The organism is Parendozoicomonas sp. 2304DJ65-17 (assembly GCF_058148445.1).
On record NZ_JBYVJV010000004.1, the window covers coordinates 230,686 to 288,356 of the forward strand.

The following is a 57,671-nucleotide window of genomic DNA, read 5'->3' on the forward strand; positions in this document are numbered from 1 at the left end:
CCTCTCCGTTTGCTGTAAGTATTACTACCTGCATTGCACATTTTTCATTCAGGGTCAGGTTATAATGTGCGTTTACCCATCTATTCGGTCATTTCACACAATGAAAGTCTGTAGTGTTGATATTCAGGGCAGCGAAGCTCTGTTCTGCATTTTGTCCCTCGATGAAGGCCTGATGAGCACCCACGACTGTCGCCAGACTCGTATTCCCCTGAAAAAAGCTGACGAACAAATCAGCGATACCGAGCAGGTGCGTCGCTTCCAGAAGATCTTTGCCAAGCTCTGTGAAGATTACAAAATTGAAAATGTGGTGATCCGTGAACGCCCAAAGAAAGGCAAGTTTGCCGGTGGCGCTGAGGGTTTCAAAATTGAAACTGCCATTCAGTTGATCTCCGGCGTTCGGGTAGAACTGATGTCTAACCACGCCATTAAGGAACAGCTGAAGCACACTCCCCTTCTGGTCGACAGCCGTGAAGTTGGCCTTAAAAAATTTCAGGAGTCCGCTTTCCAGACAGGTTTTGCCTGGTTGAATAAAGTCCGGGCCTGATTACTTTCGCCTTATGCCTTCTGCTGCATCAAGCGACAGAAGGCATATATTCTTTTTGGTTATATTTAAATAGTTATTTATCATTTCTGGTAGCTACAAAAATCACGTAACTTCGCCTCCAAACTATCGGAATGTCTGTTTGTCAGTTTTACCTGCCTTAACACCCTTCCTCCGATATATCTAATAAGCTGAACTCAATTCAGCAACAACTTTGTATTACAAAAACTGAAGTGAGGCGTAGAGTCCATGTTTCGTCGTTTATCTGCGATGGTGCTGACTGTTGTCATGTCCGTCTTCCTTGTTGCTTGTGGCAATCAGGACAATTCATCAGCAAACAATGAGTCTGCTGAAACTGCAGCTGTCAAAGTTGGTATGTCTGGCAGTTACTACCCGTTCACCTTCGTAGAAGATGGTGAACTGCAGGGTTTTGAAGTTGATGTATGGAATGAGCTGGGTAAGCGCCTGAACCGCCCGGTGGAATTCACAACAGCACCTTTCTCCGGCTTGTTTGGCATGCTGGAAAGCCAACGCATCGATACCATTTCCAACCAGATAACTGTGACCGATGCCCGTCTTGAGAAATACAACTTTGCTGATACCTATGTATACGACGGCGCTCAAATCACCGTGAATGCAGACAATACCGATATCAGCTCTCTGGAAGACCTGAAAGGCAAGAAAGTTGCAGTAAACCTTGGCACCAACTTCGAACAACTACTGAGAGATTTTGACCCTGACGGTAACATCGAAGTACGTACCTACGACACCGGTATAGAGCAGGAAGTCGCCCTTGGTCGTGCAGATGCCTTTATTATGGATCGCCTTTCCGCAGCTGAACTGGTGAAAAAGTCCGGCCTGCCACTGAAACCTGCTGGTAAACCTTTTGAAGTGATCCAGAACTCCATGCCATTCCTGAAGAACGAAAACTCCGAACAGTTGCGCACCCAGGTAAACCGTGCTCTGACTGAGATGCGTGCGGATGGCACCCTGAAAACCATTTCTGAAAAATGGTTTGGCACCGATGTGACCCAGGAAGGCTGATTGAGAGGAACCATGACCGAGTTTGATTTTCCCTATGCTGCCGACCTGCTACCCCAGCTGATCAGCGCATTACCCGCCACTTTAGGCATGACAGTTCTAGGTACCGTGTTGGCACTGGGGCTTGGTCTGGTTATGGCACTGGTTCAGGTTTTTCAGGTCAAAGGCCTGAACCGGTTAACCGATATCTATATTTCTTTTTTCCGTGGCACGCCGTTGCTGGTTCAACTATTCCTGCTTTATTACGGCCTGCCACAGATATTCCCGTCCATGACCTCTGTCACTGCCTTCCAGGCCGTGACATTGGGACTGGGTTTGCACTTTGCTTCTTATATGGCAGAGATCATTCGCGGAGCTATTCTCGGCATCGATAAAAGCCAGATGGAAGCGTCTCTCAGTGTCGGCATGGATCGTTTAACCGCCATGCGTCGTATTGTTTTGCCGCAGGCTTCCCGTATTGCCTTGCCAGGTTTGATGAACAGTTTTATCGACCTGCTCAAAAGCACATCCCTGGCCTTTACCCTGGGTGTAGCAGAAATTATGTCCAGAGCTCAATTGGAAGCGGCTTCAAGCTTTAACTTCCTGGAAAGCTATCTGGTCCTTGCTCTGGTTTACTGGCTGCTTGTAATTGTTATGACCTGGGCGCAGAAACTCACGGAACAACGCCTTGGAGAGGCTTACTGATGGCATTGGCTGAAGTCACCAATTTGCATAAAACCTTTGGCAGCAATGTTGTGCTAAATGGCATTGACCTGCAGATTGAGCAAGGTGAGATCGTAGTTATTCTTGGCCCATCCGGCAGTGGTAAGTCCACCCTGCTCCGTTGCCTGAATTATCTGGAAACTCCGGAGCAAGGCACAGTCACAATTGCTGGCCATTCCGTTGACGCCAAAGCGGCCAGCAAGAAAGATATTATTGCTTTGCGCAGACAGACATCCTTTGTCTTCCAGAATTACGCGCTGTTTAAAAACAAAACCGCTCTGGGAAATATCACCGAAGCCCTGACCACAGTGAAAGGTTTGCCAGCTGCTCAAGCTGAAGCTATCGGCATGGATATTCTCAAAAGTGTAGGTTTGGAAGATCGCCGAGATGCTTGGCCATCAGAATTGTCTGGCGGCCAGCAACAACGTATTGGTATTGGCCGGGCTATGGCGCTTGATGCGGAACTGATGCTGTTCGATGAGCCAACATCTGCTCTTGATCCAGAAAAAGTCCATGAAGTTCTGGACCTGATGAAACAACTGGCGCTGCAGAAGCGAACCATGATTGTCGTTACCCACGAGATTCCTTTTGCCCGGGAAGTGGCCGACCGGATTATTTTTATGGATGGCGGCAAAATTATTGAGCAGGGAACACCAAAACAATTATTGGATACTCCTCAGGATAAACGTACCCAGGTATTTCTCAGGCAGGTTCTCTAAGTCACTTTATCTCTTGCTGTCGAATCTCAGAAGGCAGCAGGGCTGAGAGTTTATCCCAAGGCAGTTTTACGCTGTTGTCTTTTGCTGCGGTCAGGATATCGAGAACAATCTGGGCATTGCTTTTGGAACGATCACCGCCAAAATTTTCCAGCCTATCATCGCTGTAACCCACCAGTTTACCAATCTCCCGCCACTGGTCGGCAGCATGCTTCACTAATGGGATCATCAGTTGCCGGTCATCATTTTCATCATCATCAACAAGTGGTGGCATTGATGCAGTAGCTGGAGGTTGCTGCAGATGTTCGGGCAAATAGCGGAGCATGCCCTGGCAACCAACAAGATGACAGCAGTGCACAAACTCTCCCAATGTTGGCGCATGGTGCTCAGATAATTTTATTAGCAGTCGATGTGCTGCAGTCCCTTGCCGGTCATAGGCTTGGTGCAGATTCTGTAACTGGTGGATATTTCGCCCTAATGCATACCCCAGTAACATCCAATCAGGGTGATTGGGTAATACCTGTAAAATAGCTGTTTTTGTTAGTTTTGAATCGTGGGTAAGAGATACCAGTTTGACTTGATCAGCCTGCCATTCAGGCAGAGGCTGTGGTGGCTGAGATACCAACTCCTGCCCGCCATAGAGTTTTTTCAGGTTCGATATAACTTCATTATTTCCTGTCTGCTCAAACCCGTAGAGCAAAACACTCGGTTTTAAATAACCTAAACGCCCCAGTTGCTCATAAAGCGCCACATGAGGGTTTACCAATTCCAACCTCGTCTGTTCGTCTACCTGCTTTTCTACCCCCATAACTTTACTGAGAGTGTTAACTTCCTGTGGGTTGAGACCTTTGTACAAAGCATAAAAATCCTTTGCGGAAACCTGAGGCTCAGCACGCTCGCCACGAAGGTTACACTCAAGCACTTCCAGCGCTCGGCCCTTACTCCTGACAATATCCGGATGACTGAGAACCTGCCTGAGCTTACCGATTGTTAGCAGATTTTCATCATCAAGCAGGCATTGAATCTGTAACGGGTTATCAGAGCGAAAAAAATCCTCAGCATTCGCAGCAACATAACTTTTTACACCCAGCGCTTTGCCCAACAGAACAACCGGACAATATCCAATCAGAGAGAGTGCAACACCGAGAGGGACTGAATCATCATCTTTCAGCCCGGCCAGCTCTGGATAAATGTTGCTCAGGGTTTCATTGTCATAAGCCCGCCCATGCTGCACCGCAAACTTCTCAGCCTCACCCGGTTGAGAAATTCTGTGCAGAGCCAAAACCACATCCTGAGGTGAGATTTCACGGTCTCTAATAGCTTTGGCCAGAACCTTCATCAACAACGCTTGCCCATGATTCTGGTCACGTAACTCATTAAGTGCTGAAAAAGACAACCCCAACATACCTCCAAGCCTGAGGGTTCTATGGTCACCCAGATAGATTCCGGAGGTTTTTATCCAACCCAAGGCTTGCTTCAAGCTTTCATCTACTCGGGATTTTCTTAACCGGTCCGGTAGTTTTTCCTGCCAGCTTTTGACTCTTGCGCGAATCTTGATAGTTACATTCCAGTGAATAGTTCCTCCAGCTTCCAGACGATCCAGATAATTAAACAGCTTTCGCGGGTCGATATTGGCCAGCGGCGAACTAAAAATATTGGCCAGCTCCTCGTCGATTTTTCGACATAAACCTTGATGACTCGCCAGAGTCTCATCCCCAAGATCTTCAGCCAGCCGGGCATAATCAACTGATAGTCTGGAGTCATGCAGCTCGCAGCTTAATTGCATAATCAGCAGATTGTGATCAAGGGCATCCCGATTCAACCCATGACGATTAACGACATGACGTGGCAGATGACTCAGCTCACCCCTTAACTCTTTTATGGTATGGCTGTCTGTTGAACCTTGGCTATCCATCTGGCGACAAACTGCTTCCAGAGAACGCTGAAATTGCTGAAAAGTCTGGTGATGGCGCAACCTGTTGGGGATTTCCTGAATCGCATCGAGAAATTTGTTCAGATAGTAACGAAAAGAGCCCGCACTCTTCTTTTCACTGCCAGCCGAGGCACAATGGGCTATTGTACGCTGACACAAAGCACGGCCGGCGCGCTTCTTCATCGCTGAAAACAGAGGTTCGCGCAGCCCCTTGGTCAGCTCTGGCTCGATCTGCCGGTACTTTGCCGGTGGCTTTTGGGTAGACTCATAACGCTCAAGGGTTACCGGACTCTGCCCTGGAACCTTTCCAGCCTGATTCATGCCCCATTCCCTTTAAGCTTCACATAGAAATCATCGACCAGAACAGCCAATCTATGATTTCCAGCAGGTATGAATTTAACTCTCTTCTGATACTGAAAGTGGCTTATATCAAGCCCTATCCACCAACGTCTTACAGCCCAAAGCCCAATATCCGAGCCTGACTATATCCCGTATGTTTTCCTGCAATAACCAATACATTTATGGGGCCGGATATGGAACTCTTATCAGCATCACTGACAACATCAAGCACGCTATCGGGCTCTACGTCCAACAGCCTGCCGGCCAGTGGGTGCGCCTTTGGTCGTAAATGCTCTCTGCACAACCTTTTTGAGAGCATTCGCAAAGCCTTGGTTGAGTTCCTCCATAAGGTTCTCCCCACCAGTATTTTTCAGCGTCAGTGCTCCGTTGTTGAAGATCAGGCACAAAAGATCAAAGGACTCGAGCTGGAACTTGCGGAAAAAGACTTCCAGATTAAAGATCTGACCAGCCGGCTTGAGATGGAACAGCAGCTTCATTCCTCCCAAAGAGCAGAAGACAAAGAAACCATCAATGATCAAAGATCACGTCTTGATACGGCCAATAAAGCCATTCAAGAACTGGAAATGAAGCTTTCTTCCAGTATTTCAGAATTGACCATGATGCAGAAACAGCTGGGTGACGAAAATCAAGCTCTCAAAAAGCAAAGAAGCATTGATGCAAAGTCCATCAGTAGCCTGCAAACCAAACTGGAAGAGATTTCCGAAGAGCTGGAACAAGTTCGACAGGATCTGAATACTTCTCAGGACAACTTCGAAAAAGTTGTTGATCATGCAGCAATGATGATTGATGAACTTAACCAGAAACTTGACCAGGCCAATGAAGAACACCTGGCCACCTGGGAAGAATGGAATCGCCTCCGGGAAGATAATGAAAGACTGTTAACTATTCTGGATGATCACCAGTTATACCTAAAGGATCTCAATGTCATCACTCCTCCCTCAAAATGGGGTAAGACCAGCGAAGGCAGCGACGAACTTGCCTGGGACTATTCAGGCATCCTCGAATGCCTGAACCCTACAGCAAAAGAAGCGTCGCCGGATTCAGATACGGGATCCATGGAGTCGATACCTCTGCGCCAAATCACGGATATGGAAAACCATACAGAATAAAAACCGACTTTCAGTTAGAACAATTGATTCTTTTTCTTTGGCTATTATGCCAGCACGCCAATTCGCTCCTGCCAGTATCAGCAGGCCACGAATGTGGTTCTATGGCCGGCAGTTTTTCTAGTCAATGAGGCAACAACTTTATGTGGACTCTGCTGTTAATCGCAGCCCTGATTGGCCTGGCTTATAAACGCGCCAGCCTGACCACGGCAACAATCACCTTTGCCATTTACACCCTGGCCGCCTGGCTATTCAGCGCATCCGGCACTTTAACCGTTCTTGGTATCGTTCTGACCGCTGTTTTCGGTGTGCTCTCTCAGGCAGGGTTCCGTGCTGGCACCATCACCAAGCCCATCTTCAATCTCTATAAAAAACTGTTGCCAGAAATGTCTGACACCGAAAAGACCGCTCTTGAAGCCGGTACTGTATGGTGGGATGGCGAAATGTTCTCTGGTAAACCGAACTGGAACAAGCTGAAGAAACATCCTAATCCAGAAATGAGTCAGGAAGAGCAGGATTTCCTCGCCAACCAGGCAGAAACTCTCGCGTCCATGATCGATGAGTGGAAGATCAACAACGAAGGCGATATGGCCCCTGAAGTATGGGACTACATGAAGAAGGAACGCTTCTTCGCCATGATCATTCCCAAGCAGTATGGCGGCCTTGGTTTCTCCGCCCAGGCACAGTCTGCGGTTCTGCAGAAGCTGTCTGGCCTGTCTGGCGCAGCTTTCTCTACCGTTGGTGTGCCTAACTCTCTTGGCCCCGGTGAACTGCTGCTCAAGTACGGTACCGAAGACCAGAAGAATCATTACCTGCCCCGTCTGGCCGATGGTCGTGAAATCCCATGTTTCGCCCTGACTGGCCCACGTGCCGGTTCCGATGCCACCTCTCTGCCAGATACCGGCACCGTGTGCAAAAGTGAGTACGAAGGTAAAGAAGTTCTGGGTATTCGCATGAACTTCTCCAAGCGCTATATCACCCTGGCCCCAGTAGCCACTGTGGTGGGTATGGCGTTCCGTATGTTTGACCCTGAAGGTCTGCTGGGTGACCAGAGCGATATCGGTATTACCGTAGCGCTTCTGCCTCGTGGCCTGAAAGGTATGGAGATTGGCAACCGTCACAAGCCGCTCGGCTCTCCATTTATGAATGGTCCAATTAAAGGCGAAGACGTCTTTATCCCGCTGGACTTCATTATTGGTGGTCCTGAGATGCGTGGCCAAGGCTGGAAGATGCTGGTTGAGTGTCTGTCTGTAGGTCGCTGCATTACCCTGCCTTCTTCCGGTGCCGGTGGTGGTAAGTATGGTATTGCTGCTGTTGGTGCTTACAGCCGTATCCGTCGTCAGTTTGGTGTACCCATCTCTAAGCTGGAAGGTGTGCAGGATGCGATTGCCCGTATCGCTGGTAACGCTTATACCGCTGCTGCCGGTGCACGTATCACGGCTATCGCTGTAGACCAGGGTGAGAAGCCCTCTGTTCCTTCTGCCATCCTCAAGTACAACCTGACCGAGATGGCCCGCCAGACTGCCTTGGACAGCATGGATATTCACGGTGGTAAAGCAATTATCACTGGCCCCAACAACTATGTAGCCACCGGTTATGCCTCGGTACCGGTTGCTATCACTGTTGAGGGTGCGAATATCCTGACCCGCTCTATGATCACCTTTGGCCAGGGAGCAATCCGCTGCCATCCTTATGTGCTGCCAGAGATGAACGCCGCTAAGGACAACAACCTCAAGGCATTTGATAAAGCACTGTTTGGCCACTTTGGCTTTATCTTCTCCAACGCAGCACGTTCGACTGTGCTTGGTCTGACTAATTCTGCCTTTACTTCCGTGCCATACAGCGGCCCAACCAAGAAGTACTATCAAGAGATCAACCGTTATGCGTCCTCTTTCGCCCTGACTGTTGATATGTGCATGTTCTCACTGGGTGGTGAGCTGAAGTTCCGCGAGCTGATCTCTGCCCGTCTGGCGGATATGGTGTCCAAGATTTACCTGGCTTCCTGCGTACTTAAGCACTGGGAAGACCAGGGCAAGCACAGCGCCGATCTGCCCCTGGTGGAATACGCCTGCCAGAAGCTGTTCTTCGAGTTTGAAGAAGCATTGGATGGTGTATTGAACAACCTGCCCGCCCGTCCGGTAGCCTGGTTGCTCCGTGGTCTTACCCTGCCGATTGGCCGTCGTGCCCAGAAGCCTGGCGACAAACTGATCAACCGTGTAGTTGAGCTGACCTCTTCCAAGAGCGAAACCCGTGAGCGTTTGATCAGCGGCATCTACCGCAGCGATACCCGCACCAACGGTGAACGTAATCCTCTGGCGGTTTACGACTCTCTGTTGGAGCGTGTGGATCGTGCTGACCCAATCTATAAGAAGATTGGTCAGGCTCTGAAAGCCGGTAAGTACAACGAAGCTGAGCTCACCATTGAAGGCCGCATTACTGAAGGTGTTGCCATGGGCGTGCTGACTCAGGAAGAAGGCGACTTTATGTTGGCGTTTGAGAAAGACGTACTGGATATGGTCAATGTTGATGACTTCCCGCTGGAGCACTTTGGTCCGGTAGCGGAAAACCATGACAAGGTCGCCAAAGCGCCAAAAACAAATCGCAGAAAGAAAGCAAAACAACAGGAAAATGAAGCTGCTTAATAGCTGAATCCCTGTAAAAAGCCTCGGAACCCCGGGGCTTTTTTTATTTTCAGCAATAACTTCTCTATTATCTCCCTGAAGTTCTCAGCGGATACATTCAAATGGACAAACCTTTTTCTCAGGCCTGTGAAAACAATAAAGACCCCATTCTGAGTGTTTTAAAACGCCACTTTGAAAACACCAGTTTTGTGCTGGAGATTGGCTCAGGAACTGGCCAGCATGCCATTCATTTTTCCCATAACCTTCCTCATTTGATATGGCAGACTTCTGACCTCTTAGAAAATCACCCGGGCATACACTGCCAACTGGTTGATTGTGAGCAGGGTAACCTGCGCCTTCCCCTTGAATTAAATGTTGGCCACACTCCCTGGCCATTAACAGAGTTCGATGGGGTATTTTCTGCCAATACTGCGCACATTATGTCCTGGCAGAGCGTTGAATCCATGTTTCAGGGAGTTGGCCAACACCTTAAGTCGAGTGGTATTTTTTGCCTTTATGGGCCTTTTAATTATCAGGGTGAATTTACATCAGAAAGCAATGCCCGTTTTAATCACTCATTGCAACAACGTGCCAGGCATATGGGAATCAGGGATTTTGAAGCCATTAATCAACTGGCAAGCCGAAACTCTATGGCGCTGATTGAAGATAATCCCATGCCAGCCAATAATCGTTTATTGGTCTGGGAAAAACAGGGCTCCCGGTAACAATTTCGTTTATGGGATTAAATAGGTAAAACTTTCCCTTTCCCTGATTCGGTCTACCCTGTACTCGCGTTTTATTCGGGGCAGATGACAAATGAAATCAACGAGATCTGTAGTTCTTGTGTTGCTGTGCTTTTTCCTGCTCAGCAACTATTCCTTCGCAAATACACAAAACCAGCTTCAGCTTCCCGAAGGCTTTGAAAAACGTTTGCGTGCCAATAACCAGTCACTCGCTTATTGGCATGCCAAAGGTGAAGCCATAAACCTGTTATCGATGGGTTTAAGTACAGCGATTCTCTACAGGCTCCTCCCCGCCCACATTAAAGATTTTGAAACCTATGCCATCCGCATTGGTGTGCTGACCGATATCGCCACCTCACAGAACTGGAGCGACCTCCCATTTCGCCTTTCAACCCGTCTCGCACTGTATCACTGGCGGGATAAATTTCCTGGGGATATTTTTTCATTTCATTTCATAGCTCTTGAAAACCTTCTTATTGAGGCGCCGAATCTATCTCTGGGAGTCATCGAGTTACTTAAGCAGAGAAAACTGACCTATCAGGATGTTAACTACATCATCCCTGGCTCTGGTTTTGATAAACTACATCTGCGCATGTCTTTCCACCCTGAAGACAATGAAACCCTTCAAATCCACCTCCCTAAAGGGCATGCCGGCATCTGTAGTGAAAACGGTATTCCTTCAGAGTCATTCTCAGAAAATCCATTGGCAAGGCTTATCTGCCAATCCCAAAAACTCAACATAAAACAACTTAATTTCACACCGGTAGAAGGTAAAAAGCCTCACCTGCAAGTTACAGCTATCGATAAGGCAAACGAGTTGCGGTCTGTACTTGTAAGGTTTCCGGAGGTTCATAACTCTGGCTGGATAACAGAGGAATTATCATCCAACGGCAGCTTTAAAGGTTCCAGGCAGAGACTATCGCCCTTCTCACCATGTACTTTAAACACGATTAGTAACGCACTGAGTGATCGCTCTCCTCACTCAGAAGATGAACTCGTTGTAGTTTCCGCCTGTGATGACCTGCAAGTTAATGTTCTGGGTTCAAGAAATCTCATCACAATTCCTCTTAGTCATAACACCGGATATTTCCTTGTTGATCACGGTGTCAGCCAAGGAACAGAAAAACCCAATATCTGGATACACAGTGCGGCAGATAATGAACACCTGACTCCAGATTGGCTGGCTCGTATTGAAAGGCTATTGGTACCAGGACCTGAACTGGGAGCCTGGCGATTACTGTCTTCCGCCCGATCCACTGGATATCGCATGCTGACCAGAGCCTGGATAAACTCTCTGACTGAAAGAAAAGGAAATTCATTTACTCATCGTAAGGGCGGGCCAAAAGTTGCACCTAAGCCTACGCTGCAAAGCATACGAGATTATCAAAACAAGATTGAGCTTAAAAACATGCCCAACTTCGAAGGCAAGCCGAAAGTTCAGTTTGACCTGACACACCATGCACATGCTGGTTCAGAACATGTAACACCCAAACCAGTTGTTCCTAATCCATCTGCACCCAAAACAATCTTAAAGAAAATGAAACTCTTTGACGGTTCGTTAGCCCGCGAACCATTGAGCTCATATAAAAAGGAATAACTGTAAATATTGAGCCGGAGAGTCCAAACCCTCCGGCTCGATATTGTTACTAGCACGTTTTCCAGGTAGTGCCTATAGCATTAACCAGCAACCGACCAGCTGTTATGCAGGTTATGGCATTGGGCTGGTCAAACTCCGGTGCAACTTCTACCAGATCCATACCCACCAGCTTATTTTCACTGGCTACAGCCTGAATAATTCTTGCGGCTTGCTCCTTATAAAGTCCACCGGGCTGAGGAGCCAGAACCCCTGGCATATGGGAAGCATCCAGCCCGTCTGCATCAATGGTCATATACACAAGTTTGTCCTTTGGCAGGCGGGAAAGGGTGTTTTCTACGCCCCGAGTATGAACATCCATAGCGGTAATAATGTCAGAGCCCCATGTGCAGGCATCCTCCATCTCCTGCCTGCGGGCACTGCCAGTTCCCCGCATACCGATCTGGGTCATACCAGAAATCCATGGCATTTCACTGGCTCTGCGAAGAGGGCTGCTGTAACCACCCTTAATACCCTCTTTCTCATCTCGCCAATCGATATGTGCATCGATATGAACAATATGTACGGGTTCATCAAAGACATTGAGGGCTTGAAGCGCAGGAGTAGTTATCCCGTGATCGCCACCCAACAAAAATACCTGGGTGTCTGCCCGCCACAGTTTTTCCAACAGCGCTGTTTGATAAGCAGCAAAAGCCGGATAATCCTTGCCATCATAATTAATATTGCCGCAATCCATGGGCTTCATGGCAGTAAGGGATGACAAGGTAGTTCCGATATCAAAATCCCACTGATCAGGGCCATCACAGAATTGATAAGACTGCAAACGAATTGCATCAGGAGCTGTAGCAGTGGGCAATGGCGCAGGGTCTGCAGGATAACGCTCACTCTGCTGCACACCTAACAGCGCAACATTGCCTTTCCATTCCTGTGGGTCTGTGATCACTGGCCAATCAAGGAACTGTCGAACAGGTGATGATGTCGCTGCAAGATGGTCTTTAGTGGTCATTATCTGCTCCTGATGATTATCGGATGGAGCCATCGTAAGCAGTTGTCTTTATTGAATAAAACTAAAAAAACTATTACATCTTTAGCAACTCTAAAGATCAGGCCAGCAGTAAACCGCCATGATAGATTACAAAGAATTGGAAACCCTGGTAGCTATTGCCGATAATCACAGCTTTGATGCTGCCGCCCGATTCCTTCACATCTCGCCGGGGGCGGTATCCCAAAGAATAAAATCCTTGGAAAACCAATTAGGGCAATCGGTACTGATTCGCAGCAATCCCCCCCATACGACAAAAGCTGGTGAACACATTCTCTCCTATGCCCGCCGCCTTCTGCTTATTCAGGGAGAGATGAATCAAACTCTGTTAAATGAGCAATACACCCAATCTCAGACTGTGGCACTTGCAGTAAACGATGATTCCTTAACATGCTGGTTTATGGATGTGCTGGCCTTGTTTGATAAGCATTCACAGGTCAGCTTTGATATTCGTACATCTGATGCTCTGACCACCCAGAAACTTTTAAAGAATGGCGAAGTTATTGCTGCGATTACGTCCCTTTCCGATCAGGTGCCCGGTTGCAAGACCCGCTATCTGGGAAAGCTGGAATATATGCCAGTTTGCTCCCATGACTTTTTCAAAACGCATTTTTGTTCAGGTTTAACTACCGAAGCCCTTTTGTCAGCCCCGGTTATATCTTTTGATCGCAATGACAGCCTGGCTTCAAAACTTCTATCCGAATACGATATTTCGATCAGCAATGTTGATTCTCATTACATTCCTAACACCCATACATTGATAGACGCGGTACAGCAGAATATGGGCTGGGCCATGCTCCCCAAGACACTGATCAGCAATCTTCTTCCAAGTTCAAGCATCAGCTGCTTGAACCAGAATATTTATCATGTAGAGCTTTACTGGAAAACTTGGGAGCAGGTATCCCAGGTAATCAGCGAAATTGAACGACACGTGATGGCTGTTGCCAAAAAGAGACTGGTTTGAAGAGACGCAACAGGTTACGACATCCTCCTGATGCCATATTTATACCTCTGTTTTATGTAGAACCGCTGCTACCAGCTCTGGAAATCTGCACTGATCTCTGTGTCCGATAAAATGGCCTCTATCCTCGAATTCGTAATACTCAGATTGAAGCTGGCCTTGCACATGCCTCGCTTCACTTATAGGTATCCACGGATCATCAGTCGACGAATACTGAATAATCCATTTCTGATTATTACGAATAGCCTGCCAGTTCCACGGCCTGTCAAACCACCCACCATTACGTTCATTCTCATCGTTTAAATGGGTATGGTATGCACTCACCAGAACGGTACCTGTTACAGCATACTGTTCAGCAAAACGCATAGCGGCAATGGCACCCGATGAATGACCAATCAAGATGGTATTCTGATCCGCATTTAGCTCATCTCTAATAAACGGAATCCAGATATTTTCATGGGCAACCTCATTATCCGGCAGGGTCTGTAATACAGCCTCAAGATCTCGCTCCCGGAAATCCTGTGCGGATGATGGATACCAGTGCATATCGGCTGTACAACCACCGTTGCCATGAAGATACACAATTTTCACGACCCACCCTCCACAGATTTAGCTGATAATTAGCACATTGTAGTTCTATCCAAGGCGTGAGTGGGCCGTGTAAGACATGTACTATGCAGCCTGCTCAAGCCAACGCAAAAATGTTTCAGGCTCGGGTCGCAAACGATAATTATCCGTCTGGTCTGCGGCAATAACCTTACCGTCAGCATCCGCCAGTATCACCGTAGGGTAAACAGTATCAGAATCATAACCCGCAGCCTGTAAACCACTGGGCAGTCCTGCTTTGTGAGCAATTCCCAGAGCGTCGGCAACCTGATTATTCTTATCAACCAGAAATTCCAGAGGCGCATCAAACTTTTCAGCCAGTTTGCGAGTCTGGTTGTGAGATTGAGAAGAGATCATCAGAAGGTTCACACCTCTCTCCTTTAAAACCTGATACCCTTTTGCCACCTCCCGAATCTGAGCCATACATAAGGGGCACCAGTTACCTCGGTAAAACATCATCAGAACGGGTTGACCTCGGTAGTGAGACAAAGGCAGAGGTTGTCCATCCGCTGTTTCAAAAGATACCTCAGGCAATGTTTTGCCCTTTTCCAATACAGCAGAACGTTCTCGCCCCAGGCGAGAATACCAGTACACATAAGCCAGTAATCCTGCTGTAACAATCACGGCAGCAACCTTCACCAGCCAGTCACCGGCCCAGAGTGAAGCGGCTAGACCCAGGAAAGTTGGAATCTGGATATGAACAAGAGAATTACTGGTTCGGGCGGTCGAGGTAAGAAACAGGTGGGCAAAAAAGAACAATCCCGGGACTGTTGCCACCAGCAAAGCGACGTAACCAATATCATTGGTATTCCAGAGCTGGTGACCACTCCAGCCGCAGACAATAACCAGAAGGGTGATGTAAGAACTGACAAACAGGGATTTTATGCGGTTCATAACGACTCTTTATTATTCTATTTGGCAAAACTGTTATGTTTACGCTGCTCTCGTGAAAGTGGATTCACCACTAACGGTTATTCTTTGCAAAAGCCTGCCACACTTTCATGAAAATATTTCAGCCCCTGCTCAAAACGCCCATGGAGAAACTGCTGATTAGCTCCTGAACGTAACCCTTTCTGAACATCTGTTGCCATAGAAAAGTCTTCTTCCAGCGCAGCATACAGAATGTCATTGTTTTTTCGGAAGTACTTAATAGCTTTCTCTGAAGGTGCTTCCGACAGCAAGGTAAAATTGATTAATTTGGTATGTTCAATGCCATCGGGAAAAACAATGGACACATTAATATGATCAGGCTCTATCAAAATTAAGGTGTTCGGGAAAAATGTGTAGAGCATATTACCGTGCTCGCAGAGTTCCCACTCACTTCTTGGTTTATCCCGCAGGGAAACAATACTCTTCTTGGGATATAGGTTTCTCTGCTGGCAACCAAAGCGTTCATAAACCCCTACAGTATCCAGAAACATCACATCAATGGTGTTTCTGTGGGTTTTCCTGACATGGTAATTTTCCAGAAAAGTATCAATTGCTAGCTTCCAGTTGATGGGACGATGGAAATCAACGGGATCAAAAACAATATGAGAACTTGTCCCATAACTGGAAAAGTCGGCATTGAGTTGCGGCCCCAGAAATTCTTTAACTGAGCGGTCGAACTGCTCAGCAGTTTCATAACGGCGATAAGGTGTAAGCCGGACCCAGAGAAATCCAAGGTGATCACTGACAGGTAGCTCAGTCAAGTTGTTACAGCCATCCGGCATACCTCGAAAGCCTTCTTTATGGGGAACACCTCGCAAGCTGCCATCAGTATCATAAGTCCAGGCATGGTAATGACATACCAGAACCCGAAGATCACTGCCCTTCTCATCCCGAACAAGGCGTCCGCCCCGATGCTTGCAAACATTAATAAAAGCTTTCAACTCCCCGGTTTGCCTGCGCAACACCACAACTGGCACACCGCAGATATCGTGGGTAATAAAGTCTCCGGGAGCGGCCAGCTGACTGACATGCCCTACAATCACTGGCAGCTGCCGAAAGAGGTTCTCTTCTTCAGAGCGAAACTGTTTCTCATCCCGGTACAGGGCAACATCAATCGCTGAACATTGCTCAGCCATATCAGTGGTTTTATCGGCTTCCAGCTGCAGAACCCTGTCGATCAGCCGGTGTTGCTCTTCACGCTGCATAGGGCATCCCTGTTATAGATAGACTCACAAGCTATTCAATATAAGCTATGAGCTAGCATCGAGGCAGTGATCGGAAAGTTATTATTTGTAGGCCGTTTTGATAAGAGGCGAGCTGAAGAAGGGGGAAGAAAGATTAAGGGTAGCCTGGTTTCAGGCCACCCTTGGATGCAGCTTAGGATTCAATATTGTTGAGTCCGTTGTACGCACTCAAAACAAAGGCCAGAGAACCAAAAGCCAGCAGAACAGCCATGATCGGGAACAGAACCTCACCATCAACGAGACCCAGATAAGCGGCCATCTGGAAAGCGGAATAACAGAACACAGACATAAAAATACCGAAGGTGATTCCTCTCACCATCTGTCCAACAGCCCCACCCAGCTTACTTGCCACATTCAGCAGAATCACCATCGCTACCGATGAGAAAAGCATCACTGCGATATTTGCAAACTGTTCAACGTCCATAATCTCTCCCTGATTATCAGATATCTAACTTACTTCCAGTAACTTTAAGCTGCAGACTCCAAACCGCAGCAATCAAAAGTCTTATAACAAAGGTAGTGCAGATTTCTGCATGTTTAAAATGGAATGCAATATTCATTATGCATTCAAAGGAACAGCCTGCTGATTCCTTAAACCTGAGCCCGAGAAAAAGGCGTTATCAGGGTTTCCGTCTTCATACTGTATGGTTTTTACCAGAACCGGCTGGCCTTTCTGTTCAATTTCATTGCAGGCTTCAAGCAAACCTCTGTGGATGGCTGCTGCTACCTTTTTTCCATCGAGCGGGTTGCCATCATCACCCGTTCTTGCGTATCCGCCACTACTGAACCGGCACATTCTTAAAACATCCAGTTCTGGCAAATCATCTGCAGCCTGGGCTCTAAGGTTATACTCTTGAGTCAGTAGCAGTGTCTTTTTGGCGGTATCTCTAACTGCAAGAAGAAAGTCTTCATCGGACCCAAATTTAGGGTCATTACCCAGCGGTGGAACGATATAAACCATAGCCCGATTTTCCGTATTACCATGGGGGCAATAAGAATCATCAAACACATGGACAAAGGCACTACCATTAACGCTGCCATCTTCACCTGGCAGGCCGATGGAATACTTCACTCCGGGGATGGCCTGTTTATTGGACAGTTCTGGAACACAAAACCCCTGACCATCTCCCAGCTTAAGAATTTTTCTGTGGTAATCGGCGTAGGCGTTTTTGGTGTAATCATCAGACTTTTCCAGAATCTTGCCAAATGCACCATTAATCGTGCCGCCTCCAAGATATAACCTTTGGTCTCCAGCATTGACCGAAGCAATATTTCCCTGCCCTGAGGGCGTTTTATCGTAAGGAGGCGTATATTTCGATTTCCCCGTCGCCCCTAGCACCTGAAACTCAGGAACCTTTACCCCACCCTGCGGGTTTGCAACCACCGCAGTGGCTTTAGCAGCTTTCAGTGCAGGCACAGTTTTGCCTGGCAATGGCGGGGGTGGTGGCACAAACTGCCCAGGAACCTGTTGGCGTGGAGCAGGAGGGGGCGTGGTACTTTTTTCTTCATCAGAAACAGGCTTTTCCTCAGGTTTTGGCTTAGCTTTAGAGATCGAAGTTAGTTCCTGATTTCCATCTTCGTCTTTAACATTGAATGAGAAATCTCTGCTTGCCAGAGCATTAAATTGCTTCTCCCAATCAGCATCATCACCATGCCCCTGCTCGGCTAAAGCATCCTTGATCTGGGCAAGCTCAACTTTTACGCCATCAACCTCTGTCTTAAGTTTTTCCCGGTTATATTCCGCATTCTTTGGATTCGCCTTAAAGTCACTCAGAGCTTTTAATGCTTTCGCCTGTAGATCTTTCATCTTCTCTGGATCAACAGACTTATCTGGAGGAAAAACATTTACCGGTTCGGTACTGGGGGGCACTGTGACAGAAATAATAATTTGCCCCGTTTCTCTGGCTTCGGCGCCGTCCTCATGTTTAAGAACACCGAGAGCACGCTCCATAAGGTCCAGCTGCCCTAACTTCTCAAGAGCTGCATCTGCTTTCTTTAAAGCAGCTTCTTTCTTAGTTCGCAATGTTTCGGGGGACTCCCCCCTCAGGCTTGGCAACCCCTCACTGGATACCTCTTCAACATCTCTGTCACCAACCTTAGTATCGGGGACAGAAGGCACCAGCTGCCCCGGAGCAAGCAGAGAATCAACATCGGGCCTAGGTGTAACACTGTCATGCCCAGCAAAGCCTGTCCCTGACGTACCGCCAACAGGAAGTCCCTTATCCGTAACGGGTGGAGGAGTGATAGGAGGAGTTTGATCTGGCGGCCGAACGCTGCTCATAGCTTGTCATATTTATAGCTGATCCTATTTCAACTCTAGTACCAGATTTCAGGATCAGCCGCACAGCCTTTTTATTTTAAGAGCGAACCTAGAACCACCAGAAAAATTCAACACCGTGATGAATAGCGCGGGCACCGGCAGGCTTTACTGAAGCAATTCTTCCATCCTTTAAATGCCCTTTTGGGAGCTGACCTGATCGTTGATAAGACTTCCAGTCCGCCACTGCGCCTTTGGGAAGACTCCATATCTCAGCTTCTACAACCAAACCTGTGACAGCAAAAAACTCCCAGGCATCAGATTCTTTACCATGACCACCAGCAATAATCAGTCCGCCAATAAGTCCGGTCAGCCACCCTTCGAGATGCCCCCCCAGAGACGATCTTGCTTCAACCCGTTCAGCCAGAGTTTTTAACCGGAAAGCATCATCAGAAAGGCCGGGAATCTGAGATTTTTCAGGAAGCGGGTAAAGAGGCCGGAACAAAACATCCCCTACACCAAGAGCCGCAGAAACCGCACCAACAGTATTAGCTCGTTCGCTGGACTGACTATGGGTTCTGTTCGCTTCATATCCCTGCGCGATTGTGGAAACCCCATGAACGCCAAGCCAGCCATATTGCCACCACTGTGCCTGTTGCTCATATTCCTTAACTCGCTCAGACAACCACTGCTCCGGAGTATCTTCCAGTGTTGAAGCAAAGCTAAAGGAGAGAAAGAATGAACTCATTAAGCATAAGATCAGCAAACCTGTCCTGCGCACCATAAGCAATGCTCTCGCGTCACCATTTTTCTTGGAGTGCGCAGTGTAGACCGGTTTTTATCAGGCAGAATCTTTTCTGAACTTCTTACCAGGGCGAGGCGGTAAAGGCCGGCGCTCATCCCAAAGATGGCGAATGGCGAGGATAGGATGATGGAGCAACATTCGCGGGCCAGCCCAACGCATTACTTGGCGAATCTGCTCACGCTTGGCGGGTTTATAACAATGAATAGGACACTTTGAACAGACAGGTTTATTCGCCCCGTAAACACAGCGATCAACCCGACGCTCACAGAAGGCTTTTAACTCTACACACTCTGAACAGAGGTAACCATCTTCCGGCTTATGGTGATGCTGGCAATAAAGAGCAATCATTTTGCCAACGGTTTTATTTTCTCGTTGAAGCCTTGCAGATTCTGCACTCATAAACTCTTCCGTTCTGAACGATCCAAGACTACCAAATTCTTACGCCCAAACGAAAAAAAGCGCACATCAAGAGATGTACGCTTTTTCTAAATTTGGTCGGAGCGAGAGGATTCGAACCTCCGACCCCCACAACCCCATTGTGGTGCGCTACCAGGCTGCGCTACGCTCCGATTGATAGCTATGTTAATGATTTCATTATAAAAATCAACAACACAAGCCAATACGAAAGCCTCTCTTTAAAAGAGATGGGATAAGCTTTCTGAAAATGGTCGGAGCGAGAGGATTCGAACCTCCGACCCCCACAACCCCATTGTGGTGCGCTACCAGGCTGCGCTACGCTCCGACTAGATGCCGCATGCGGCAAGAACGGGGCGTATCCTATCCAAAACAACGAAGCGCCACAAGAGGATTCACAGTGGTAGTTTTACCAAGAATAAGGAAAAGCAGTGAAAGCCGCTGACTCCAGCAAACCCTTGGGGTAGAATCCGCCGCCTTTCTCAAAATGCTATTCGGGTTATCTTTCGATTATGTCTACTTTTTCTGCCCTTGGGCTATCTGCGCCTCTGCTCACAGCTGTAGAAGATGCAGGCTATCAAAACCCGACCGCGATTCAGGCCAAAGCGATTCCCATGGTATTAACTGGCCGGGATATTATGGCCTCGGCACAAACCGGAACCGGAAAAACCGCCAGCTTTACCCTACCAGTCTTGCATCGCCTGTCTGAAATGCGGACCAGCAAAGATATTCGCGCATTGGTTCTGGCACCTACCAGAGAGCTGACCGTACAGGTTGGAGAGAGCTTTTCTACCTACGGAAAGCATCTCCCCCTGAAAGCAGTTACCGTTTACGGCGGCGTTGATATGGCCCCACAAATCGAAGCGATTGAAGCTGGCGCGGATATTCTGATCGCTACTCCTGGTCGTCTGCTTGATCTTATAAGCAAAGAACATGTGTCTCTGACCAAGCTGCGTATTCTGGTTCTGGATGAAGCCGATCGCATGCTCGATCTGGGTTTTAAGGATGATATTGAACGTATTTTGAAAAATGCTCCGGAGAAGCGTCAGAACCTGCTGTTCTCAGCAACCTTTTCCCGAGAGATCAAACAGCTTGCTCATGAATTTCAGCGTCATCCAGTAAAGATCGAAATTGAAGACCCCAACTCTGCGGCAAAAACAGTCAAGCAGGTTGTTTATCCTGTAGACCAGCAGACCAAGCCTGAAATTCTCAGCTACATAATCAATGGCGGCGGTTGGGAAAAAGTACTTGTTTTTGTGCGCACCAAGAAAGCGGCCAACAAAATTGCCGAACTGCTTGAAGAAGATGGCGTCAGCGCTCAGGCTATCCACAGCGACAAAAGCCAACACTTACGTACACGTACACTGGAAGCCTTCAAAAGCAATCAGTTTACCGCTCTGGTCGCCACAGATGTCGCCGCCCGCGGACTGGATATCGAGCAACTCCCCTTAGTGATCAACTACAACTTGCCAAAAGTGGCCAAGGATTATGTTCACCGCATAGGCCGTGCTGGCCGTGCCGGCATGCAAGGGCAGGCTATATCCCTGCTCAGCCCTGAAGAAAAGCCACAACTGGAGAGCATCCGCAAGCTGGTCAAACAACCTCTAAAGGTAGAGCCTCTACCCTATTTCGAAGGTGGAGAAACGCGCCCGGTAGAAATCACAGAACAACTTGAGAAGAAACAACCAAGAAAAGTGCGATCACAAGAGTCCCGTGACAAAAGAGCCGCAGCGAAAAGAAAGTACGGGCCAAAACCGAAAGCTGCTCCCAAACAGCGCATAAGAAGCAACGCGTAAACTATTTATTTCCGTTTCAAAAGGGCTCGGACTTCTTCGAGCTCTCGAATGGTTTGGCGAACCAGCTGTCGAAACTGGCTACTGTCGTGATGTTCGTCTTCACCCGCAAGGCGAGCCCTGGCACCAGGAATGGTATAACCCTGCTCGTAGAGAAGACTACGAATCTGGCGAATGGTGAGAACATCCTGCCGCATATAATAACGGCGGTTTCCCCGGCGCTTAACCGGTTTCAGGTGGGCAAACTCCTGCTCCCAGTACCTGAGCACATGGGGCTTCACCTGACAAAGATCAGCAACTTCACCAATGGTGAAGTACCTTTTCCCCGGAATAGCTGGAAGCTCAGCCTGAACACCTGCCTGCTCCTCGCATCCGTCAGTCGTCGACAAGATTTCCTGCATAGTCCTCAACTCTCGCCCTGAGTTTTTGGCCTGGTTTAAACGTCACTACACGTCTTGGTGAAACGGGAATCTCTTCACCGGTTTTAGGGTTTCGGCCAGGGCGCTCTCCTTTGTCCCGCAGATCAAAATTCCCAAAACCTGACAGTTTTACCTGTTCATTATTCTCGAGTGAGGAACGAATCTCTTCAAAGAAAAGATCAACAATCTCCCGGGCTTCTCTTTTATTAAATCCCAGATCCTCATGTAACCTATCAGCAATTTCTGCCTTGGTCAGTGCCCCCATGGCCATACATCCTCGATGTAATATTTTAACATCTATCTATAACAGCATGACTCTTATGACAATTCGGCAAGATGCCGTCACACCTTAGAATGCTGTGATAAAAAGGAAATATCAACCCTTTCAGTCAGTTAGATACCTATATGACCGATACTGACCACAAACTGTGCAACAGAAACAAAAAGCCCCTGAAACTTTCGCATCAGGGGCTTATAAGAAAAAACGACAGTTCAGCGTCAATTCTTATTGACGCAAGGTACCACCCAACTCTGCTTCCAGAGCCGCAGTAATACCAGCAAACAGGTCGTTAATCTCTTCGTCGTTCAGGGTGCGCTCGGCATGACGCCAGGTAACTCCCAGAGCCAGACTCTTCTTGCCGTCTTCAACGCCTTTACCGCTGTAAACGTCGAACAGGCGAATATCACGCAACCATTCACCGGCCTTGGAACGGATAACCGCTTCAACATCGGCCGCCGCAGTGCTCTGATCCAGAACCAGTGCCATATCGCGACGCACTTCTGGGAACTTGGACAGTTCACGGAACGCAGTCACGTCGCCAGCCATCAGCACATCAGCAGAGATTTCAAACAGGTAAACCGGTGTATCAACACTTACGGTTTTGGCAACGCTTGGGTGCAGACGACCAATCACACCAACAACCTTTCCATCACGCAGAATCTCTGCGCACTGACCGGGATGCAGCGCAGGACGCTTGGCAGCACGGAAGCTGTACTCAGCTTCATTACCAACGCGCTTGAACAGAGCAACCAGATCACCTTTCAGATCAAAGAAATCGACAGGTTCATCATTGCCGTGCCAGCTTTCAGGGTTGCGGCTGCCACAAACAGCTCCACCCAGCCACAGATCCTGAGTGAGTTGGTCGCCTTCACGGATAAAGATCTGACCAGTTTCAAACAGGCGCACACGGCTCTGCTGACGGTTCAGGTTATGACGCATAGCAGTGACCAGACCTGGCAGCAGACTGGTACGCATAACAGACATCTCGCTGGAAATCGGGTTTGCCAGAGGCTCAGCGACACGCTCAGGGTCAAACACCTGATGTAGAGATGGGTCGATAAAGCTGAAGTTGATCGCTTCACGGTAACCGCGAGCCACCAGCACACGGCGCAGTTCACTCATGCGCACAGTAGACTCATCAATAGTCTTCAGGCGCAGCTCTGCCAGAGGAATAGTGTCTGGCAGGTTATTGTAACCATAGATACGGCCAACTTCTTCCACCAGATCTTCTTCAATGCTGATATCAAAACGCCAGCTGGGCACAGCCACAGACCACTGATCTTCAGCAGTTTCGGTCAGTTCCAGCCCCAGGCAGGTCAACAGAGGAGCGATATGATCAGCAGGCAGATCCACACCCAGCAGATCAGTCACTTTCTGGCGATGCAGAATTACAGTACGAGCTTCAGGCAGAGACTCTTCGCAAGCCACCTCCACAACAGGGCCAGCCTGGCCACCGCAGATATCCAGAATCAAACGGGTAGCACGCTCAATAGCCTTGCTCTGCAGCTGGTAATCCACACCACGCTCAAAACGGTGAGAAGCATCAGTGTGCAGGCCATACTGACGGGCCTTACCGGCAATACCAATCTTGTCGAAGAATGCGGACTCGAGGAAGATACTGGTGGCATCTTCGTTCACACCGGAGTATTCACCACCCATCACACCGGCAATACCCAGAGCTTTCTCCTCGTCGGCAATCACCAGCGTACCGGCATTCAGTTCCTGCTCAGTGCCATCCAGCATCAGCAGCTTCTCGCCAGCTTCCGCCATACGCACACGGATAGAACCGTTCAGGCGATCCAGATCATAGCCGTGCATTGGCTGACCCAGTTCCAGCATCACATAGTTGGTTACGTCAACTACAGGGTCAATGGAACGTACGCCAGAACGACGCAGACGCTCAACCATCCAGATAGGAGTAGCAGCTTTCACGTTCACATTACGCAGCACACGGCCAACAAAGCGCGGGCAGGCTTCAGTCGCTTCCAGGTTTACTTCAAAGGTGTCGTCGATCTCAGCAACAACATCTTCAATCTCAGCAACGGTGACATCAGCCAGGAAGTTTGCAGACACTTCACGAGCCAGACCGGCGATGCTCAGGCAGTCACCACGGTTTGGAGTCAGGTCAACATCAACAATGGTGTCGTCCAGCTGCAGGTATTCACGGATATCCGCGCCCACAGGTGCATCCAAAGGCAATTCCATAATACCGTCTGCGCGCTCAGAGGCCAGACCGATTTCGTCATCGCCACACAGCATACCGAAGGACTCAACGCCACGAAGCTTGGCCTTCTTGATCTTGAAATTGCCTGGCAGCACCGCGCCAACCATGGCAAAAGGAATTTTAATACCAACGCGAGCGTTAGGGGCACCACACACCACCTGAAACTCTTCACTGCCGTTGGTGACTTTGGTCACACGCAGCTTGTCTGCATCAGGGTGCTGTTCACAGGCAACAATCTCACCCACCACTACGCCGGAAAACTCTGGCGCAACGGCTTCATATTCATCCACTTCCAGGCCAGCCATAGTGATTTTGCTGACCAGCTCTTCCGTGCTTGCGTCCGGGTTAACCCAGCTGCGTAGCCACTGTTCGCTGAATTTCATTCTGTTCTCATCCTAAACCCCTCCACAAAAGAAGGATCAAATAAATCGATATGGCTCCGATGCTGCCAAGGCGGGAATTATGGTGTTGTTTTCAAAGGCCATGGATGGCCTGAGAGCAGCCTCTGGGCAGGAAGCCCAGCGGCGCGGAAAACAACTCCATGATTCCGGCCGGAACATCGATCAAAATCCACTAATTATTTGAACTGCTCAAGAAAACGCAGGTCATTCTCGAAGAACTGACGCAGGTCCTTCACGCCATAACGCAGCATGGCAAAACGCTCAACACCCATACCGAAGGCAAAACCACAGTACTTCTCAGGGTCCAGACCAGCGTGACGGAATACATCAGGGTGCACCATGCCGCAGCCCAGTACTTCCAGCCACTTGATAGAGCCGTCTGCATTACGACCCCACTCAATATCCACTTCCGCAGAAGGCTCAGTGAATGGGAAGTAGGAAGGACGGAAGCGCACTTCCAGATCGTCACGTTCGAAGAACACCCGCAGGAAGTCAGACAGCAGGCTCTTCAGATCGGCAAAGCTGGTTTTCTCAGCAACATACAGACCTTCCACCTGATGGAACATCGGGCTGTGAGTCTGGTCGGAATCGCAGCGATAAACCTTACCGGGGCAAACAATAGCGATTGGCGGCTTACGGTTTTCAGCGACAAAACGCTTCATGGTACGCACTTGCACAGGAGACGTGTGAGTACGCAGCACGGAACCATCCTTCATGTAGAAAGTATCGTGCATGGCACGGGCCGGATGGTGATCGGGGATATTCAGCGCTTCAAAGTTATGGAAATCGTCTTCAATTTCTGGGCCGGCCTCTTCGGTAAAGCCGATAGTCTGGAAGTATTCGCTGATCCGCTCCATAGTGCGGGTCACAGGGTGGATACTGCCCACACCTTCACCACGACCTGGCAGGGTCACATCAATAGATTCAGCAGCCAGCTGGACATCCAGTGCAGCCTGCTCCATAAACGAGCGACGCTCGTTCATAGCCTTCTGCACAACCTGCTTGGCTTCGTTAATTTTGGCGCCCGCCTTGGGCTTTTCTTCTGGAGACAGGTGACGCAAACCCTGCATCAGCAGGCTGATTTCACCTTTTTTGCCCAGATACTGCACACGCACCTGATCCAGGCTGGCCGCATCACCGGCAGCCGCGACAGCAGCCAGTGCTGCGTCGGTTAATGCTTGGAGGTTTTCCATGGACTCTGTATAAACCAGTTAACAACCCAATAATTCATTTACCCGTTTTGTGACCAAAACGGAAGGTGCCTACGGAGCCAAGGCTGCCGCCTTGAGTTATCGCACTCACCACGAAAATGTCAAAGCGGTCAAGTTTACATGAGAGCCGGGGTTAAGACTATGTATCCAGCGTTCTTTCCGGGGATAAACGGCCATCCAGTCGAGATTTATGGTATTCAGCGAACTTAGAAACAAACACCCTTTGCCCGTCCTTCTTTGGGCAGATTCCATCATTTCGAGCTTTTGTTAACATTTCAGTCGCCTGCTCAGGCGTATACCCCAAAGTAACCAGAGTACAGGCCGCAATAGTTGCTGAACGCCCATAGCCATTACGACAATGTACCACCACACCTTTTCCCTTTTGGATATATGCAGCAAGATCCAGGACAAACAAATAAAAGTCGTCCATACACTTAGGGACACTGTCATCCATTTCATAAATTGGGTATCTCCGCAACTGCAACCCTTGCATGACTACCGCATTTTCATAATTTTCAACATGCAGCTCGTCATGTAACTCCCTTTCTGGCAAAGCACTAACAACAACATCAATACCACTTTGTTTAATTGCAGCGAGATCCATATCCAGATTACGGCTATACATCTCTTTACGCTTAGGACTATTGTCAAAACGCCCTGGGCACATATTTATTGCCAGCTTCCCTGCAATCAATCCTTTCACAAAGCAGGGTTTATAAGGGTGAGTACAAGAGGTTTGAAAAATCATCCCCATCCCTTCAAAACGCCTGGTTTGCTCGATACGAAAATCTTCCCCAACAATACCTTGCGGAATCATATAAAGGTCATTTTCCTCATCCGAAAGCTTCTTTACTCCACGTCGACCAGACTTAGCTTCAATGACCTCATGTCCTTCCGGCAGAACCCTGTAACAACTGCTACACCTGCTACCTACACCTTTCAACATACACACCCCAACCATTGAAATTCGCTACCCGTAATCGAACAATTTCAACAGTTACGGCATTTGATACCTATAACAAAGCAGTCAGTACGGCAGACACATACCCAAAGCCTGCAGTGTGATATTCTGTGCCTAGTTTCTAGAATTTTGACAGACCAAGACCATGCAACAGGGTGACAACGATCTTTTCTCAAAAGAGATGTCTGATGTGCAGCCTCTCACCAGAGAAACCGTTTACGCCAACACCGGCTCTCGCAAAACAACCACTCCCGGTCAGGAAGAACGCCGCCGCGCCGCCGCAGAAGAGCTGATAGACCCCAACCCATTATCCATGGAGCTGCGTAAGCGGGTTCAGCCCCATGACTTCCTGTTCTGGAAAGAGTCAGGGGTTCAGGAAGGGGTTTGGAAAAAACTGCGCCTGGGCAAATATAAGATGGACGCCCGACTCGACCTTCACCTGATGACCGTGAAAGAAGCTCGCAAAGAACTTCATCGTTTTCTGCAAGACTGCAGAGAAAATGATGTTCGCACCGCTCTTATCTGCCACGGACGGGGAGAACAGGGTGAGCAAAAAGCAACCATGAAAAGCTACACTCGTCAGTGGCTTGAAGAACACGACGCCGTTCTGGCATTTCATACGACACAACGCCACCATGGTGGAACCAGTGCCGTCTATACCATGATTCGAAAAAGTGAAGAAAGACGCGTCGAAAACCGGGAGCAATACGCCAAAAGAAACAACAAGGCCTGTTGAATTTCTCAACAACGCACATACGTACAAAAACCAACAAAAGCACTCAAAATACCGTGTTTTTTATAGGACTTATGTACAAACCACTGGATATTTCTTGCATCTTCTTCTAATTCATGGGATACAGCGCGCAGTTTTTCACAACAGTTGAATAAATTGCTATGACACACTCAGGCCCGCAACGGAATTCTGCCGGCAATATGCTGCGCTGGTTAACCGTCGTTCTGATGGTCTACCTATTACTTGTCGCTGTCGGAATGATAGGCAGCGGCTTTAAATGGGCATCAGGTGGCGCCGATGGCGCAAGAGAACTTTTCGCTTTTGCCAGTAACCCGGTTATGGGGCTCGTTATCGGTGCCTTTGCCACCGCACTGGTACAATCTTCAAGCACTGTGACCTCGGTAATCGTCGGCCTTGTTGCTGGCGGTCTTCCAGTTCATACAGCCATCCCCATGATTATGGGTGCCAACATGGGCACCACCGTCACCAATACCTTGGTGAGTATGGGACACATCGGGAAAAAGAAAGAGTTCCGGCGCGCATTTTCTGCCGCCACGGTACACGACTTCTTCAACCTGCTGGCTATTGCCATTTTCCTGCCCCTGGAAATATTTACCGGTTACCTGAGCAAAGTTTCGGAATACCTCACCACCTTTGTTGTTGGTGGAGAATCCCTGAGCATTAAAGGCCTGAACTTTATTAAGCCTCTGACCAAACCTGTTATTGGCGTAGTCAAAGACATGTACGGCTCACTGCCAGAACCTTGGGGTGGTGTGGCCCTGGCTCTTACCGGCCTCGCCCTGATCTTTCTGTCCATTGTGGTACTAGGCAAACTACTGAAAGTTCTGATGGTTGGCCGCGCCAAGGCCATTCTGCATCGCGCTATCGGTCACGGCCCTGTCACCGGCATTACCTCTGGTACATTGATGACCATCGCCGTACAGTCCTCTTCAACCAGCACCAGCCTTATCGTCCCTCTTGCGGGTAATGGCTTATTCAAGCTGAAGGAAATCTACCCGTTCACCTTGGGCGCGAATATTGGCACCTGCATTACAGCTCTATTGGCTGCCACAGCCGTTGAAGGAGATATGGCACAGTTTGCACTGCAGATTGCCTTGGTTCACCTGACGTTCAACCTGTCAGCCGTTATTCTGATTTATGGCATTCCATTCCTGCGTCGCATCCCACTGGTTACGGCCAGACGCTTTGCCCAGATGGCAAGTCGACGTAAATGGATAGTTTTTGCTTATGTAATCGGGCTATTCTTTGTTGTACCAGGTTTACTGATTGCACTGACCGCCTGAAAGGAGTCTCTTCCATGACAATGCAGGAATACAAAGCTCATCGCAAAGCTCTCAAGGCTCAGATAAAGGAAACCAAGGCCCTGCTTCACCAGCTGGAAAAAGAGCTCGAGGATGAGCGTATGGAGATGCAGCATGAAGAAGTGGATCACCTTGAAGAGTACATGGACAAGAGCGATGTCCACCTCAAGGATCTAAAGACTCTCAGCACCAGCGCAATGGCCGATCTGAGAAAATCTTTGAGCGATATAGCTAACTGGTTTAAGGGCTCGAAGTGAGCCCCGACTTTGAAAGCATGACAAAAACGGAAGTTTCTTAAGAAACTTCCGTTTTCACCATATCGTGAAAGCGGGTAGCGATAGTATTAACAATATCAAGCCGCTGGAACGTAGAGAGCTCTTCAAGCTTATCCAGATCCAGCCAGTGCAGATGGACGTACGGCGACTTAGACTGAAACTCCCTGAGATCACCCTTCTTAATCAAAGGCAAAAAGTTGTCTTGTTTTGACAAAACCTGGTCAAAAGCCTCATTCAGCGGCATTGTCTTCCCCTTCCCACCCTTAAGTGGAAGGCGAACATAAAAACCACTCTTACCGAACATCTCACCGGGAAACATAAATATCCCACTGGGGCGCACAGCCTTGGCAGACACAAAACTGAAGGTATCGTGCCAGGCATTCTGATCCGGCATTACCTCGATAGAAGCATCATCGTCTTCGCCGTGAAACTCTAACTGGTAGTTACTGTACAGCTTGCAAACACTGGAAGAATACACGCAAAAAATATTCTTCATAGAGCGAAGGTATTCGAAGGCTTTGCGGCGGTGAGCGAAATCATTAAGCTCCCATTTCAACTCTGCATCTTGCGCCATGACTCTTATCTCTTGTCTCTTACGGTTACCCCTGATGAATATTCAAAACTGAAAAGGGCAACTCTTTGATTTATTCACTCGAGAATATCAACACAGAAAACAAAAAGCTCCCCATATTTTGTAAGTATGTGACGCAGATTGTCACTTATTTGCTTTACAATTCAAATTTCAGGCACAAAAAAAAAGGACCCCCGAGGGGATCCTTTTTCTTCAGACTGATTACCTGAAAAGGTAAAAAGACTGATTAAGCCAGGGCAGCTTTAGCCTGATCAACGATAGCAGCGAAAGCAGCTTTCTCGTGAACAGCCAGGTCAGCCATAACCTTACGGTCGATCTCGATGTTGGCCTTCTTCAGACCAGCGATCAGACGGCTGTAAGACATACCGTTCATGCGGGCACCAGCATTGATACGGGCGATCCACAGGGCACGGAACTGACGCTTGCGCTGACGACGGTCACGGTAAGCGTATTGACCCGCTTTGGTAACCGCCTGCTTGGCTACGCGGAATACGCGGGAACGCGCACCGTAGTAACCTTTAGCCTGCTTCAGAATTTTCTTGTGACGACGACGGGCAACAACACCACGCTTTACTCGAGCCATTCTCTATTTCCTCTAATAACCAGTCTGAATTAACGTACGCGCAGCATGCGTTCTACCAATGGCTTGTCAGCAGCACTTACCTGCTGAGTGCCGCGCAGCTGACGCTTACGCTTGGTAGTCATCTTGGTCAGGATGTGGCTCTTAAAAGCGTGCTTGCGCTTGAAACCGCTAGCGGTTTTTTTGAAACGCTTGGCAGCACCAGAGTTGGTCTTCATCTTTGGCATGATTTGACTCCGCATTCAAAGGCCCGGCCTGAGTTCATGACCGACTCAGGTTAGGCAGCATAAATAATGAAAATTCCAAATGTAGACGGAAACCCGGAAAACCGGACTTCCACAGAACAGATGTTACTTTCGCTTCTTAGGGGCAATAACCATGATCAGTTGACGGCCTTCCATTTTTGGACGCTGTTCAACAGTACCCAGCTCCTCCAGGTCTTTTTCAACCCGGTTAAGCAACTGCATTCCCAGTTCCTGGTGAGCCATCTCACGACCGCGGTATCGCAGAGATACCTTGGCTTTATTGCCTTCTTCAAGGAAACGTATCAGGTTGCGTAGTTTTACCTGATAATCTCCATCTTCAGTCCCAGGACGGAATTTAACTTCCTTAACCTGAGTCTGAACCTGCTTCTTCTTCGCAGCCGCTTTCTGTTTCTTGTCCTCGTAGAGGTGCTTGCCGTAATCCATAATCTTGCAGACTGGAGGCACAGCTGTCGCGTTAATCTCTACCAGGTCGAGCTCGGCTTCGAGAGCCAGATCAAGAGCTTGTCTCAGCGGAACGACACCGACCATTTCGCCATCGGCAGCAATCAGTCGCACTTCCTGAGCGCGAATATTCTGATTAATCGGGGCACGAGGTGCCTGTTGCCGACGGTCCCGCGGATTCGAACGTTTGATTGGTAATTCTCCTGTTTCGCCTAAATTTTCAAGAACAGTTTTTAAGAACGGCTACGCTGTTCAACATCTGTCGCTAGCAGCTTCTCAAATGCATCTATGGTCATACTTCCAAGATCTTCACCGGAGCGCGTGCGTACTGCAACAGAATCTGATTCTACTTCCTTATCGCCAACTACAAGCAGATAAGGCACCCGTTCAAGGGTGTGCTGGCGGATTTTAAAGCCGATCTTCTCGTTTCTCAAGTCTGCTTTCACTCGGAAACCACTGTTTTTTAGCCTGCGTTCTACATTTTCTACGTAGGAGGCCTGATTATCAGTGATGTTGAGGATAGCAGCCTGCGTAGGTGCCAGCCATGCAGGGAAGCGACCTTCGAAATGCTCGATCAGAATACCGATAAAGCGTTCGAAAGAACCCAGTATTGCCCGATGCAGCATAACAGGCGTCTTACGTTCACCATGCTCATCAACGTATTCCGCACCCAAACGACCCGGCATGGAGAAGTCTACCTGAATTGTGCCACACTGCCACACACGACCGATACAGTCTTTCAGAGAGAACTCAACCTTAGGCCCGTAGAAAGCGCCTTCACCAGGCAGCTCTTCCCAGGGCAGGCCAGCTGCATCCAGCGCTTCGGCCAGGGCCTTCTCAGCTTTATCCCAGATTTCATCAGAACCAACCCGCTGCTCTGGGCGGGTTGAGAGTTTGTAAATCAGGCTGTCTTTTTCAAAGCCGAAATCCGCATACACATCATGCAGGAAGTCGATAAATTCAGACACTTCAGACTGAATCTGATCTTCTGTTGAGAAGATATGGGCATCGTCCTGAACGAAGCCACGCACACGCATAATTCCGTGCAGAGCACCAGACGCTTCGTTACGGTGGCAGGAACCAAACTCTGCCAAACGCAGAGGTAGGTCACGGTAGCTGCGCAACCCCTGATTGAATACCTGAACGTGACAAGGGCAGTTCATTGGCTTCACAGCCACAACACGCTCATCACTCTTCAGAGTAAACATGTCGTCGCCAAACTTGGATGCGTGACCGGACTTCTCCCACAGGGAAATATCCACTAGAGAAGGAGTCTTGATTTCCTGGTAGCCGCGCTCAATCTGCTTGCGGCGCATGTACTGTTCCAGAGACTGGTAAATGCTCCAGCCATTTGGATGCCAGAACACCATACCTGGCGCTTCTTCCTGCAGATGGAACAGATCCAGTTTCTTGGCCAGTTTGCGGTGATCACGCTTTTCCGCTTCTTCCATACGATGCAGGTAAGCTTTCAGCGCTTTTTTGTCTTCCCAGGCTGTGCCGTAAATCCGGGTCAGCATCTGGTTACTGCTGTCACCCCGCCAATAGGCACCAGCCAGCTTGGTGAGGGTAAAAGATTTCAGGAAACGAGTGTTAGGAACGTGAGGCCCGCGACACATATCGATGTATTCTTCGTGATAATAGAGGCCAACCTCTTTTACACTATCATCGAAAGCATCAATAATTTCTACTTTGTAGGTTTCTCCGCGCTCAGCAAAAATACGACGCGCCTCAGCAACTGGCGTCCACTTTTTGATGACGTCGTAACCTTTGCCAATCAGGTCTTTCATGCGCTTTTCCAGCGCAGTCATATCTTCAGGCGTAAACGAGTCTTCCAGTTCTACATCGTAGTAGAAACCATTTTCAATCACTGGTCCGATAGCCATTTTCACATTGTCACGCATCTGCTTAATGGCGTGACCAATGAGGTGGGCGCAGGAGTGACGAATAATTTCCACCCCCTCTTCATCACGAGCCGTGATAATGCTCAAGTCGGCATCGCTGGAAATAACCTCACAGGCATCCTGCAAGTCACCATTTACACGTCCAGCAATCGTTGCTTTGGCCAGGCCTGGGCCAATATCCTGGGCAACTTCCATAATAGAAACTGGTTGAGCAAACTCGCGCTTGCTGCCATCAGGAAGAGTAATAACCGGCATAAAATTCACCTTAAATTCAATTCAGTGGCAATCCAAACCAGGGACTGCATGTTCACGGGCAGTGGCAGCCCTTACCAGGGACTGCATGCAACATAAAATCAACAATAGAAAATATTGATCTGAACCGCATATCATACCGGTGATAACACATCACTACCACCGACATCAGTCAATCAAATCGTTCTGAACCAACAACCGCCACGGTGTTTTCCGATCACTGGGCGTGCCATCAAAAATCTTCTCAATGGCATAAATACCCTGCTGCCCGGGATACCAGTCCACCGTTGCCAGAATGCGCCCCGTACGAACGTAGTTCAGCAGCTGGGGCTCTCCATCAAAGCCTGTAATTTTCAAGCGAATATTTTTCAGATCCGCCGCTCGCATTGCACCAAGAGCCATTGCATCATTCGCGGCAAACACCCCATCCAAATCCCGGTATTTATCTAGCAATGCCATGGTGACATCCTGCGCTTTCAGGGCGTCCCACTCGGCTGACTTCACAGCAATAACCTTAACGCCAGCCCCATGAAGAACACTTTTGGCTGCAGCCACCCGCTCAAACGATGCCAGCTCTCCCGGAGCGCCGGACAAAATGGCAACCTTGCCGCCTTTACCAATCTGCTGAGCCAGATAACTTGCCAGAGTCCGGGCTGCACTGGTGTTATCCGGCCCCACCCTGGGAATAATAAGCCGATTACGACTCAACAGTTCCGGATCAAACCGACTGCCAATATTTACAACAGGAATCCCCTTCTTTTTCGCCTCAATTAATTGGGGAATAAGCGCTCTGGTTCCCACAGGAGCAACAATCAGCCCATCAACCTTCTGAGCCATCAACTGCTTGAACCATTGTTTCTGAGCTGCAATATCCCGATCATCCAGAGAGCCACCAGAAATCAGCCGACAACGTGAGAGTCCAGCCTCAACAGACTCTTCACAATAAAGCTTTGCCTCCCTCTCCAGCTGCTGATAGATAGCTCCGTCCAGACCATGCAATACCATACCAATAGCAGGCACCTGACGGGATTTACCACCCTGCCCTACCCCACCATCAGCCTGGACATTTCCTTCTACAACAGAAAATACCACCAGTAGAAAAATATCCCGACACAGATGCCGATAATGACATATCCGGGGGAGCCACAGAGGGGGACAAGGAACCACAAATCACCTCAACCAGAACAAGAGCCAAAACCGGAAAATTCAACACAGTGTAGACATCAGGCTCAACTGTTAAAGGTTTGACTTTCAACAACTTACGGTACGATCGCTCCGTTTTTCCCAATTCACACCAGCCTTAACAGATAAAGATATTCCTGCAAGTTGGTGGAAGTTATCTAAGCTTGCCCCCCTGTAAAGGTCTGGGTCAGGAAGAATCAGCCCAACAATACTCTGGGTAATCCCATAACCATTTTGTGTATCCGTTCGTAAAGTTTTTACCGGTTCTGTCTGGTGAAAGCACTTGAAATGAGACCAATAAGAGGAAACAGGGCAACTTATTATGAGCATGTTAAACAGAACCAGGCATCTGCTGGCTCCGCTCTCAGCACTTCTCCTTGCCAGCCCGGCCATAACCATGGCTGAACAGGAACCACCTGAGCCCACTCCGGTTATCCTCCCTGAAGCTACACAGATCACCTCCAACGGAGCACAACTTTCAGCCGATGACGATGGCAGGCTTCATCTGCGAATCAGCCATGAGCTGATGGTGAGCAAACCCGATCAATTGAAAGACGCACTGCTGGAAGTCATTCTTAACAGTCAGACACATCGCAGCACACCAACAGAAGTGGATGGCGAAGGTAAAATTCATTACCTGGTTGAACTCGGCAAAGATGAAGCAGGGACAGAGCTATTCCTCAAACCTGTCCCCCTAGACTCGCCGGCCATAAAAGCTGTCAGCAATATTGCCACCGGAGCACTTTTCCTTCTGTCTATGAAGGGCGTTGATAAAGCAAACCAGCGCAGAGATAACGGAAATTCTTTTCAATTTGGCTCGGTAAATAGGGAAGTACTCCAAAAAGGCATTCCTCGTAATTATCTCCGTCAGGGGATGCTGCTATCCGCATTTGGCACTGGTGAAGCCATCAGCACTCTCGGCTCGGCAGCTCTTGGACGCACCCAAAGAGAACAAAGAACCAGCTTTGCAGATACCCTTCCAGATCTTGCCAGTACTGCATTGATGGGACTTGCGTCACGAGGCATGTACTCAGGCAATGTGGATATTGTCAGTGCTACAGAGTGGGGCGATATCGTCAGCCTGTACACATTAAGCAGCACAACCAACACTCTGAGCACAACCCTCCAGAAAACGATTGCATCCATTGGCCACGACCTTACTGACTGGAGTGACGAGACCATAGCCTGGTCTGCACAGGCCAGCCAGATTGTGCTCAGCTCAACCATAATGGCACTTCTTTCCAAGTACTCAGACTACAAGCCCGGATCCAGCGACAAAAAAGCTTGGGGACATAACTTTCTGACCAACTCCATGGCTGTCACTGTCACATACAATGTGCGCGAACTAACCTCGGACTTTATAGCCGATATGACTGGCAGCAAAACCTGGGGTGAACTTCTGTCAGCAGGTGTTATGGCTGCCGGGTCCGGCTTAGTCCAGTTCAGAAACAAGGGTTCCCTGAATGTTAACAACATGACCTATAAGGCAACATCAACCTTTATGGCCGCAGAAGCAGCTGGTGCCAGTCTTGGCTTCGGTCTTCAGAAAGCCGTCAACGGCCTGGTAGGTGATGAAAACTCTTCCGTGGCTCGTATAGCCCGAATCGGTACAGCTTTTGCTGTAGCCGTGACTCTGAAGGGAGCTGCCGAAGCCGCATCGCTTTACATGCCTGGCGGCCGCGTTTGGAAGCGCTCTTTCAACAAGGTTCTAGACCCAATGGGAGATGGTGTGATAATCGCCAACATGTTTGACATTATGAGCCTTACGAGTGACACCGTTATCGAACCCTGGGTCATCAAACCCATTGCGCGAACTCTTGGGCTAGCCACCCCACAAAAACAACTCCCAAGCCTGCGCCTGAAGGCCGATGTTCTTCGCCGCCCGCTCTTACAAGGCTAAGTTCAGGTAAATATTCCGGAGTAGGGATACTCCGGGTTTTCTGCTCTGCCCCACACTCTGTTAGACTTCACAACTTTGCGCCAGCTGAGCACTAAGTAAACGGAATGACAGATACGCGCCCCAACACTAGCGACTACCGCCGCCTGTTTCTGGAAGACATCCCCCTGCTGGATGTACGCGCCCCCATTGAATACAACAAAGGGGCTTTTCCCCAAAGTACCAATTCACCTTTGTTGAACGATCAGGAAAGGGCTCAGGTAGGCACCTGCTACAAACGCAACGGACACGATGCCGCAGTTGAACTCGGCCACCAGCTGGTTGCCGGAGATACCCGCGATGAAAGAACCCAAAGCTGGATTGAGTTCGCTCAGCAGCATTCTGAGGGATACATCTATTGCTTCCGGGGCGGAGAGCGCTCCCACATGGTTCAGTCCTGGCTGAAAGAAGAAGGCGTGAGCTACCCCCTTGTAACCGGAGGCTACAAAGCCCTGCGAAACTGGCTGCTAGATTACCTTGAAGAATCTATTGACCAATGTCGTTTTATTATTCTTGGCGGCAAAACCGGCACAGGAAAAACCCGCCTACTGACACGTTTCCCTGACCATATTGACCTGGAAGGGCTGGCTAACCACAGGGGGTCAAGCTTTGGTCGCCGGGTTGGCGGTCAGCCAACACAAATCGACTTTGAAAACAATCTTGCCATCAACCTGCTGAAGCTTCGGGATAAGGGTATCAATACCTTTCTTTTAGAGGATGAAAGCAAGTTGATCGGCCGCTGCTGTTTGCCGCCAACGCTGAAAGCCAAGATGGAGACCGCCCCCATTCTGTTGCTGGTGGAAGATCTGGAAACACGGGTTCAGATTACCTTTGAAGAATATATTGGCCAGAACCTGAAGGAAAACATGGCTCTTCACGGAGAAGAAAAAGGCTTCAGTATTTTCTCTGAAGAGCTGCTCGCCAGCATTGATCGTATTCGCAAACGTCTTGGTGGCGCCCGCCATCAGGAGTATCGATCCATGATGGAAGAAGCTCTGGAACAGCAAAAACGAGGGGAAGAACCATCCCGCCACCGGGACTGGATCGCAGCCCTGCTCAGGGATTATTACGACCCTATGTACGAGTACCAGCTGGAACAGAAACAAGGCCGTATTATTGCCCGAGGAAACCAGCAACAGCTCGCTGATGAGTTTCTTTTAACTGGAGCCTTATCCAGCCTGACTCCTGCATAATGAATAATATCTGGCGGCCTGTGACAAACAATGCGGGCCGTACCAGATACAACCTCACGCCAACAGCATCTAAAACTCTGGCCTCTCCCAGCCTGCCTCTCTACAATCCGGTCATAGGCTGATAACACGAATAGCACTGGATACGCCATGACCAGCACCCTTTTCAACGAAAACATTGATCGTAGAGGCACTTCGAGCCTGAAGTGGGACAAGTATAAGGAACAGGATATCCTGCCAATGTGGGTCGCCGATATGGACTTCCAGTCTCCTCCGGAAGTGATTGCCGCCCTGCACGACAGAGTAAACCATGGCGTATTTGGCTATACCCGCCCTCCGGAAAGCCTTGAACAGGTTGTGGTTGAACGCCTCAACAATCTTTACGACTGGCCTATTGAACAGGAATGGCTGGACTGGCTGCCCGGCCTGGTATGCGCACTCAATATTTCTGTGCGGACCTGCGCCAAAGAAGGTGAATTCGTTGCTGTGCCCTGCCCGGTTTACTACCCGTTTTTAACGGCTCCCGCTCTTGGCAACCGACAGATGCTGCAGATTTTCTGGCACAAAAAAGAAGACGGTTACTGGGAGCTGGATTGGGACTGGCTGGAACAGAATGTTAATAAAGACACCAAAATCTTTATGCTGTGCAACCCGCAAAACCCAAATGGCCGCGTTCTTACCCGGGAAGAACTGGAACGACTGGAACGGTTCTGCAAAAAGCACCAGCTCGTTGTCTGCTCCGATGAAGTGCATTGCGACCTGATACTGGATCGCGACAGTCGCCATATCCCTTATGCGACAATCAGCGACTATGCACGAGACAACTCAATTACCCTTATGTCTCCGTCCAAAACATTTAATCTCGCTGGGCTTGGATGTGCTTATGCTGTTATCCCGAATCCAGAGCTGCGCGAACGTTTCCGCAGAACCCGCAAAGGCATCGTTCCCGATCCGGATAATATGATCTTTGGCTTCGCAGCTGCCGAAGCTGCTTACCGCAGCGGAGAACCCTGGCGTCAGTCCTTACTGGAACATCTGCGTAGCAATCACGACTATCTGATGGAGCAGATCAATAGCATTCCCGGATTAACCATGACAGTCCACCAGGCAACTTACCTTGCCTGGATCGAGTGCAAACTTCCGGGAGTTAAGAAGCCACAGTCGTTTTTTGAAGAACATGGTGTTGGCTTATCTGCCGGTGCGCCGTTTGGTGATCCAAATTATGTGCGACTTAACTTTGGCTGCCCTCGCCAACAACTGGAAGAAGCTGTTAACCGTATAAAGAAAGCAGTGAATACGCTTTCATCTTAATTATTAAAAAGGGGCCAGATGGCCCCCTCAATAACACTTACTTAAACATCATCATTGAAGAACTTGGCGTAAGCCCCTTCTTTCGGGCTTGTTCTTCTTTTAGGTCGTCCACTACTGTAGAAGCCTGATGAGGTACTTTCGTTCGAGTGATTGCTAGCAACACTACTACGGCGACTGCCCTTGTTGCTTCCGCCTTTACGTCCGCGTCTAGCACCTATCGGATGGTCCACTGTCACATCATCAGAACTTGATGATGATTCGCTTCCACGCCTTTCAGGATTGAGAGGCGAACGAGAACGGAAACGTTCACGATCATCTACAGGAGTGCGCTCACGACTTCTGGATTTGCGTCCAAAATCTTCACCACGGAAGTTCAAACCAGACACATCAGATTGCAGTGTCGTAAGGTTTGGAGTCTCTCCATTCAGAGTCAGAGGCATAGAGCCTTCACGATCACTTCTTGAAACCCGCACAGGGTCAATATCCATATGCTGAGTATTCGTGAAAGTCTGCCTTGGGTAACTCTGATCAAACTGACGCTTATTCGCCTCTGTCTTACGTTGTGTAAGTGCTTCAGTAAACTTCTCAGAATCACTCTTAAAGTTCGTTGTGTCTACAGACCCTTTCAGCTCCAACGGCACAGAGGTTTCACGAGTACTTCTTGTAACCGGCTCAACATCGTCACCCATTCTCTGAGTAACAGTGAAAGTTTGTCTGGGGTTGTCCAGGTCAAACTGACGCCTGTTTTCCTCAGTTCTACGCTTTGTAAGTACAGCTTCGAACTGAGCCGAGTCCTCATTAAATGTTGAAGTGTTCACAGTACCACCGAACGCCAAAGGCACAGATCCTTCACGATAAGTTCTAGGCTCACGTGTTACAAAATCCAAGGTCTGTGTATCAGTGAACACCTGTCGAGGGTGCGCCTCATCAAACTCACTTAGATTAGGGTTGGATACAGTAGGTACTTCCACCTCACTCGAAATTTCACCCATGACAACCTCACTGCTTCCAGAACTACCTTCCGGAATTACAGTGACACTATCTGGTGTTGTGAGATCAACAGTCAGTGGCACAGAGTCTGGGTGCGAAGTTGATGTAACCACATCCCCAACTTCCATCTCACTACCATTTACTGGCAGAGGAGTCAGTATGGATGGAGAAGGAGGAGGTGAATCTTCCATTTCGCCAGTGGTAATAAGCTCTTCCCCACTCACACCATTATGAGTTGTTTCTTCTGTAACAACCATTACGGGGTCATGAGCCGGATCTTCGTCCTGCTCAGAGGTCAGGGTTTCCAGGGTAACGAGTGGTCGACCAGTGGTAGTGTCTTCAACAGCTGCGCGCCTAAGTGCAGGTTCAAACCCTTCATCTTCCGACTCAATAACACGAGAACGCTTTCTGCTAGCTCTTGCCGCTTCAAGCTCTTCCTGCATCTTCTGAAGTCTAAGCTCATACTCTTCCTTCTCTCGGGTGCGCTCACTCTTAACATGCTCAAGTTCCTTTGCACGCTCGTCAAGCAGGCTCTGAAGATCCGTACGCACCTTTTCAATTTCAGCGTTAGCACGAGCTTCAAATTCAGCTTTCTTATCTTCAAGAGCTTTCTTCTGAGCTTCCAGGCTCTCATTAGAAGTTTGCAGTTGAGCCTGCAACTGCGAAACCTCTCCCTGTGCCTTCTCTCTTGCTGAAGTAACCGCTCTCTCGTTTGCTGCCTGACTCCTCATCAAACGTTCAAGCTCTTTCTCTTTAGCTTCAAGTTTGGAAGAGAGCTCATTGTGAGCTGTCTCTTTACTCTTGAATTTCTCTTCGTAGTCAGAAACCTGCTGTTCCAGAGTCTGAACTTTTGTGGTCGCCTGCTCAGATGCTAACTGATTAGCCTTTAGCTGACCTTCAGCCTCTTCCAGCTTTTGAGCAACTTCTTCTACAGCCGCCTGCAGCTTTTTCTGCTCCTCGGAAGGCTCTTGCCCAGATGCTGTGCCCGACCGGCGAAGCGAATGCAGCCTTCTAGCTTCTGCTTCAGAACTTTCCTGCTTTGCTTTCGCCTCTTTAAGCTCACGCTGCAGCCTTTCTATTTCAGCCTGTTTCTCAGCAGTTCGCTTATCAATAATTTTCTGCAGCCTTTCAGCTGGGTTAGCATTAGCTGTGCCAGAATCAACCTCTTCCATTTCTTCGTCATCAGCTTCACCAATCATCAACTCTTCTTCCATTGGAGTATCTGAAGTGCCAGCGCTTGAAGTAGGTTTCTCCTGAGATGTCACCTTCAGCCCATCGTGCTCCATATCCTCAGAACCAGTCTTCGCCTCAGTAACCTTGCGATCTGTCACAGGTACTTTTGGTGTTGCCGTGCTGCTATCAGAACCACTGGCAACAAGCTTTCTTCTTCTGGCCTTCAGCATTGGACGCACCTGGCGCTCACTCAGGCTAACCTTGAAGAATTCCTTATGACATTCAGGGCTCACGCAGCACTGCATAACCCCCAGCATATGTCTTGCATTCACAATGCTGGCGTTAGTCTGCTTGGCGGGCTCAGTAAGTTCAGTAGCGCCTTCTTCTGGCTTAACCAGCTCTTGTTTAGCCATTGCCAAAAGAGCTCGATAAAGAACCACAAGATTGTCTGTGTTTTGCAGTGACCCACATAAATGGCTGATAACATCCTTTTCAGTGCGTTCACGCTCCTGGAGTACACCATTAGGAACCAATTGACCACCTGGCTCTTTAACCAGAACGTTCACATTAGGCTTGGCCAGATGGCTCACCATCTTCTTAGCAGCAGAACTCATAGCAGAACCTTGAGGTGCATCTTGCGCTACCTTAACGATCTCAGTCATCAAACGACCAAGATCTACCCGATCTCCTGTCAGATACATAAGAGCTCGGGTTCGGGCAATATCAAAGCAATTACCAAAGCCAGCATCACCCGTTTCATGAAGAGCAGAAAGGTGACACTTACGGCTAGGCGCAAAATCCATACAGTCATCTTCTTCTGCAGGAGGGCTGGTCAGATCACCAAGCAGGGAGTTTTTATCCCGTAGTTGCTTGTACAGCTTATTGGGTGGAGTTTCAGCTTCATAGGGGTTCTCACCATCCTGCCTTGCTACACTCACAAAGTCTTTATGATCCACACAGAGGTGTGCTGTCATCATAACCTGGGAAGGTACATCCATACCCATGGTGCAGAGACCATCACGCACCTCTGCCAGATCCATATTTTCTTTTTTTGTTGGATCTTTCAGCTCTGCCAGCATACCTTTGATAGTGGCTTCATCCTCGCGACCTACCTTCTTCAGATCCCGCTCTTGTTTTTTGGCGGCCAGCTGCATTTGTATATAACTGTGGGTATACAAATCTCTCAGGGTCGCGTCCATAGTTTCAGTCACAGCAGGCGCTGCGGTTTGCATTGCCTCCACACCACGCTTACCAATTTCCAGACGAATAGCATCAGAGAGTTTGCCACGATAGTGCTTGTCACCAAGCAGCTCTGCAAAGAATTTTTGTGTCAACTCCTCATCTGCCAGAACCTCTTGCAGGCTATCCATATCATTTGCTTTAACCGAGGTCAGCGCAGTGTGAACAGCCTTTGCCAGTGAGATCACACCAATGACTTCTTTTTTCTCATTTCTAGCCGCAAGAGTTCTCAGGGCATTGGTTTCCATTGCCAGTACAATCACAGCTTTCAGGTATTGTTCACGCTCCGGGCTTCTCAGTTGAGTCATATCACCTTGATTACGTCTCAAAAAGTCTAACGTCTTCTCATCAACACCCAGCGCTATGAGTAACGAACGGTAGGGTCCGTTTTTACTAACCAGCTGCCTGCTAACACCACCTACATTGAACTGACGGCTAAGCTTGGCCTCTGTAAGAGTTTTATAAACTTCTTCCAGCATCGCATCATGGTTGCTCCGTACTTTAACAAAGGTACCCATTGCATTAGCAACCGTAGCTTCACGGCCTTCAAGCTTCTTTTCTTCAGGCTTGGAAAAAAGTGATGGGCATATGCCACCAAACCACTTCACAACATCACCCACAATAGAGCTTTTGACTTCTGGCTCACAGACTACCGCAGTATAAGGGCGGTGGTGGCCGAACAGCTTGTGTCTATTCCCCTGAAACTTTTCCCACTCCGGGCCGCTCTCTCCCGCGTACCCAAGGAAACTCATCTTTTCTACTTTTTGCATTTTGCTTTCTCCAGCAGTCTGTGAGCGGCACGCGCCTGCTCCATTCAAGCATCCTATTAAGACCAGCGTGCCGCCTGGCATCCCATGTCTAAACAGGTTCCCATCCACGTAATTGACTGATAATGGAGATGACTGGTTCATAACAGCCTGAGCAGTGTCGCTAACTTGTGCTCCTCCTGTTTGGGAAAGTGTTGTGAAAACCGACAATTGCAGCCACTCACAGTGTTCGTTACGCTGCCTTCATAACCATATTGTGAGCCTGTTGTGTCTGAACATTCCTGCACTATTAACCCTGTTGGTATTATTCGTTCCTGCTATCGGGAAAAATTCGGCATCCCCCGGCAGCCGGGGCTGGCCGCCAGCGCCCGTGCAAGGCTGGAACTGACTGGAGAAAGCAACTGCCCAGAAGCAGTGGCAGGCCTGGAAGCTTTCAGTCACTTATGGATACAGTTCCTCTTTCACCAGACCCAGAATGACGGCTGGCGCCCAACGGTTCGCCCACCAAGACTGGGCGGTGCCAAAAGAGTTGGCGTGTTTGCCACACGCTCTACCCACCGGCCAAACCCGTTAGGCCTTTCGCTGGTCAAACTGGAAGGCATTCACCAGAAGAATGGTCAGGTGTGGCTGGAACTTTCAGGAATAGACCTGCTTGATAAAACGCCCGTGGTAGATATCAAACCCTACCTGCCCTGGGCAGACAGCGTTGATAATGCCGAGGCGGGTTTTGCTCCTACGGAGCCTGACAACCACCCTGTCAGGTTTACTGACCAGGCTTTAGAACTTTGCCGTCATTTTGAAGAAAAGAATGGTCAGCCTTTGCAGCAATTGATTGTTGAGGTTTTAAGTCAGGATCCACGCCCGGCTTATTTGAAGAAACGCCCACGAGAGGATTACGGAGTATTGCTCTGGGAATACAATATTCGCTGGCGGGTGACCGAAACAGGCTTTGAAGTATTTGCCATAGAGGCAGATCACTGATTGCGCTGCAGTCAGGGTTCTCTGGCTGCAACTTGTGTAAGATAAGCGAATCAGTCACAGTAGGTGACGAGCGACTACAGCCAATAATCAATCATAAGAATAAAAAAGAATGATGAAATCACTGACTGCAGTGGTTGTCACTGCTTCCTTACTGATAGCCTCTGGCTGCTCATCAACCCCTGAAAAAGGGAGTGAAGCAGCAGGCCTTTCCTCAATTACCAAACCAGTGCTGGATGTGGCCAAAGCCGCTGGCCGTGGCGTGTACTGGACTTTTGATGAAAGCTCCAAGCTGGTGATCAAAGGTTTGAAAGCTACCCGCGATGCCATTCCGGAAAATGTGCGCAACACCACTACGGAAACGGCCAGTACAGCGGGAGGCTTAGCAGCTGACGGTGCTCTATATACACTGTCGTTACTGCCTGACGATGTTCAGAAATTACTACCTTCTGAAATTGAAACAGCGATTCCCGCTCCCGCTGCTCCGGAAACCGCCCCTGTTCCCGCCATTCCAGAGGATGCCGACACACTGATTTTTGTTATGCGTCCCCACTTCACCGGTGTATTCAATCGCTTCGAAGTTTATCTGAATGGCAAAGAGCCCGAAAACCTGGCTGGCTATACCCGTCATTACGAATATATTGCACTGCCCCTTAAAGCAGGCCGGTATGCGCTGCACTCTAAAGGAGAAAACTGGTCTTCTGTGAATGTGACCATTAATCCCGGTGAACGTATTTTTCTGGAGCAGAAAGCCAGTAAAGGGTTATTCCTGAGCAACCAGAAGCTGGTTCAGATTACCCCACAGAAAGCCAGTGAATATATGGCCTTTACCGAACCCGGCTCAATAGTATTGGAAGGACAGGAAGTTCCTGGCCTTAGCTACATGGATGAAACCAGTCATCTTGCGGATTACGCATTCCGTCGCTCAAGCAAGCAGCTGGCAGAAACCAGCGAAGTCGTACAAGAGCTATACACTCGGATCGTCTCCCCGGAATCTCCCTGATAACCCCTGATTTCCAGCAAGGCTCGGTGATACACTGGGCCTTTCTTCTTTTTATTGACTGCAAATATGATTATTCCCTGGCAACAACTAGAACAGCCAACCCTGCAAAACCTCGTTATTGAGTTTGTATCCCGCCACGGCACAGACAATGGTGATGACACTGAGCTCACTGTGCGCACCGCACAGGTTCTTGAGCAATTGCGCAATGGCAGCGCAGTCATCGTCTGGGATGACCTGACCGAAAGCGCCAATATTGTTCCTGCCGGTGATATCGGTATCGCCTGAATACAACTATTACTTCTAAAGCCTCTGCTATGTTTCAGGCCGGTACTCTCCGAGGTCAGGCCAATGTCTCCAGTATTACTCAGGCTTTTCACTGCTTTTCTGTTACTCATTCCAACTTTGGGGTTTGCGGGAAAAGAGCCCGCAGAAGCAGTTGGAATCGCAATGGAACGTTTTCAGGAGTCAGAGCAATTTACCACTAGAATGAGATTAAGGAGTGACGACAAACCTTCCATCCACCAGGCCGCTGCCATGCCAACCACCTCCAAAACGAGAAAGAATAATTGGAGAGTTCCAGAAAAGCTCAAAGAAAAAGTTTCCCGCCACACCATCAACAAGCAAAACGTTTTTATTACCGATAAGGAAACCGGTGGCGAATTAGTGAGCAGCTGGATGGTTAACCTGCAAAAAAGAAGAACAAGATCCGGGCAGGGCACAACCTTTGGGATGGCAACGGGAAGCTCCCCAATTCCGGTTTATAAAAATCTGGTTAAGGCTTATAAGAAAGGGAACTTCACCACCACAGGTTTAAATACCGTCAATCTGGATGAATACGTCAACCTGGAAGAGGGTCATGAACAAACTTATAAAGAATTCATGAAGAAACAGCTTTTTGAGGCCATAGGATTACCTGAAAACCAGACTCACATTTTTGGATCCGGGCCACTCACTGATGACGAAGAAGGCGAAAAAGGCGAAGATGGCGAAGATGGCGAAGAAATCCTTCGTATTAACAAACTACTGGAAGCCTACCCTCGCCATCTGCAACTTCTTGGCATCGGCCCCAATGGCCATATTGGTTTTAACGAGCCCGACCAAACACTCACAGCAGACACAGGGGCAAGAGTGGTGAAACTTGCAATCGCCACCAGTGAGGCCAATAGCCGTTTTTTCGATAACAATATTAGTGCTGTTCCCACCCATGCCCGCACGCTGGGCATTGCCGATATTCTAGATGCAGATTCGATAGTCATCGTGGCTTGGGGAAGTGGAAAAGCCAGTGCGGTTCAAAAAGCCATTTTAGAGGCGGTCACCCCGCTTTTGCCTGCCAGCTTTCTACAAAACCATAAAAATGTGGTCTGGGTTATCGACAGTGAAGCTGCCAGCTTGCTTTTTGAAGAAGGTATGAGAGTGACAAGAAGCATGGCTCGCATGAATTCACTTCTTCAGGAACAGATTCAGCAAGCCAATGAATAAAAGAGGCTACAGATTACAGCGCCTGAGCTGTTCACCGTACTCACTGGCACGCCACTTCACTTTCGTAGCAACACTTAGCAGCCACTTTTTGCTATTGTGGCTGCCACGGGCATAACCGCCCCACCCCTCGTGATAATTCAGGTACTGCTTATCCGCATGCCAGAGAGAAACACCATTTTTCTCTCTGGATTTGTAGGTGTACCAGCCAATAAAGTCGATAGCATCTTCAAAGTCATCCCGGTCAGCAAACCAGGGATCAACTTCCCTCAGGTACATATCCCAAGTGCCATCCTGAGCCTGAGCATAGCCATAGGCAGAACTGTTACGAGGCAAAGGAATAAATAAAAACCATGGCCGGGGCGGCCGCACATCATGACGATAGCTGGATTCCTGATACATTATCGCCATCATCACCTGTACCGGTGTTCCCCAGCGTTTGCTGGCTTTTTTAGCCGCCCGATGCCAGGACGGTTTCTCTTTAAATACAGCGCACAGATTATGAGGTTTCTGCGGTGGCGTTGTCGATGCACAGCCAGTGAGCCCAAGGGTGACTGCCACCAGAACAACTATCTGAAATAATCGTGCGCTGCGCATATTACAATTCGACTCCGTATTCCTTGAGCATCTCCACAAATGCCTGCTCATCCTTAACCGGCACATCAAGATTCTGGGCTTTGGTCAGCTTGGAACCCGCTTTTTCACCGGCAACCAGACCTGTAGTTTTGGCGGAAACAGAACCAGCAACTTTGGCGCCCAATTGTTGAAGATGAGCTTTACCCTGATCACGAGTCATTAAAGACAAGGTTCCGGTTAACACCCAGGTTTGCCCTGCCAAAGGCAATTCGGCAGCGGCTTCTTTATTTACCTCAACAACAGGCCACTCGATACCTACGGCACGAAGTTGTTCGATCACCTCAAGGTTATGTTCCTGACGGAAAAACAAAGCGATATGTTTGGCAACAATGGGGCCGACATCATCCACTTCCTGCAGAGCTTCCTCATCCGCTTCCAGCAGTGCGGGAAGATCCCCGTAATGAGAAGCGAGACTGGCAGCAGTTGCCTCACCGACTTCGCGAATACCCAGTGAATAGATAAACCGGGCCAGTGTTGTTTTTTTACTGGCATCCAGCGCGGCAAGAAGGTTCTTGGCAGATTTCTCACCCATGCGTTCCAGACGCACCAGTTGCTCCACGGTCAGGCGGAACAGATCAGCAATAGTTTTAATGAGTTCTTTATCGACAAGCTGTTCAACCAGCTTATCGCCAAGACCATCAACGTCCAGCGCTTTACGGGAAGAGAAATGTTTAATGGCCTCTTTGCGCTGAGCCTGACAGAACAAACCACCAGTACAACGGGCAACCGCTTCCTCTTCACTGCGCTCAACTTCAGAGTCGCAAATCGGGCACTGTTCTGGCAGAGCAATCTCTTTAGCAGACGACGGACGACGTTCTTCAACAACCCGAACAATCTGTGGAATCACATCACCTGCACGGCGGATAATTACTGTATCGCCAACATGAACGCCCAGCCGTTCCACTTCATCCATATTGTGCAGAGTGGCGTTACTGACAGTCACACCACCAACAAACACAGGTTTTAAACGTGCTACCGGAGTAATGGCACCAGTTCGGCCAACCTGGAAATCAACATCAAGAAGTTCCGTCATCTCTTCCTGGGCCGGGAACTTACGGGCAATCGCCCAGCGGGGAGCACGGGCAACAAATCCAAGCTGCTCCTGCAAAGCAAAGTTATTCACCTTGTAAACAATGCCATCAATTTCGTAAGGAAGACTGTCACGCTTTTCTGCCAGTTTGCCGTAGTAGGCAACGCAGGCTGTAACACCTTTAACAATCTCCATTTCTGGATTGATTTTCAAACCCCACTCTTTGAAACACTTAAGGGTTTCACCATGAACATCCGGAAGTTCCCCCCCCTCTACCAAACCTGCGCTGTAACAGCACATTTCCAGAGGTCGGGTTGCAGTAATACGGGAATCCAGCTGACGAAGACTTCCCGCCGCAGCATTGCGAGGGTTTACAAAAGTCTTCTCATCTTTTTTGCGGGCATCTTCATTCAGCTTGTCAAAACCGGCGCGAGGCATATAAATTTCGCCGCGAACTTCAAGGCGTGTTGGCCAGCCTTCCCCCAAAAGGGTTAACGGAATAGAAGGAATAGTGCGCACATTCTGGGTAATATCTTCACCGGTTGTGCCATCTCCACGAGTTGCACCACGCACAAGCTTGCCATCTTCATAGAGCAGACTTACGGCAATACCATCAAGTTTTGGCTCACAGGCAAACTCTATATCATCTGTCGTCTTTAACCGGTCGGTAATTCGACGGTTAAAGTCATCCATATCTTCATCGCTGAAAGCATTATCAAGCGACAGCATGGGAAGCTCATGGCGGATCTGACCAAAGCTGGCCAGCGGTGTTGCACCGACACGTTGAGTTGGAGAATCAATAGTTACCAGTTCTGGATTGTCAGCTTCGAGAGCCTTCAACCTGTTGAGCAAACGATCATATTCAGCATCGGGTACGGAAGGATCATCCAACACATAATACCGATGATTGTGCAGACGAATCTCATCTTTCAGGCTGGCAATTTCGCTTTGAATGGCTTGCTTTTGAATAGCTTGGGTTTGATGATCAATGGACATGGCAACTGCCGAAAAGAAAACTCAACAGCCTGAGATTATCAGGCTGTCAAAGGTAAGAAAACAAATAGAAAAAGCGCGGGTTATACCCGCGTTGTAGACTTATTCCGATGCGCCAACTGGCGACGCTCAAAGTCACTGATTCGCTGGCGGTAATGTTCAAGGGTTTGAACCGTCAGCACACTGTGCTGTTCATCCCGCAATATACCACCTAACTCCCGGGACAAATGATCAACAGCTTCTACCAGTATCCGAAGCGCTTGCTGAGGCTGTTCTGGCCCGGGCAACCCCATAAAGAAACTCAGAGCTGGCGTGGATGACCTTTCCATGGATTTCAGATCAAAAGTGCCCGGCTCCACGCCGTTAGCAACACTGAATAGTACCTGGCCGCTGCCATCTTCCTGAACATGGCGATGGAAAATATTCATATCGCCAAACCGGAGGCCTTCTTCCTGAAAAATTTTCAAAAGCTGATCACCGGGGAAAGGCTGACCTTCAGGAGCTAAGGCATTAATGACCAGAACCTCTTCCATTACCTCGGAGCTGATGTGGTGCTCTTCCTGAGAAGGAGTTACTGGGGGCTCAATATCCCGTTCAGCAACTAGCTCTACAGGTTCACGACTCTTCACCTTACGACGAGGTTCTGGCCTCTTTGGCTTTTCCGCTTTGAGAACAGGCTCGGCTTTCTCGGCAGAAAACGAAGTATTCACTGGCTGGCGTGAACGAATACGCTCAGATGGTTTTCTGGCAGGTTCAACAGCCGGGCTGGAGAAATCATCCTGCAGATGAGAGTCATCCATATCCATCAGTACCGGAACCGGCTCATCCAAGGCCAGAGCTTGCTGACCGGGAAGAACCTTATTATCGACAACTTCTGGCTCACTCAGAGTAATGTCTTCAGTCTTTGGCGCAAGACGCTTTTCTGGAGCTGGTGTTGGCGGCTCACTGGCTGCTTTTTCTACAGGTGCAGGCTGATGTCTTTCCGGTGCAATAACTGGTTGTAATTCCTCAGACTCCTCAGCCACGACACGTGGCGTAGAAACCATATCAACCATTACTGGTTCTTCAATGCGATTAGGTTCAGGCTCAGAAATAAAAGGTTCGGCACGTACCGGACTGTCATCCTGAAACTGAAGCTCAGATTCTTCGCCCTGTTCACGCAGGCGAGCACCACCGTTTGGCAGCTCGCTGCCGAAGTCATCTCCCTGACCCTGAACATCTTCCAGCCCAAAGCTGAGTTCATTTTCCTTTCGGCGGGCCAGCCACATACGACGCAATCCGTCTGCCAGTACACCCAGCACCACCAGAACGCCAATAATGACCAGCCAGTCGCGCAAATTCATCTCCATGGATTTATGCCAACCTGATATTCCATCAACGAGCCAACCATGACTCGATTATTAACTGTAAAACTACCACGGTCTGAGCCCCATAAAAAACCACTCAGACCACTCTATTTTCGCTGGAATGACTCAAATCAAATGAGCCTCTTCCTTCTTTTCAACCTACATGACCGCCATGGCTGCGGCCTGTTCAATATCTACAGAAACTGGTCTCGAAACACCAGGTTCATGCATAGTGACACCAATCAGCTGGTTAGCAGCCTCCATGGCGATCTTATTATGAGAGATGTAAATAAACTGCACCTTGGCAGACATCTCTTCAACCATTCGGGCATATCGGCCAACGTTGGCATCATCCAGCGGAGCGTCTACCTCATCCAACATACAGAAGGGTGAGGGGTTCAACTGGAAGATGGCAAATACCAGAGCAATTGCCGTCAACGCCTTTTCACCACCAGAGAGCAGATGAATGGTACTGTTCTTCTTGCCTGGTGGCTGCGCCATAATGGTTACACCGGTATTCAGAAGATCATCTCCTGTCAGCTCCAGATAAGCCTGACCGCCGCCAAATACCCTTGGGAACAGTTCCCTTAGACCACTATCGACCTTATCGAAGGTGGCCTTAAATCGGCTGCGGGTTTCCCGGTCTATACGACGGATTGCACCTTCCAGTGTTTCCAGCGCGCTCTGCAGATCCTCATTCTGGGAATCAAGGTATCTTTTCCGCTCAGACTGCTGGTCATACTCTTCAATCGCAGCCAGGTTTATTGCCCCAAGGCGCTGGATTTTAGCTTCTAGACGGGATAAATCCTCTTCCCAGACAGATTCTTTTGCATCATCGGGAAGATTGCTAAGAACCGTCTGCAAATCGAAACCATCTTCCTGCAATTGCTCCTGCAATGTAGTTCTGCGCACCTGCAGGGTTTGCCAGTCGATACGCAGTTTTTCCAAACGTTCGCGAACAGTCTGGGCTTCCTGTTCCGCACCGGTTCGGCCACGCTCGTGGTCCCGCAGGGCATGCTCAACATTTTCCAACTGCCGGCGAGATTCATTCATCTCTTCTTCAATCACCAGACGGCTGTCGAGCAACTCTTCCAGTTCCATCTGCAGATCGTCAGTTGGTTCATCACTGTCCGCAAGGGAGTGGCGCAACTGAGTAAGACGCTCTTCGTATCGTTCACCCTGGGTTTCAAGTCGAGCAACGCCTTGCACCATGGATTCACGACGACTGGTTAAAGTGTGCTTACGAATAGATAGCTGGTGAGCAGTATCTTTACTGTGCCGGGCCATCTGGCGGATACGATCCAGCGTGGCACGCACATCATCCCGTTCCAGAAGCAACTCTTCACGACGCTCAGCGTCTTCTTCCATACGATCCAGAGCTTCCTGCAACCGTAAACGTGAACCAGAAAGGTTTTCCTGCTCAACCTGGCTTTGCTCTTCGGCTTCAGCAATTTCTTCCAGCAGACGGTTGCGACGTAATCCTTCCTGCTCCTGCTTTACCTGGCGTGCACCGAGATCTGCTTTCAGTTCACTCTGGCGAGAAGCAAGCGCTGTGAGTTGCCTTTGACTCTCTTCCCGTTCGGACTCAATACGCTCAACTGCATCCCTTCCCTCTTCCAAGGAGATACGCAGATTTTCTTCTTTTTCAGCCAGTGCTTCGAGATCATAAACTAGCTGTTCCAGTTCCTGCTGGCGAGCGAGAACACCGGCATTAGCATCGCTTTCTTTGGCGACGCGCAACCATTCACGACCCAGCCAGATACCATCGCGGGTAATAACCGATTCACCCGGTGCCAGACTATGACGAATAGCCATTGCCTGATCCAGAGACTCTGCCGCATAGATGCCGACCAGAAGATCGCCAGTACCATTGGCATAATTTCCCAGCCAGGGCAGCTGCCCTGCAGGTTGCTGAGCAGTGGCATGCTCACCGCTTAAGAATGTCAGACTGGCTTGTTCCAGTTCGCTTAAACCGGCGGCAATATCATCAAAGCCATCAACACAAACAGCCTGCAGAGTGTCACCCAGTACAGTTTCAACGGCAGATTCCCAACCTTCGGAAACCTGCAATTGTTCAGCCAGTCGTGGTTGGTTAGCTAACCCTTTCTGCTGCAACCAGCGTAAACCACCTTCACCCTGATCCAGTGCTGCCTGCTGCAAAGCTTCCAGAGAAGCACGGCGACCGCGAGATTCATTTAAAAGGCGGCTACAGGCGGAGCGTTCCTGCTCAAGACTGGTAAGATTCTGGCGCTGTTCACGAATATCATCCTGCAGCGTATCTCTGCGTTCCTGAAGCTCTTCTGACTGAAACTCCAGTTCAGCCAGTTCTTCCCGCAAAGGTTCCAGTTCTTCATCAAAACCGGCGCCCTGCAATCCAGACAGTTCTTCTTTCTGGCGAACCAGCCGTTCGCTCATTCGATCAAGAGCCAGTTCAAGATGCTGAATACGGGACTGTTCAACCTCAGCTACACGACGAGGCTCGCTGGATTGTTGGTTAAACGCATCCCAGTTTTGCTGCCAGTTGTGCATGGCCTGCTCAGCAGTTTCCAGAGCTTCAGTCTGTTCTTCTTCGCCAGCGGCAGCCAGCTCCAGCTCTGGTTCAATACCTTGCAGCTCTTCATCAAGATCAGCTAGCATTTGCTTATCTGATTCGAGATGTTGCCGGTTTTCCTGGAAGGCTTGTTCTGCTTCGGCGAGATCACGGGACAGTTGCCCGGCACGCTCGCGCTTATGGGTAATCGTCTGTTCCAGTCGGGTAATTTCATTACCGGTGGAATAAAACCGCCCTTGAACAGCCTGAAACGCGTCACCCAGTTCAATCTGCTGCTGGCGGAGTTTTTCTATATCCGCATCACTGGAACGCTGCTTGGCAATCGCAGCTTCTAACTGAATTTCAAACTCGCGAATAGCGTGACTCTGAGATTCCGCACCTTCATTCACAGTCTGCCAGCGCAAAGCATGAAGCTGGGCTTTTTTAAGGCGCTCTTCCTGCTTGTACTCTTTATAGCGGGCAGCGGCTTCGGCCTGACGTTTCAGGTGAGAAAGCTGACGATCCAATTCTTCTCGTAAGTCCGTTAAACGTTCGAGGTTTTCATTGGTACGACGAATTCTGTTTTCTGTTTCCCGGCGACGTTCTTTATAACGGGAAATACCAGCGGCTTCCTCAATAAAGACTCGTAGCTCTTCAGGTTTGGACTCAATCAGGTTGGAAACAATACCCTGACTGATAATGGAGTAACTGCGGGGGCCAAGACCGGTTCCCAGAAAGATATCCATAATATCTTTCCGGCGACATTTACTGCCGTTCAGGAAATAGGTGTTCGCAGAATCGCTGGTCAGGCGACGCTTGATGGAAATTTCGTTAAATGCGGCATATTCACCAGTAATCCGGCCTTCATGATTATCGAAAACCAGTTCAACCTGGGCATAACTTGCCGGTTTACGGGAATTGGAGCCTTTGAAAATAACGTCGGTAATGGACTCGCCACGCAGGTTTTTTGCGGAAGATTCACCCATTACCCAGCGTACGGCGTCTATGATGTTAGACTTGCCGCAGCCATTGGGGCCAACAACACCACACATGTTGCTGGGGAAAAAGACAGTTGTCGGGTCCACAAACGATTTGAACCCGGCCAGTTTGATACATTTAAGACGCATCGGGCCCTTGTTTTATCCTGTTATCATGACAGTCATGAATACGCTGGCTGTCAGCGCCGACTCCGTGGCGCCCCGACATTCTCCTGTACCGGAAGACAGGGCAATCCCCTTCGCAATTCAATAAAAACACGAAAGAGAGGTGCAGCCAATAGTTCAGGGTATTGTAAAGCTACGTCTCACATTAAAACAGGTGTGGCTTCCGAAATGCAACTCCCTCCGGTAACGGTATGTTTCAAAAAACATCAACGTTCCCTGGAAACGCCTTAGGCATCTCCGGGAACAACCACCAGATTGGTCAGTGAACCGGAGCCTACTTCAACATTTTCGGCCTTGGCCTCGTAGTCCGGCTGCATCACATTACCGGTCAGGGAAACCCTTACAACCACATCAACTTTCTGCTGGTTGGTCAGGGTTACGCCAGCCATCATGGCCTGGGCATCTCCCAACTCAAAGGTTCCCGGCAGATCAGCAACTGTCAGCGGCAGAATTACCAGAGGCATTGGAGAACCGACACTGCGGGCATAGAGGAAAACCTGGGCAGAGTCTGGAATTTCTTCCAGCGCCTTGTCCAGAGAAACATTCACCTTAAGAGACACACCAGCTTCCGCCGTTTGTTGTTGCTCAGGCTCAATGCCCAATTCATTCTGGGCGCGAGCAATACCAGAAGCCAGAGCTTCACGAGCCGCAGGGTCCGTGGTTAAGCCCAGCAGGGTTTTCCAGGCCTTGATCGCTTCAGGGAAGTTTCCAGATTCAAAGGCAGAAATACCGGCAAGACCAAGAGCCGTGGTGTTTTCTGGCTCAACATTCAGTGCCTGCCTGATCAATAGATCAACCCTTGGTGTCATTTGGCTATCGTTAGCCATATAAAGAGCCTGCGCCTGCTGCGCCAGAGGCTCTGCCTGCTGACCACCAGTCTGCTTCACTATCACACCGTAGTGCTGAGCTGCATCTTCGAAACGCCCGGAAGACATATAGAAGCCAGCCAGAACAAAGCGGGTCTGAAAGTCTTCCGGCCACTCTTCAACAATTCGCTCCATACCTGCCAGACCTTCAGCAGAGTTATGGGCTTTGGAGAGTTCTTCCAAGGCTGCGGTCTGACGCAGCTGATCACTGGCACCAAGCTGGAAATAAAGCCCAATGGCAAGAAAAGGTATAAACCCAGCGAGCACCAGTGGTGCGATCAAGCTGCCCCGGCTACTTTTCTGATCTGCCTGCAAGCCTTCCAGATCTGACAGAAGGCTTCGCTCCAGTTCAGATTTCTGGTTATCAAATTCTTCCTGAGTCAGCTGCCTGGAAGAAAGCCGTGTTTTTAGTTCAGCTAGTTGATCCTGACGAAGTTTCAGATTGACTTGCTCCTGATCCAGCTCATCAGCCGGTATCGGGTTCCGGCGAAAATGCATCAGCGGCAGGCAAATAAACATTAATGCCAGAACAATAAGAACAACCGCACCAACCCAGAACAGAGTTACAGTTTCACTCATGACTGTCTCCCTGTTTTATCAGACATTTGGTTGTCACCATCCAGCATCTGACGAACCTTCATCAGTTTTTCTTCATCAATATCATCAACCAGTTCACCTGGTTGTTTCTGACGTCGTGAACGAACAACGACCGTAATCAGAATCAGCAGACCCACAACACCAAAAGCAATAGGCCCGTACCAGAGCCACTGAGTTTTACCGGTAGTTTTAGGGCGATAGAGAACAAACTCACCGTAACGATCCACCATAAAATCAATCACCTGATCATCGGTAGCTCCGTCTTCCAGCTGTTGAAAGATCAGGCGACGTAGGTCGTTTGCAATAGGTGCATTAGAATCACCAATACTCTGGCCGTCACACTTTGGGCAACGCAGTTCTTTAACCAGAACCTTGTAACGTTCCTGAGTCGCTGCATCGTCGAAGGTAAAGGTGTCGATAGCAGCAAAAGTCATGGCGGAAAACAGTGACGCCGCAACCAGTACTACCCATGAAGAGGCACGTTTATTCATAGCTGCCCCTCTTTTTTCAGTTCAGCAAGAAGTGGTTCGAAAACATCACTCCAGACACGGGCATTGATATCGCCTTCGTGCTTGTAGCGAATCACGCCAAACTTATCGACCAGAAATGTTTCAGGAGCGCCGCGCACTCCCAGATCAATACCCAGCCGGCCATCAGCATCCACAAAATTGGCAGCATAAGGATTGCCCAGCTCATCCAGCCAGGCGCGGGCCTTATCATCCTGATCTTTGTAGTTCATACCAAAGATCACCACGCCCTTTTCAGACAACTCCATCAAATAGGGATGTTCGGCATAACAGGTTGGGCACCAGGTGCCCCAAACATTGACCAGAGAAACCTGACCTTTCAAAGAGTCCTGAGTCATAGACTCCCCAGGCTTTTCAAGCACAGGGAGAGAAAACTCAGGAAATGGCTTGGACACCAGCGCTGAAGGAACAGAATCATCCAGCGACAGCCCACGGAAGAACAGAACACCCAGTCCAAGCAGCCCCAGCAATGGTAAAAGCAGTAATACGCGTCTCATTCACACACCGAGTTAACTGGTTATCATTTCTTGTGTTGATAGTGCTGCCTTCGCAGTCTTACGACGACGCACAGGCATACGGTAACGCTTGTCCAATGCGGCAAGCACACCGCCCAGAGACATCAGAATCGCCCCCAGCCAGATCCAGCGAACAAAGGCCTTAATCTGCACCCGCACAGCCCAGGCTCCATTACCAAGATCTTCACCCAGTGCTGCATACAGATCACGGTACAAGCCTGGATCGATTGCAGCGTCAGTCATAATCGAACCGCGAACGTTATAGCTGCGCTTTTCCGGATGCATAACTGCAACTTCACGACCATCTCTGAGAACTCTCAGGGTTCCGTAATCAGAGATGTAGTTTGGTCCACGGACTTTTTTCACACCGTCAAAGCGGAATTCGTAGCTGCCCAGAGTGACAGTATCACCGGGCTCCATTCGCAGGTCTTTTTCAACGCTGTCCATGGATACCATCAGAACACCAACCATAGCCACAGCCAGACCAAGATGAGCCAGATGCATTCCCCAAACACTGCGGGGAACAGACTTCAGACCTTCCAGCAGAGAGTCTTTATTACGGCAGCGATTCAGAATGGCTTTCAGGGAAGCAAGAACGACCCAGAACACCAGCGACATCACCACAAAGGTACGTACTTCGAAAGAGTCGCCATCAACAAACGCCACCACCAGCCCAAGAGCCAGAGCAACAATCGCAGACCAGCGCAGCTGCTGCATCAGGTAACCAGTAGTATTATCTTTCCAGCGAGCGATTACGCCAACGCCAAGAGTCAGTGCCAGCAACAGGGACATAGGAACAAACGAAGCGTTAAAGAACGGAGGTCCTACGGAAATCTTACCCATACCCAAAGCATCAATGGCCAGAGGGTACAAAGTCCCAAGCAGAACCATGGCACAGGCGCTGACCAGAATAATATTGTTAATCAGCAGGAAGGTTTCGAGAGACAACATTGAGA

General features: G+C 49.1%; 49 protein-coding genes and 2 tRNA genes (1 of these 51 running past the window's edge). 20 read left to right on the top strand and 31 right to left on the bottom strand.

Annotation, left to right across the window (positions count from 1 at the left end; genetic code table 11):
* The first annotated feature begins 100 nt into the window (after positions 1-100).
* The 4 genes from ACY2RR_RS13030 to ACY2RR_RS13045 all read left to right on the top strand — a co-directional run bounded on the left by ACY2RR_RS13030 (position 101) and on the right by ACY2RR_RS13045 (position 3,003).
* On the top strand, positions 101-544 hold the full coding sequence (locus ACY2RR_RS13030; protein WP_490108589.1) for a DUF3010 family protein: 444 nt from the start codon (positions 101-103) through the stop codon (positions 542-544).
* A gap of 246 nt (positions 545-790) precedes the next feature.
* Positions 791-1,585, top strand: coding sequence for an amino acid ABC transporter substrate-binding protein (locus ACY2RR_RS13035; protein WP_490108590.1), 795 nt, complete (start codon positions 791-793; stop codon positions 1,583-1,585).
* 12 nt (positions 1,586-1,597) lie between these two features.
* Entirely contained in the window at positions 1,598-2,266 is a 669-nt protein-coding gene (locus ACY2RR_RS13040) for an amino acid ABC transporter permease (protein ID WP_490108591.1), read from the top strand.
* The gene (locus ACY2RR_RS13045) at positions 2,266-3,003 is read left to right on the top strand and encodes an amino acid ABC transporter ATP-binding protein (RefSeq protein ID WP_490108592.1); all 738 of its coding nucleotides are present in this window, start codon (positions 2,266-2,268) and stop codon (positions 3,001-3,003) included. The genes ACY2RR_RS13040 and ACY2RR_RS13045 overlap by 1 nt, the downstream gene beginning before the upstream one ends.
* 1 nt (position 3,004) lies before the next feature.
* Here the strand turns inward: ACY2RR_RS13045 and ACY2RR_RS13050 are convergent, their stop codons facing one another.
* Positions 3,005-5,254 carry a hypothetical protein gene (locus ACY2RR_RS13050; RefSeq protein ID WP_490108593.1) on the bottom strand — a complete coding sequence of 750 codons (2,250 nt, stop codon included), beginning with the start codon at positions 5,252-5,254 and terminating at the stop codon, positions 3,005-3,007.
* A gap of 212 nt (positions 5,255-5,466) precedes the next feature.
* Between ACY2RR_RS13050 and ACY2RR_RS13055 the strand changes: the two genes are divergently transcribed.
* From ACY2RR_RS13055 to ACY2RR_RS13070, 4 genes are all read left to right on the top strand, one after another.
* A complete protein-coding gene (locus ACY2RR_RS13055; protein WP_490108594.1) occupies positions 5,467-6,402 on the top strand; it encodes a hypothetical protein in 936 nt (311 codons plus the stop codon).
* Positions 6,403-6,542: 140 nt separating this feature from the next.
* On the top strand, positions 6,543-9,041 hold the full coding sequence (locus ACY2RR_RS13060; protein ID WP_490108595.1) for an acyl-CoA dehydrogenase: 2,499 nt from the start codon (positions 6,543-6,545) through the stop codon (positions 9,039-9,041).
* A 101-nt stretch (positions 9,042-9,142) separates the two neighbouring features.
* Positions 9,143-9,745 carry a DUF938 domain-containing protein gene (locus ACY2RR_RS13065; RefSeq protein WP_490108596.1) on the top strand — a complete coding sequence of 201 codons (603 nt, stop codon included), beginning with the start codon at positions 9,143-9,145 and terminating at the stop codon, positions 9,743-9,745.
* A 91-nt stretch (positions 9,746-9,836) separates the two neighbouring features.
* A complete protein-coding gene (locus ACY2RR_RS13070; protein WP_490108597.1) occupies positions 9,837-11,360 on the top strand; it encodes a hypothetical protein in 1,524 nt (507 codons plus the stop codon).
* A 49-nt stretch (positions 11,361-11,409) separates the two neighbouring features.
* Here the strand turns inward: ACY2RR_RS13070 and ACY2RR_RS13075 are convergent, their stop codons facing one another.
* Complete coding sequence (locus ACY2RR_RS13075) at positions 11,410-12,363, bottom strand: arginase family protein (protein WP_490108598.1); 954 nt, start codon at positions 12,361-12,363, stop codon at positions 11,410-11,412.
* A gap of 118 nt (positions 12,364-12,481) precedes the next feature.
* On the opposite strand from ACY2RR_RS13075, the gene ACY2RR_RS13080 reads away from it, so the two are divergent.
* Positions 12,482-13,363, top strand: a complete 882-nt coding sequence (locus tag ACY2RR_RS13080) for an ArgP/LysG family DNA-binding transcriptional regulator (protein WP_490108599.1) — start codon at positions 12,482-12,484, stop codon at positions 13,361-13,363.
* 39 nt (positions 13,364-13,402) lie between these two features.
* Here ACY2RR_RS13080 and ACY2RR_RS13085 read toward each other — a convergent pair whose 3' ends face one another.
* The 9 genes from ACY2RR_RS13085 to ACY2RR_RS13125 all read right to left on the bottom strand — a co-directional run bounded on the left by ACY2RR_RS13085 (position 13,403) and on the right by ACY2RR_RS13125 (position 19,944).
* Positions 13,403-13,951 (bottom strand): RBBP9/YdeN family alpha/beta hydrolase, encoded by a 549-nt coding sequence (locus tag ACY2RR_RS13085; RefSeq protein ID WP_490108600.1) that lies wholly within the window; start codon positions 13,949-13,951, stop codon positions 13,403-13,405.
* 81 nt (positions 13,952-14,032) lie between these two features.
* A complete protein-coding gene (locus ACY2RR_RS13090) occupies positions 14,033-14,860 on the bottom strand; it encodes a peroxiredoxin family protein (RefSeq protein ID WP_490108601.1) in 828 nt (275 codons plus the stop codon).
* Positions 14,861-14,937: 77 nt separating this feature from the next.
* Positions 14,938-16,101 (bottom strand): aromatic ring-hydroxylating oxygenase subunit alpha, encoded by a 1,164-nt coding sequence (locus ACY2RR_RS13095; protein ID WP_490108602.1) that lies wholly within the window; start codon positions 16,099-16,101, stop codon positions 14,938-14,940.
* Positions 16,102-16,273: 172 nt separating this feature from the next.
* Positions 16,274-16,564, bottom strand: a complete 291-nt coding sequence (locus tag ACY2RR_RS13100) for a hypothetical protein (protein WP_490108603.1) — start codon at positions 16,562-16,564, stop codon at positions 16,274-16,276.
* 135 nt (positions 16,565-16,699) lie between these two features.
* Positions 16,700-18,421, bottom strand: coding sequence for a hypothetical protein (locus tag ACY2RR_RS13105; protein ID WP_490108604.1), 1,722 nt, complete (start codon positions 18,419-18,421; stop codon positions 16,700-16,702).
* Between the two features lie 88 nt (positions 18,422-18,509).
* Positions 18,510-19,145, bottom strand: coding sequence for a hypothetical protein (locus ACY2RR_RS13110; RefSeq protein ID WP_490108605.1), 636 nt, complete (start codon positions 19,143-19,145; stop codon positions 18,510-18,512).
* 93 nt (positions 19,146-19,238) lie between these two features.
* Positions 19,239-19,601 (bottom strand): nitrous oxide-stimulated promoter family protein, encoded by a 363-nt coding sequence (locus tag ACY2RR_RS13115; RefSeq protein ID WP_490108606.1) that lies wholly within the window; start codon positions 19,599-19,601, stop codon positions 19,239-19,241.
* Positions 19,602-19,694: 93 nt separating this feature from the next.
* Positions 19,695-19,771: transfer RNA gene (locus ACY2RR_RS13120), tRNA-Pro, on the bottom strand.
* Between the two features lie 96 nt (positions 19,772-19,867).
* Positions 19,868-19,944, bottom strand: a tRNA-Pro gene (locus ACY2RR_RS13125).
* A gap of 184 nt (positions 19,945-20,128) precedes the next feature.
* On the opposite strand from ACY2RR_RS13125, the gene ACY2RR_RS13130 reads away from it, so the two are divergent.
* Positions 20,129-21,412: a DEAD/DEAH box helicase gene (locus ACY2RR_RS13130; protein ID WP_490108607.1), complete on the top strand. Its 1,284-nt coding sequence runs from the start codon at positions 20,129-20,131 to the stop codon at positions 21,410-21,412.
* A gap of 5 nt (positions 21,413-21,417) precedes the next feature.
* Here the strand turns inward: ACY2RR_RS13130 and ACY2RR_RS13135 are convergent, their stop codons facing one another.
* From ACY2RR_RS13135 to ACY2RR_RS13155, 5 genes are all read right to left on the bottom strand, one after another.
* Positions 21,418-21,810 (bottom strand): MerR family transcriptional regulator, encoded by a 393-nt coding sequence (locus ACY2RR_RS13135; RefSeq protein ID WP_490108608.1) that lies wholly within the window; start codon positions 21,808-21,810, stop codon positions 21,418-21,420.
* The gene (gene ihfA / locus ACY2RR_RS13140; RefSeq protein ID WP_281648722.1) at positions 21,785-22,093 is read right to left on the bottom strand and encodes an integration host factor subunit alpha; all 309 of its coding nucleotides are present in this window, start codon (positions 22,091-22,093) and stop codon (positions 21,785-21,787) included. Before ihfA ends, ACY2RR_RS13135 begins: the two co-directional genes overlap by 26 nt.
* Before the next feature lie 240 nt (positions 22,094-22,333).
* The gene (pheT, locus tag ACY2RR_RS13145) at positions 22,334-24,715 is read right to left on the bottom strand and encodes a phenylalanine--tRNA ligase subunit beta (protein WP_490108609.1); all 2,382 of its coding nucleotides are present in this window, start codon (positions 24,713-24,715) and stop codon (positions 22,334-22,336) included.
* 194 nt (positions 24,716-24,909) lie between these two features.
* Positions 24,910-25,926, bottom strand: a complete 1,017-nt coding sequence (pheS, locus tag ACY2RR_RS13150) for a phenylalanine--tRNA ligase subunit alpha (RefSeq protein WP_490108610.1) — start codon at positions 25,924-25,926, stop codon at positions 24,910-24,912.
* Between the two features lie 157 nt (positions 25,927-26,083).
* The gene (locus ACY2RR_RS13155; RefSeq protein ID WP_490108611.1) at positions 26,084-26,890 is read right to left on the bottom strand and encodes a phosphatase domain-containing putative toxin; all 807 of its coding nucleotides are present in this window, start codon (positions 26,888-26,890) and stop codon (positions 26,084-26,086) included.
* A gap of 160 nt (positions 26,891-27,050) precedes the next feature.
* Here ACY2RR_RS13155 and smrA point away from each other — a divergent pair, with 160 nt between their 5' ends.
* The 3 genes from smrA to ACY2RR_RS13170 all read left to right on the top strand — a co-directional run bounded on the left by smrA (position 27,051) and on the right by ACY2RR_RS13170 (position 29,217).
* Positions 27,051-27,641, top strand: coding sequence for a DNA endonuclease SmrA (gene smrA, locus ACY2RR_RS13160; protein WP_490108612.1), 591 nt, complete (start codon positions 27,051-27,053; stop codon positions 27,639-27,641).
* A 197-nt stretch (positions 27,642-27,838) separates the two neighbouring features.
* A complete protein-coding gene (locus ACY2RR_RS13165) occupies positions 27,839-28,942 on the top strand; it encodes a Na/Pi symporter (RefSeq protein WP_490108613.1) in 1,104 nt (367 codons plus the stop codon).
* 14 nt (positions 28,943-28,956) lie between these two features.
* Positions 28,957-29,217, top strand: a complete 261-nt coding sequence (locus ACY2RR_RS13170; RefSeq protein WP_490108614.1) for a hypothetical protein — start codon at positions 28,957-28,959, stop codon at positions 29,215-29,217.
* Positions 29,218-29,254: 37 nt separating this feature from the next.
* Here ACY2RR_RS13170 and ACY2RR_RS13175 read toward each other — a convergent pair whose 3' ends face one another.
* The 6 genes from ACY2RR_RS13175 to ACY2RR_RS13200 form a co-directional block, all read right to left on the bottom strand.
* A complete protein-coding gene (locus ACY2RR_RS13175; RefSeq protein WP_490108615.1) occupies positions 29,255-29,809 on the bottom strand; it encodes a hypothetical protein in 555 nt (184 codons plus the stop codon).
* A gap of 244 nt (positions 29,810-30,053) precedes the next feature.
* Complete coding sequence (gene rplT / locus ACY2RR_RS13180; protein ID WP_490108616.1) at positions 30,054-30,410, bottom strand: 50S ribosomal protein L20; 357 nt, start codon at positions 30,408-30,410, stop codon at positions 30,054-30,056.
* 29 nt (positions 30,411-30,439) lie between these two features.
* Entirely contained in the window at positions 30,440-30,634 is a 195-nt protein-coding gene (gene rpmI / locus ACY2RR_RS13185; RefSeq protein ID WP_490108617.1) for a 50S ribosomal protein L35, read from the bottom strand.
* A 123-nt stretch (positions 30,635-30,757) separates the two neighbouring features.
* Entirely contained in the window at positions 30,758-31,306 is a 549-nt protein-coding gene (gene infC, locus ACY2RR_RS13190) for a translation initiation factor IF-3 (protein ID WP_490108712.1), read from the bottom strand.
* Positions 31,307-31,347: 41 nt separating this feature from the next.
* Entirely contained in the window at positions 31,348-33,270 is a 1,923-nt protein-coding gene (thrS, locus tag ACY2RR_RS13195) for a threonine--tRNA ligase (protein WP_490108618.1), read from the bottom strand.
* A gap of 165 nt (positions 33,271-33,435) precedes the next feature.
* Complete coding sequence (locus ACY2RR_RS13200) at positions 33,436-34,359, bottom strand: substrate-binding domain-containing protein (protein WP_490108619.1); 924 nt, start codon at positions 34,357-34,359, stop codon at positions 33,436-33,438.
* Positions 34,360-34,771: 412 nt separating this feature from the next.
* Here ACY2RR_RS13200 and ACY2RR_RS13205 point away from each other — a divergent pair, with 412 nt between their 5' ends.
* The 3 genes from ACY2RR_RS13205 (at position 34,772) to ACY2RR_RS13215 (ending at position 38,886) form a co-directional block, all read left to right on the top strand.
* On the top strand, positions 34,772-36,349 hold the full coding sequence (locus tag ACY2RR_RS13205; protein WP_490108620.1) for a hypothetical protein: 1,578 nt from the start codon (positions 34,772-34,774) through the stop codon (positions 36,347-36,349).
* A gap of 104 nt (positions 36,350-36,453) precedes the next feature.
* On the top strand, positions 36,454-37,578 hold the full coding sequence (gene mnmH, locus ACY2RR_RS13210) for a tRNA 2-selenouridine(34) synthase MnmH (protein WP_490108621.1): 1,125 nt from the start codon (positions 36,454-36,456) through the stop codon (positions 37,576-37,578).
* Between the two features lie 147 nt (positions 37,579-37,725).
* Positions 37,726-38,886, top strand: coding sequence for a MalY/PatB family protein (locus ACY2RR_RS13215; protein WP_490108622.1), 1,161 nt, complete (start codon positions 37,726-37,728; stop codon positions 38,884-38,886).
* A gap of 41 nt (positions 38,887-38,927) precedes the next feature.
* On the opposite strand, the gene ACY2RR_RS13220 is transcribed toward ACY2RR_RS13215, so the two are convergent.
* Positions 38,928-43,058, bottom strand: coding sequence for a hypothetical protein (locus tag ACY2RR_RS13220; RefSeq protein WP_490108623.1), 4,131 nt, complete (start codon positions 43,056-43,058; stop codon positions 38,928-38,930).
* A gap of 264 nt (positions 43,059-43,322) precedes the next feature.
* On the opposite strand from ACY2RR_RS13220, the gene tsaA reads away from it, so the two are divergent.
* The 4 genes from tsaA (at position 43,323) to ACY2RR_RS13240 (ending at position 46,515) form a co-directional block, all read left to right on the top strand.
* Positions 43,323-44,036: a tRNA (N6-threonylcarbamoyladenosine(37)-N6)-methyltransferase TrmO gene (gene tsaA / locus ACY2RR_RS13225; protein WP_490108624.1), complete on the top strand. Its 714-nt coding sequence runs from the start codon at positions 43,323-43,325 to the stop codon at positions 44,034-44,036.
* 109 nt (positions 44,037-44,145) lie between these two features.
* Positions 44,146-45,036, top strand: coding sequence for a hypothetical protein (locus tag ACY2RR_RS13230; protein WP_490108625.1), 891 nt, complete (start codon positions 44,146-44,148; stop codon positions 45,034-45,036).
* Positions 45,037-45,102: 66 nt separating this feature from the next.
* The gene (locus ACY2RR_RS13235) at positions 45,103-45,321 is read left to right on the top strand and encodes a YheU family protein (protein WP_490108626.1); all 219 of its coding nucleotides are present in this window, start codon (positions 45,103-45,105) and stop codon (positions 45,319-45,321) included.
* 63 nt (positions 45,322-45,384) lie between these two features.
* Positions 45,385-46,515 carry a glucosamine-6-phosphate deaminase gene (locus ACY2RR_RS13240; RefSeq protein ID WP_490108627.1) on the top strand — a complete coding sequence of 377 codons (1,131 nt, stop codon included), beginning with the start codon at positions 45,385-45,387 and terminating at the stop codon, positions 46,513-46,515.
* Between the two features lie 6 nt (positions 46,516-46,521).
* Here ACY2RR_RS13240 and ACY2RR_RS13245 read toward each other — a convergent pair whose 3' ends face one another.
* The 8 genes from ACY2RR_RS13245 to ACY2RR_RS13280 form a co-directional block, all read right to left on the bottom strand.
* A complete protein-coding gene (locus ACY2RR_RS13245) occupies positions 46,522-47,109 on the bottom strand; it encodes a transglycosylase SLT domain-containing protein (RefSeq protein ID WP_490108628.1) in 588 nt (195 codons plus the stop codon).
* A gap of 1 nt (position 47,110) precedes the next feature.
* Positions 47,111-49,174 carry an NAD-dependent DNA ligase LigA gene (ligA, locus tag ACY2RR_RS13250; protein WP_490108629.1) on the bottom strand — a complete coding sequence of 688 codons (2,064 nt, stop codon included), beginning with the start codon at positions 49,172-49,174 and terminating at the stop codon, positions 47,111-47,113.
* Positions 49,175-49,254: 80 nt separating this feature from the next.
* Positions 49,255-50,520, bottom strand: coding sequence for a cell division protein ZipA (gene zipA, locus ACY2RR_RS13255; protein ID WP_490108630.1), 1,266 nt, complete (start codon positions 50,518-50,520; stop codon positions 49,255-49,257).
* Positions 50,521-50,676: 156 nt separating this feature from the next.
* Positions 50,677-54,174, bottom strand: coding sequence for a chromosome segregation protein SMC (gene smc / locus ACY2RR_RS13260; protein WP_490108631.1), 3,498 nt, complete (start codon positions 54,172-54,174; stop codon positions 50,677-50,679).
* A 263-nt stretch (positions 54,175-54,437) separates the two neighbouring features.
* Entirely contained in the window at positions 54,438-55,655 is a 1,218-nt protein-coding gene (gene ccmI, locus ACY2RR_RS13265; RefSeq protein ID WP_490108632.1) for a c-type cytochrome biogenesis protein CcmI, read from the bottom strand.
* Positions 55,652-56,164, bottom strand: a complete 513-nt coding sequence (locus ACY2RR_RS13270; RefSeq protein WP_490108633.1) for a cytochrome c-type biogenesis protein — start codon at positions 56,162-56,164, stop codon at positions 55,652-55,654. The genes ccmI and ACY2RR_RS13270 overlap by 4 nt, the downstream gene beginning before the upstream one ends.
* Positions 56,161-56,697: a DsbE family thiol:disulfide interchange protein gene (locus tag ACY2RR_RS13275; RefSeq protein ID WP_490108634.1), complete on the bottom strand. Its 537-nt coding sequence runs from the start codon at positions 56,695-56,697 to the stop codon at positions 56,161-56,163. Before ACY2RR_RS13275 ends, ACY2RR_RS13270 begins: the two co-directional genes overlap by 4 nt.
* Positions 56,698-56,709: 12 nt before the next feature.
* Positions 56,710-57,671, bottom strand: partial view of a heme lyase CcmF/NrfE family subunit gene (locus ACY2RR_RS13280; RefSeq protein WP_490108635.1) — the 3' portion only. 1,027 nt of this gene lie beyond the right edge of the window; the window shows 962 of its 1,989 coding nt (coding positions 1,028-1,989); its start codon lies off the right edge, out of view; it ends in the stop codon at positions 56,710-56,712.

Excerpts from the sequence above, each read along its gene's own strand:
- ACY2RR_RS13030 (WP_490108589.1), top strand. The coding sequence starts at position 101 with ATGAAAGTCTGTAGTGTTGATATTCAGGGCAGCGAAGCTCTGTTCTGC.
- ACY2RR_RS13035 (WP_490108590.1), top strand. The coding sequence starts at position 791 with ATGTTTCGTCGTTTATCTGCGATGGTGCTGACTGTTGTCATGTCCGTC.
- ACY2RR_RS13040 (WP_490108591.1), top strand. The coding sequence starts at position 1,598 with ATGACCGAGTTTGATTTTCCCTATGCTGCCGACCTGCTACCCCAGCTG.
- ACY2RR_RS13045 (WP_490108592.1), top strand. The coding sequence starts at position 2,266 with ATGGCATTGGCTGAAGTCACCAATTTGCATAAAACCTTTGGCAGCAAT.
- ACY2RR_RS13050 (WP_490108593.1), bottom strand. The coding sequence starts at position 5,254 with ATGAATCAGGCTGGAAAGGTTCCAGGGCAGAGTCCGGTAACCCTTGAG.
- ACY2RR_RS13055 (WP_490108594.1), top strand. The coding sequence starts at position 5,467 with ATGGAACTCTTATCAGCATCACTGACAACATCAAGCACGCTATCGGGC.
- ACY2RR_RS13060 (WP_490108595.1), top strand. The coding sequence starts at position 6,543 with ATGTGGACTCTGCTGTTAATCGCAGCCCTGATTGGCCTGGCTTATAAA.
- ACY2RR_RS13065 (WP_490108596.1), top strand. The coding sequence starts at position 9,143 with ATGGACAAACCTTTTTCTCAGGCCTGTGAAAACAATAAAGACCCCATT.
- ACY2RR_RS13070 (WP_490108597.1), top strand. The coding sequence starts at position 9,837 with ATGAAATCAACGAGATCTGTAGTTCTTGTGTTGCTGTGCTTTTTCCTG.
- ACY2RR_RS13075 (WP_490108598.1), bottom strand. The coding sequence starts at position 12,363 with ATGACCACTAAAGACCATCTTGCAGCGACATCATCACCTGTTCGACAG.
- ACY2RR_RS13080 (WP_490108599.1), top strand. The coding sequence starts at position 12,482 with ATGATAGATTACAAAGAATTGGAAACCCTGGTAGCTATTGCCGATAAT.
- ACY2RR_RS13090 (WP_490108601.1), bottom strand. The coding sequence starts at position 14,860 with ATGAACCGCATAAAATCCCTGTTTGTCAGTTCTTACATCACCCTTCTG.
- ACY2RR_RS13095 (WP_490108602.1), bottom strand. The coding sequence starts at position 16,101 with ATGCAGCGTGAAGAGCAACACCGGCTGATCGACAGGGTTCTGCAGCTG.
- ACY2RR_RS13100 (WP_490108603.1), bottom strand. The coding sequence starts at position 16,564 with ATGGACGTTGAACAGTTTGCAAATATCGCAGTGATGCTTTTCTCATCG.
- ACY2RR_RS13105 (WP_490108604.1), bottom strand. The coding sequence starts at position 18,421 with ATGAGCAGCGTTCGGCCGCCAGATCAAACTCCTCCTATCACTCCTCCA.
- ACY2RR_RS13110 (WP_490108605.1), bottom strand. The coding sequence starts at position 19,145 with ATGAGTTCATTCTTTCTCTCCTTTAGCTTTGCTTCAACACTGGAAGAT.
- ACY2RR_RS13115 (WP_490108606.1), bottom strand. The coding sequence starts at position 19,601 with ATGAGTGCAGAATCTGCAAGGCTTCAACGAGAAAATAAAACCGTTGGC.
- ACY2RR_RS13130 (WP_490108607.1), top strand. The coding sequence starts at position 20,129 with ATGTCTACTTTTTCTGCCCTTGGGCTATCTGCGCCTCTGCTCACAGCT.
- ACY2RR_RS13135 (WP_490108608.1), bottom strand. The coding sequence starts at position 21,810 with ATGCAGGAAATCTTGTCGACGACTGACGGATGCGAGGAGCAGGCAGGT.
- ihfA (WP_281648722.1), bottom strand. The coding sequence starts at position 22,093 with ATGGGGGCACTGACCAAGGCAGAAATTGCTGATAGGTTACATGAGGAT.
- pheT (WP_490108609.1), bottom strand. The coding sequence starts at position 24,715 with ATGAAATTCAGCGAACAGTGGCTACGCAGCTGGGTTAACCCGGACGCA.
- pheS (WP_490108610.1), bottom strand. The coding sequence starts at position 25,926 with ATGGAAAACCTCCAAGCATTAACCGACGCAGCACTGGCTGCTGTCGCG.
- ACY2RR_RS13155 (WP_490108611.1), bottom strand. The coding sequence starts at position 26,890 with ATGTTGAAAGGTGTAGGTAGCAGGTGTAGCAGTTGTTACAGGGTTCTG.
- smrA (WP_490108612.1), top strand. The coding sequence starts at position 27,051 with ATGCAACAGGGTGACAACGATCTTTTCTCAAAAGAGATGTCTGATGTG.
- ACY2RR_RS13165 (WP_490108613.1), top strand. The coding sequence starts at position 27,839 with ATGCTGCGCTGGTTAACCGTCGTTCTGATGGTCTACCTATTACTTGTC.
- ACY2RR_RS13170 (WP_490108614.1), top strand. The coding sequence starts at position 28,957 with ATGACAATGCAGGAATACAAAGCTCATCGCAAAGCTCTCAAGGCTCAG.
- ACY2RR_RS13175 (WP_490108615.1), bottom strand. The coding sequence starts at position 29,809 with ATGGCGCAAGATGCAGAGTTGAAATGGGAGCTTAATGATTTCGCTCAC.
- rplT (WP_490108616.1), bottom strand. The coding sequence starts at position 30,410 with ATGGCTCGAGTAAAGCGTGGTGTTGTTGCCCGTCGTCGTCACAAGAAA.
- rpmI (WP_490108617.1), bottom strand. The coding sequence starts at position 30,634 with ATGCCAAAGATGAAGACCAACTCTGGTGCTGCCAAGCGTTTCAAAAAA.
- thrS (WP_490108618.1), bottom strand. The coding sequence starts at position 33,270 with ATGCCGGTTATTACTCTTCCTGATGGCAGCAAGCGCGAGTTTGCTCAA.
- ACY2RR_RS13205 (WP_490108620.1), top strand. The coding sequence starts at position 34,772 with ATGAGCATGTTAAACAGAACCAGGCATCTGCTGGCTCCGCTCTCAGCA.
- mnmH (WP_490108621.1), top strand. The coding sequence starts at position 36,454 with ATGACAGATACGCGCCCCAACACTAGCGACTACCGCCGCCTGTTTCTG.
- ACY2RR_RS13215 (WP_490108622.1), top strand. The coding sequence starts at position 37,726 with ATGACCAGCACCCTTTTCAACGAAAACATTGATCGTAGAGGCACTTCG.
- ACY2RR_RS13220 (WP_490108623.1), bottom strand. The coding sequence starts at position 43,058 with ATGCAAAAAGTAGAAAAGATGAGTTTCCTTGGGTACGCGGGAGAGAGC.
- ACY2RR_RS13230 (WP_490108625.1), top strand. The coding sequence starts at position 44,146 with ATGATGAAATCACTGACTGCAGTGGTTGTCACTGCTTCCTTACTGATA.
- ACY2RR_RS13235 (WP_490108626.1), top strand. The coding sequence starts at position 45,103 with ATGATTATTCCCTGGCAACAACTAGAACAGCCAACCCTGCAAAACCTC.
- ACY2RR_RS13240 (WP_490108627.1), top strand. The coding sequence starts at position 45,385 with ATGTCTCCAGTATTACTCAGGCTTTTCACTGCTTTTCTGTTACTCATT.
- ACY2RR_RS13245 (WP_490108628.1), bottom strand. The coding sequence starts at position 47,109 with ATGCGCAGCGCACGATTATTTCAGATAGTTGTTCTGGTGGCAGTCACC.
- ligA (WP_490108629.1), bottom strand. The coding sequence starts at position 49,174 with ATGTCCATTGATCATCAAACCCAAGCTATTCAAAAGCAAGCCATTCAA.
- zipA (WP_490108630.1), bottom strand. The coding sequence starts at position 50,520 with ATGGAGATGAATTTGCGCGACTGGCTGGTCATTATTGGCGTTCTGGTG.
- smc (WP_490108631.1), bottom strand. The coding sequence starts at position 54,174 with ATGCGTCTTAAATGTATCAAACTGGCCGGGTTCAAATCGTTTGTGGAC.
- ccmI (WP_490108632.1), bottom strand. The coding sequence starts at position 55,655 with ATGAGTGAAACTGTAACTCTGTTCTGGGTTGGTGCGGTTGTTCTTATT.
- ACY2RR_RS13270 (WP_490108633.1), bottom strand. The coding sequence starts at position 56,164 with ATGAATAAACGTGCCTCTTCATGGGTAGTACTGGTTGCGGCGTCACTG.
- ACY2RR_RS13275 (WP_490108634.1), bottom strand. The coding sequence starts at position 56,697 with ATGAGACGCGTATTACTGCTTTTACCATTGCTGGGGCTGCTTGGACTG.